The sequence below is a fragment of the Cryobacterium gelidum genome (assembly GCF_004403985.1).
In the GTDB taxonomy this organism is placed as follows: domain Bacteria; phylum Actinomycetota; class Actinomycetes; order Actinomycetales; family Microbacteriaceae; genus Cryobacterium; species Cryobacterium gelidum.
Genome location: NZ_SOHL01000013.1, coordinates 172,118 through 228,292, shown reverse-complemented (window position 1 = coordinate 228,292; position 56,175 = coordinate 172,118). Strand labels below are relative to the sequence as shown.

Sequence of the window (56,175 nt, the reverse complement as noted above, 5' to 3'; positions counted from 1 at the left end):
GGGCCGATGCTCGAATACGTGCAGCAGATGTGCGACACCGAAAAGATGGTCGTTGCCCCCGGTGTGCTGCCGCTCGTGGTGCGCGCCGGCGGCGGCTCGCCGCGCGACACCCTCTCGTTGCTCGACCAGCTCATGGCCGGGTCCGACGGGCAGTCCATTGAGTACGAGCGCGCCGTGGCGCTGCTGGGCTACACGAGCGCGTCCCTGCTCGACGAGGCCGTTGAGGCCATCGGTGCCCGCGATCCCGCCGCCGCGTTCGACGCGGTCGACCGGGTCATCCAGACCGGGCAAGATCCGCGCCGGTTCGTCGAAGACCTGCTCGAGCGCATGCGTGACCTGATCATCGTTTCGGCCACGAGCGTCGCCGGGGCCGCGGCCGTGCTGCGCGGAGTGCCGCAAGACGAACTGGAGCGCATGAACGGCCAGGCCGCCGCTTTCGGGCCGGCTGAACTCTCCCGTACCGCCGATATCCTGAACGCCGCGCTCACCGAGATGAGCGGGGCTACCTCGCCGCGCCTGCACCTCGAGCTCATGATCGCGCGCGCCCTGATTCCCGCGACCGATGACACGACGCGCGGTGCACTCGCCCGGGTCGAGCGCCTCGAGCGTCGCATCGGTGTCGACGGCGTTGCAGCGGCGCCGGTCGCCGCCACTGCTCCTGCCGCGCGGCCGGTTGCGCCTACCGGGCCGTCCGGGGGCTTCGCCGCTGCCGCGGCGGGCGCACCCTCTGCGCTGGTCGAGACCGCCACTGCGGGAACGCCCGCTGCGCGCCCAGCATCGCCATCCGGCTCCGGCACCGCAACGCTGTCCCCTGCGCCGAGCGCCCCCGCTGCGTCGTCTACAGCGCAAGCCTCGTCCACAGCGGATGCCTCGTCCGCACCGCAAGCCTCGTCCACAGCGGATGCCTCGTCCGCACCGCAAGCCTCGTCCACAGCGGATGCCTCGTCCGCAACGGGAGCGACCGTCGCGACCTCGCCCTCGCCGCTGGTCGAGACCGCTCCTGCGGGAACCTCGGCTGCGCGCCCCGCCGTGATTCCCGGGGCCCCGGTCTCGCTGCAGCAGCTGAAAGACGCCTGGCCGGAGATTCTCGAAGTCGTGCGCACCGAGAAGACCACGGCGTGGCTCGTCGTTTATACCGCGCACGTACTCGGGTTGAACGGTGACGTGCTGGCCCTCTCTTTCCCGAGTCAGGCCGACGTCGACAGCTTTAAGCAGCAGAAGGTTCCCGGAATGGGAACGAGCGATTTCTTGCGCACGGCGATCGTCGCTGTGCTCGGCCTACGGGTGAAGTTCATCGCCCGCGTCGATGCCGGCCGTGAGGCCTCCTCGCCCGGCGCCTCATCCTCGCCCGACTCGCCGACCGTCACCGCGGAGCCTGCGCCAGCGGCCCCGGCAGCAAAATCGCCCGCAGCAACATCAGCTGGGTTGGCGCCCCTCGTGGCTGAGCCCGTTTCGACCTCATCGCCCGCGGGCGCCCCCGACCCAGCGGAATCACGGGCCAGCGCGTCTCCCGTGGCGGTCTCGACCAGTGGATGGGCCACCGTGGCTATTCCCGGCTCGCCCAACGGTCCGGCTGTACCCGCTGTGGCCGACGACACAACGGATGTGCCACCCGCCGCCATTCTCGCGGCTCCACTCCCGAACGCTGCCGTCGTGCCGCCCGCAGTGCCGTCCGTCGCGCCGTCCGCCGTGCCGCAGCACGACGACGAGCCGCCGTTCGACGATGTGCCGCCACCCTTCGAAGACGACGTGCCGCCCGAGCTAGACGCACCCGCGGAGGAACGCGTGCCGAACTACGCGGCGCGCGCCGAGGTATCCGCCGTGCTGCCGACCCCGGAGCAGGGTCAGCAGCCCGGCGCCAGCCGCCAGAACACCGGCGAGCAGAGTGCGCCGACCCAGCGCCAGCATCCGAACGCCTCCGGTCAGCGCGCCACCACGAAAGAGCCGTCGCGTGCTCCGTCCTTCGCCGAAAAGCAGCGCTACGGCGAGGCCGTCGTGCGCGAGATTCTCGGTGCCACTTTCATCGAAGAACAGCCGTACACCGCGGCGCCCCGAACCAGAAACGACTACTAAACCATGTATGAAGGCATCGTCCAGGAACTGATCGACGAACTCGGTCAGCTTCCCGGTATCGGCCCCAAGTCAGCCCAACGCATCGCGTTCCACATTCTGCAGACCGAGAAATTCGACGTGACCCGGCTCGCCAACGTGCTGCTCGAGGTGCGCGACAAGGTGCGGTTCTGCGACATCTGCGGCAACGTATCCGAGCAGCCCACCTGCCTGATCTGCCGCGATCCGCGCCGCAGCCCCGCCTCGATCTGCGTGGTCGAAGAGGCCAAGGATGTCGTCGCTATCGAGCGCACGCGCGAGTTCAAGGGCCTCTATCATGTGCTGGGCGGAGCCATCAGTCCCATCGATGGCGTCGGCCCCGATGATCTGCGCATCCGCCAGTTGATGCAACGCCTCGCCGACAACACCGTGCAAGAGGTGATCATCGCAACCGACCCGAACCTCGAGGGGGAGGCCACCGCCACCTACCTCTCGCGCCTGCTCACGACCCTCGAGATCAAGGTCACGCGCCTCGCCTCCGGACTACCCGTCGGCGGAGACCTCGAATATGCCGACGAGGTCACCCTCGGCCGCGCCTTTGAGGGCCGTCGCGAGGTCACCCACTAGCGCGCTAGCAGCGGTGACCGGCATCAGCCAAGAAATGAGCGTCCGATACACCGCTCAGCGAACCCGTCCATCCCACTGCCGCACGGCGTCACATGGCGCGACCCGCGAGCACCAGCATTTAGGATGGAAACTTGGACGCGGCCCGAACGACAGGCCCGCACCCCCCATCTCAGGAGTGACATGAGCTTGATCGTGCAGAAGTTCGGCGGGTCGTCCGTCGCCGATGCTGAAAGTATCAAGCGGGTCGCCAAGCGCATCGTCGACACCCGCAAGGCCGGTAATGAGGTCGTCGTCGCCGTGTCAGCGATGGGTGACAGCACCGACGAACTGCTCGACCTCGCCCACCAGGTCACCCCGCTGCCCGCCCCGCGCGAGCTGGACATGCTGCTCACGGCCGGCGAACGTATCTCGATGGCGCTGCTCGCGATGGCCATCAAGAGCCTCGGCTATGACGCCCGTTCCTTCACCGGCAGCCAGGCCGGCATGATCACAGATGCCCGCCACGGCTCCGCGCGCATCGTCGACGTCACTCCCGGCCGCATCCGATCGGCCCTCGACGAGGGCGCCGTCGCCATCGTCGCGGGCTTCCAGGGTTTCAACCGCGACACCAAAGACATCACCACCCTCGGCCGCGGCGGCTCAGACACCACCGCCGTCGCCCTTGCCGCCGCCCTCGGCGCCGATATTTGCGAGATCTACACGGATGTCGATGGCGTCTTCACCGCCGATCCGCGCGTCGTTCCCCGCGCCCGCAAACTGGAGCGGGTCACGAGCGAGGAGATGCTCGAGCTGGCAGCCTCCGGGGCCAAGGTTCTGTATATTCGCGCTGTGGAATACGCCCGCCGCCACGGCGTCACGCTGCACGTGCGCTCCTCGTTCAACAACAACACCGGCACCATCGTCTACAACGCCGCGACCGCGCGAGAAAATGGAGAAATCGTGGAAGAGCCAATCATCGCCGGAATCGCCGCTGACCTGAGCGAGGCGAAGGTTACCGTGGTCGGTGTGCCCGACATTCCCGGCAAGGCCGCGCTCATCTTCAAGATCGTCGCGCGCACCAACGCCAACGTCGACATGATCGTGCAAAACGTGTCGGCTGCTGCCACCGGGCTCACCGACATCTCGTTCACGCTGCCTAAATCGGAAGGGGAGCGGGTACTCACCGCACTGACCAACGAGAAGGAGCTCATCGGGTTCACGAGCTTGCAGTACGACGACCAGATCGCCAAGCTCGCGCTGGTCGGCGGCGGTATGCGCACCAACACCGGCGTCTCGGCGAAACTGTTCGAGGCACTCTACGAGGCCGGGATCAACATCGAGATGATCTCCACGAGCGAGATTCGCATCTCGGTCGTCACCCGCGCCGACACCATCAACGAAGCGCTCCGCGTGGTGCACAGCGCATTCGGTCTCGACGGCGAAATCGAAGCCGTCGTGCACGGCGGCTCCGGCCGCTAGCCCGCACTTTACCGGCCGAACGGATGCCCGCCCCCGCTCCCCGAAATTTACCCCGCCCCTGCCTTGTCCACGTTCATAACTCCTGCAATTTGTCACAATCATCTTTGACTTCCCCGGAATTACGCGGGAGTGTCCGAGCGGGCGAGGAAATTGCAGGAGTTATGCCCGGAAAGGGCGGGGGAGAACCGTGCAGCATGAAATGCCCGTGAGGGCGAACGACGTTAGGAAACATACGTGACCACCGCAGCCAGCACAGTCGGCATCAACATCGGCGTCGTCGGAGCCACCGGACAGGTCGGCGCCGTGGTGCGCCGCCTGCTCGAGGAGCGCGATTTTCCAGTTAAGAACATTCGGTTTTTCGCCTCGGCACGCTCGGCCGGCACCACCCTCTCTTTCAAGGGCGAGCCGATCACGGTCGAAGACGCCTCGATCGCCGACCCGACCGGGCTCGACGTGGCCATCTTTTCGGCCGGAGCCACGCTCTCCAAGACGCAGGCTCCCCGCTTCGCCGCAGCCGGCGTGCTCGTCGTCGACAACTCATCGGGCTGGCGCATGGATCCGGACGTTCCCCTCGTCGTCAGCGAGGTCAACCCCGAAGCCATCAAACAGGCCGTCAAGGGCATCATCGCCAACCCGAACTGCACCACGATGGCCGCCATGCCCGTGCTCAAGGTATTGCACGATGAGGCCGGACTGACGCGTCTCATCGTCAGCACCTACCAGGCGGTCTCTGGCAGTGGTCTGGCCGGCGCGTTCGAACTGGCCAGCCAGGTGCGCGTCGCCGCGCAAGACGAGAACCTCCTGCAGCTCGTGCATGACGGCAGTTCCGTTGCCCTGCCCGAACCCACCATCTACGCCCGCCCGATCGCGTTCAATGTGATCCCGCTGGCTGGTTCCATCGTCGACGACGGCCAATTCGAAACCGATGAAGAGAAGAAGCTGCGCAACGAGAGCCGCAAGATTCTCGGCCTGCCCGAGCTGCTGGTCTCGGGAACCTGCGTGCGCGTTCCGGTTTTCACCGGCCATTCCCTCTCGATCAATGTCGAGTTCGCGCAGCCGATCAGCGTCGCGCGTGCCCGGCAACTGCTCACAACCGCCCCCGGCGTCGAACTGACCGATATCCCCACACCGCTGCGGGCGGCCGGGCAGGACGCCAGCTTTGTCGGTCGTATTCGGCAAGACGAAGGCGTAGCGGATGGGCGTGGCCTGGCCCTCTTCATCAGTAACGACAACCTGCGCAAGGGTGCCGCGTTGAACGCCGTGCAGATCGCTGAGATCATCGCCGCCGATCTCGCCGCGAACTAGAGTTCCGTCTTGAGCAGCAAGTCGCGTATGATCTGACTGTGTGAGCCGAATTGGGGTGTCGGGCGTATTGCAGCGCGTGTCTTTTGGCGTGTTCACGGCCGTAGTCCTGGTGTTCGTTCCTGGGGCAGTCGCCATTGTTCTTCTGCATCCGGGAACCGGAGTCGCGGCAGCGCTCTTCGGTGTCCTGTGCGCGGCCGCACTGGAAATAGCTTGGATTCGAGTGGGCAGTGTGCCCCATCGCACGCCCGCCATCAGCCTGCCTGTTCTGGTCGTTCCGGCGCTGGCCCCGGTGCTGCCCGGCCAAGCCATCATCGGCGTGGTCATGTTCGGAATTATCGTCGCGTTGCTGGTGGAATCCCGCCGGGTCAGTGTGTCCGTCTACAGCGCGGGCCTTGCGGGCGTGGGCTGCATGGTCTACTTCCTCATCGCTTGGCTAGTGGGCCTGGCTGGTCTGGCCGAGCTGCCAGCGGTCGCCGCGGCATCCGTCGGATATGTGCTGTTCGTACTGACGCTTGAAGTAGTGCGGATGCACCTGATCAATGCCCCCGCCGACAGGGGCGGTCGACCACTTTTCTCGCCCGTGCGCCTGAGCGCACTGCTGATCGGAGTCGCGGTGTTGACCGTTTTCTCGGCCTACTGGGCCCAGATCGGCCTTCCCACACCTGGAACGGGCCGTACTGCCATTCAAACTGCCATTGGCACGCTCATGGGCAGTTTCACGGTCGCGCTGATCATCATCGTTGTGCGCTCGATTCGGGATATGCGGCGTCGGCTGATCGGCCTCGTGGCCGGCAGCAGCATCCTCAGCGCCACGCGCAACGCCGACTCCGACATCTGCATCTCCGCGGTATTGTGCGAAGCGGCGGCCAGCGCGGTCGGCGTGCAATCCATCACCGTGCAGACCGGCCCCGCCGAGGCCGGAGCGATCGGGGTGCCGGTCATGTTAGAGCCTGGAGAGCTGCGGTTTCTCGTCGCCCGTCGCGACGCGATGGACGGCGCCTTCTCCGGCGTCGACCGGCGCGCGCTGCAAGCCCTGGCGGCCACCGCCGAACTGGCCCTGCAGGTCCGGCAGAATATGGCCGGCCTCACCATGCGGGCCAATACCGATCCGCTCACCGGCCTGCCCAATTACGGCGCGTTTCAGGAGGCCCTCGACACCATCAACAGCAACCGCATCAACGCGGAGGCTATTGCGGTGCTCTTCATGGACCTCGATGGGTTCAAACGCCTCAATGACACCTACGGGCACCAGGCAGGCGACGAGGTGCTGCGGGTTCTCGGTCAGCGACTGCGCCAATCGGTGCGACCGCACGACGTCGTCGCGCGGGTCGGCGGCGACGAATTCGTCATCGTCCTCACCTGCTTGTCGACCCTGGCCGAAGCCCACGCCATCGCCGAGACGGTCCTGGCGGCTTCCGTTGCGCCGCTCGCCGTGGGCGCCGACATCATCACCCCCAGCCTCAGTATCGGCTTGGCGTTTTCCCTGCTCGTCGAAACAGATGTCGCGTCGCTCGTTCACGACGCCGACCACAGCATGCTCAAGGTCAAGAAAAGTCGCCGCCGCGGCGGCCGCGATGGTGACGTGAGCATCAACGTATCGGGTCACCGCTCGTCGCAATTCAACGACACGATCGCCCTCGCCATCGACGAAGACGAGCTGCAACTGGCTTATCAGCCCATCGTCAGTCTCGTGACCGGCCGCATCTGGGCGTTTGAGGCACTGCTGCGTTACGTCGACCCCGAACTGGGCGCTATTTCACCGCCGTCGTTGGTGGAGAAGGCGAAGAATCTGGGCCGGTTCGACAAGCTGACCCGGCAGATTGCCGAGAAGGCAATGAATGCGGCGGCGAAGTTTCGTCTGATCGAACCCGAGATCGTCTGTATGACGATCAACGTTGAAGCCGGACAGCTCGCGCCGGAGCGGCTCGGCAGGTTCGTGGAAGACCTGAACAATCGCTACCCCGAGATTTCGCTCTGCCTGGAGCTCAATGAGCGCTCGGCTGTGCGGTTATCGGTGCAGATTCGCGAACAGGTCAACCGGCTGCGCTCCGGCGGCATTCTGGTCGCCCTCGACGACTACGGATCCGAAGATTCCTCCGTCGATTCGCTCGTGCGCGTGCCCATGGACATCCTCAAAATCGACCGCAGCTTGGTCGACGACCTCGACGACATCCGCCAACGCGAGGTTCTCACCGCCCTGCAGAGTTTTGGCGACACGCTCGAGTACTCAATGATCGTCGAGGGTGTGGAGAACGAAGACATGGCCCGGCGGCTGGCCCAGCTCGGCATTCGCAGCGCCCAGGGTTTTCACTTCGGTGTACCAAAGGGGTTCACCGAAACCGTCGACCGGCTCGATGAATTTGGGGCGAAGGCCGTACTACCGGCCTCGGCGAGCCCCGCCCTCGCGCCGATTACGCCGCATGCGACGGCGACACCGTCGTAATCCAAAGCCGCCCACGACCCGCACGAGCACTTCGCCATCGGGTCGAACGTTCCGTCTTTCTCTTCCAGCTGCTGGTCGGTTCGTCGACCCTTCTCCTGGTCGCGGTGTCGGGGATGCTCGACATCAACTTCTTCTCCAACCAGCTGTTTCTGGCCGGTATCCTCATTATCTTTGTCGCCACCGCGGTCGCAGCGGGGGTGCCCTGGCGGCGTCTCGACAAAAAATGGATCATCGTTCTGCCGGTCGTCGACCTGGTCGGGCTGGTGATCGCCCGGGAAGGCGAGCCGCTGCTCGGCACGACGTTTCTGCTTGTTTTTCCCATCATCTGGTTGTCGACGCACTTTGGTGGTCGGGGTGCTCTTGGTGGCGTGGTGTTCACTTCCGCGATGCTGTGGGCGGCCGGCCTGTTTCGGACCGAGGCACTGCCAGGCAGTGAGATTCCGCGACTGGCCAGTGTGACCATCGTGCTGGCCTTTGTCGCCGCCACGACCCACACGACCACGAAACGTGCCGCGGCGCAGCGGGTGTTGCTCACCCAGCAGTCCGTCTTGTTCGAAGGGGCCCTGCGTCGCTCTCGCCGGGAGGAGCGCACCCTCGACGAGATCTTCAACGCCATCGACTTCGGCGTCGTCGGATTCGACCGCGACGCCAAGCCGAACCTCATCAACCGCGCCCAGCGTGAAATGTTCTCCCGGTTCGGGGCGAAAGCTGACCAGCTCGGCTTTATCGACGCGTACCATGAGGACCAGGTCACCCCCCTAGCCGAGCAGGATCGGCCGTTCCGGCGAGCGATGCGCGGCGAAACGGTCGACCGCGTGACGGTTTGGTTGGGGGAACAAGGCAAGCAGCAGACCGCCGTGCTCGTCTCCGCGCGCCCTATTCTCGACGAAAACAACAACTACGACGGCGGTGTCCTGGTCGTGCGGGACGTCACCGCCGAACTGCGCGCGATCAAGGCGCGCGATGACCTGGTGGCATCCGTTTCGCACGAGTTGCGTACGCCGCTGACCTCGATCATGGGGTACCTTGAGCTGGCCCTCGATGACGACGCTCTCGATCCGTCGACCCGGCGCATGCTCGAGGTGGCATCGAAGAACTCCGACCGACTGCTGGCTCTCGTCGCCGACCTGCTCGCCACGGCCGCCGCGGCCAAGCACGAGCTGGCGATGAGCCCGGCCTCCTGTGACCTGTCGGTGATCGTCACCGACGCCATCGAATCGCTTCGGCCGGTCGCCGCCGAGCGCGACATCACGTTCGTACTCTCGGCGCTGCCGACCGTGCGCCTGCAAGCGGATGCCTTTCGCCTGCGCCAAGTGATCGACAACGTGTTCTCGAACGCGATCAAGTACAACGTCGCATCCGGACGCATCGACGTGACCCTGGTCGATGCCGACACCCAGATCGAACTGCGCGTGACCGACACCGGCCGGGGGATGTCCCCCGGCGAGCAGCTGAACCTGTTCGATCGGTTCTACCGTGCCGATTCGGTGCGCGGGTCAAGCGTCCACGGCACCGGACTCGGTCTGAGCATCAGCCGGGACATTTGCCGCCAGCATGGGGGAGACCTGAGGCTCGAATCGGCGCTTGGCAAGGGCACCACCGCCATCGCGACGTTACCGCGCACATCATGAACGGCAATCAAAGGGTAGGGGCATGAATCTAGACACACTGACTCTGCTCGTCATGAGCGGAGTGGTCGTCGCGCTGTGCGGGGTGTCCTTCATTCTGAACACCGCGTTCCATCGCACCGATTCCGTCGGCCGCATTTGGAGTATGGGCTTCATCGCTGCCATGGTCGTCACCATCGCGCACGACGCGTCCGCGACCGGCCAGCTGATCTGGTGGGCCATCGTTGTCGCGAACGTATCGTTGACGATCGCCGTCGGGTCGCTGTGGGCCGGGCTCCGGCGGTACAACCGGCGCAGCCGTGGCTGCTTGTGGGTGGTCGGCGCGATCAGCGTTCTTGTGCTCGCCGCAACGCTATTGCACGGAGAATCCGCCGGCCGATGGGCCGGCGCCGCAGAATTGTGGATTGCTGTGGCGGTCCTGTCCCTGCTCGGTGCCCTCGAAGCCGTGCGCGGGCGTATGCGCCGCAATCTGAGCGGACAGATTCTGGCCGTGGCCCTGTGGGTCACTGCAGCGGCGGCTACGGCTCGCTCCATCGTCTTCACCGTGGACGGGGAGACCGGGGCGGTTTTTCTGACCTATTTCAACACGGCCAACGCCGCGGCGCTCAGCCTGTGTGTCGTGGTGCTCCTGACCATCGCCGTTTCCGCCCTGCGCGCGCAGCAGGTGTCGGGCAGTGCCGTCGGCGACCTGACCGACGGCATCCACTCGGCGGCGGGTGTACTGTCGGCGGCCGCCTTTGGGCAGGCGGCCACCGATCATCTGAGTCGGGCGAGAGATGCGGGCGTGGGGCTCGCCGTGATCGGTGCCGATATCGACAACCTGCCGGAAATCAATGTTGCCTTCGGCCGGGTGGCCGGCGACGAGGCGATCGCCTCGTTCGCCTCGAAACTACGTGCGAGTGCTCCGGTGCTTTCGATCATCGGGCACCCGGCCAGCGGGCGTTTTCTGGTGCTCGTCGGCGCTGGGTCGGCGGCCGAAGCCCGCGCGCTCGCCGAACGCATGCAGGCGACCCTCGTCGACGAACCATTGAAGGAGGCTTCCCTGATTCGACTGACCGCGAGTTTTGGTATTGCCGACACCTTCGACCACGGCTATGCGCTGACCGCGCTCAGCGTCGCTGTTGAAACGGCCATAGAGACCGTCAAGGGGCGCGGCGGTAACGACATCGCCGTCGAACTCGCCGCGACCGGCCACGACGGATCTTGATCAGATCTTGACGCGATGCAGCCCCGAAGTGCACCCAGATCTGCCAGAGTGATACGCGTGACCTTGCCGATACATTCTGCTACCGCGACCAGCGGATGCCCGGCATGAGTTCGCTGGTCGACCCGGCCACATTGCAGCGGCTGAGAAGTGATCTCGGCGGGGATGCTGCTGCACAAAACCGGTTTGTGAACGATTTTCTCGATCTCTGGCACAGCCGGGAGTTGCGTTTGTGCACCGCCCTGGCTACGGCAGACCTCGAGGATGCCGACATTGTGCTGTTGAGCATCCGCTCGAGCAGCCAAATGCTGGGTGCCGTGCGTCTCGAAAACACTGCGGGCCTCCTGCACCGCACCCTGAAGGACCAGGACCTGCCCGGGTGTCGGCAGCAATTGCCCCTCCTCGCCGCGGTGGCCACAGATACCTGCCTGGCGCTGTCTCGGTATATCGCGCGTTAGATCGCTCTAGCCGGCTAGATTTGGCCCGGCGAATGCGTTTCGTCGCGATATTCCTTGGCTGCCAGGCGATAGCCAACGCCACGCACGGTTTCCAGCCAGTGCGGTGTCGTACTGCTGTCACCGAGTTTGCGACGCAGGTTGCCCATGTGCACTTCGACCGCGCGCCGATCCGCCTCATTCACCGGGTAGGCGCTCGCGTAGGCCTCGCCGCGCAGCAACAGGGCGAGATCGTTCTTGCTGCGCACCCGCCGCTGTGATTCGAGCAGGGCGGCGAGCAGTTCGAACTCCGTGCGGGTCAGTTCGAGTTGAGTGCCGGCCAGTTGCACGAGGCGTTCCTCCGGATTCAGCCGCAGGTCGTTGTGTTCAAACCAGCCATTTCGTGGTGTGGCACCGCGCAGCGGGCTCGCGGCGTCTTCGGCCGGCGCGGAGGCAGGAGCGGATGCGACGTGGGTCTGTCGAAATACCGGGCCAGGACGGGCGTCAATTGGCGTAGCGCTGGTCAAATTAGTGCTGGCGGGCTCGGCGACCAGTGGGTCCGCCACCACCGCTTCAGTACGGGCGGCTACCGGCGCGGGCACGGCGGGCGGGGCGACGGTCGCCGCGGTGATGGTTTGGCGAGGGCGTCGCAACATTGCTTCGATGCGAGCGCGCAGCTCTCGCGGACGAAACGGTTTGGTCAGGTAGTCATCAGCGCCGGCTTCGAGGCCCTGGAGGGTGTCGATTTCGTCGTCGCGGGCGGTGAGCATGACGAGGTAGGTAGGGCTGAACGCGCGGATACGCTTGGCTGTTTCGAAGCCGTCCATACCGGGCATACTCACGTCGAGGGTCGTGACGATCGGATCGTAGGCGCGTATCGCGGCGATACCGTCGAGGCCGTTGCTCGTGGCGATTGTCTCGAACCCGGCCTGGGTGAGCACGGCCTCCAGCAGGTTACGAATGTCTGCGTCGTCTTCAATGATGACGGCGACGCGCTGCTCGGGTTTTTCTGACAACATGCATTCCAGTATTCCGTTAAGTCGGCAGTTCCTCGCCGAGGTGACTTATTGCGTTAATAAACAGACCGTTCCAATCCTGGCCGAAAATCACTGCGACGTTCTCCCAGCTGCTGGCAGGGGGTGGGCTCTGGGCGGTGATCGACCTCGTTGTCCGCTGCGTCGCGAAAGTAGCCGTGGAGCGGTACTGCGCGACCTACGGGCGCCTCAATGCGCCCGCCCGCCGATAGGTGTGGGCCGCCGCGGGGCTGGGCGGCACGGTAGGGCGCATCCGCTCGCAGCGATACACTCAGCAGTGTGACTTCTCAGGGAACCGTCGACGTAGTCCTCATTGGTGGCGGCATCATGAGCGCCACCCTCGGCATGCTCCTGAAGGAGTTGCAGCCCGACTGGCGCATCGAGGTGTACGAGCGTCTCGGCGAACTTGCCCAGGAGAGCTCGAACCCGTGGAACAACGCCGGCACCGGCCACGCCGGACTGTGCGAACTCAACTACATGCCGCAGGCCCCCGATGGTTCGGTCACGGCCGACAAGGCCGTCGTGATCAATGAGCAGTTTCAGATCAGCCGTCAGTTGTGGGCGCACCTCGTTTCCACCGGGGCCCTGCCGGAGCCGCACAAGTTCATCAACTCCACTCCGCACATGACTTTTGTGCACGGTAAGGCCAACGTGGAATACCTGCGCAAACGTCATGCCGTGCTGGCCACCCAGCCGTTGTTCTCCGGCATGGAGTTCAGCGACGATGCGGCGAAGATCGGTACGTGGACGCCCCTGCTCACCCGCAAACGCCCGGCCGGCCAGAAGATTGCCGCGACGCGCATCGTGAGCGGAACCGACGTGGACTTCGGCGCCCTCACCCGGTTCATGTTTGACACCCTCGAACAGCAGGGGGTCACGATGCACATGAACGAGCAGGTCGTCGGTCTCAAGCACAAAGCGGATGGCACCTGGAACCTCAATCTGCTGCGTCAGGTCGGGCAGACCCGCAGCACCATCAACGCCCGCTTCGTCTTCGTCGGCGCCGGCGGAGGCGCCCTCGCGCTGCTGCAGCAAAGCGGAATCCCCGAAATCAAGGGGTTCGGCGGGTTTCCGATCAGCGGCCAGTTTCTGCGCACCACGAACCCGAAGCTCGTTGCCCAGCACCAGGCCAAGGTCTATGGCAAGGCCGCCAAGGGCGCGCCGCCCATGTCGGTGCCGCACCTCGATACCCGCGTCGTCGACGGCGAAATGTCGTTGCTGTTCGGCCCGTACGCCGGTTTCAGCCCCAAGTTCTTGAAGTCGAGCACCTGGTTCGACCTGCCGTTCTCCATTCGCACGCACAACCTCGGCCCGATGCTCGCCGTCGCCCGCCGCAACTTCGACCTCATGAAATACCTGGTCGGCGAGGTGTTCGCGTCACGGGGCGCCAAGCTCAAGGCCCTGCGCGAGTTCATTCCCGCTGCGGTCTCGGACGACTGGGAGCTCATCACGGCCGGCCAACGTGTGCAGGTCATGAAGAAAGACGCCAAGCTCGGGGGCGTGCTGCAGTTTGGTACCGAGGTCATCACGTCTGCTGACGGGTCGATCGCCGGCCTGCTCGGCGCCTCGCCGGGAGCCTCGACGGCCGCGCCGATCATGGTCGACCTGCTGGCCCGCTGCTTCCCCGACCGCATCGAGGGCTGGAAGCCGCGCATCCGTCAGATGATCCCGAGCTACGGCACCATGCTCTCCGACGACCCGGCCGCTGCCGCAGCCTCACTCGCCGCCACCGCCGAGGTTCTGCACCTCAGCAACTAGCCCGGCACGGCGCACGACGCGTGCTGCCCGGTACCGCTTGAAGCCTCATGGGAGTTTGGTAGGAGGGCGCTGTCAACCCCTTGATTGCGGGAGCCATCGGATGTCTACTTAAATTTCAAAGTGGTCCGGAGGCAGTAATTGAACCCGAACAATGGCGTTTCGGATGCTGAGAATTTGCGCGTATCGCAGCTCGGTATCCTCCAGCTCACACCGACGGAATGGTTGGTGCGGGACTCGCAAATTCTCGACGGCGACCCGGCCGCTCTGCTGGGTGTCATCCAGCAGAGTGGGGATGCTTACGAGGTGACAAAGCTCGGAGTGCTCACCACCAGGTGGTTCTACTCCTCGTTCGATCGGGCCCAAGCCAGCTTTCTGGTGCGGGACACCGCGGCACCGCGCACGATGCCGCGTCCGCGTACGCCGGTCGTGTCGCACGTGACCCAGTAGTTTGGCCACGTCACAAACGAGCCCACGGCCGAGACCCCGCGCCACGCACGCCACCCGGGGAGGCGGCGCCACGTCGTGAACTATATTTCGTAACTGGTGGCATCCGTTGTGGGGTTGGTTGCGTGCTTCTCTTTTTTGACGGACGCCTCGGTGCGGTCGAGCAGACCGCTCACCTTGGTTTGGGCCACGGATGCGGCGTCGCGGGCGATGGACTCTGCCTGCGAAACGACCTTCTGTGTGCCGGGTTCGCCCCACAACGCGTGGGCTTTCGCGCTGAGGCGGTCGTAGGACTGGCGTCCGGACCGGGATCCGATCACGAAACCCGTCGCGGTGCCAGCGAGAAACAGTAGTTTGCCTTTCATGGGTACTCCTTTGGGGTGATGGGTCTAGGCGGTTGGTTCCGCCAGTGCGGGGTCTTCCTCGTCCACCCCGTGACCGATTAGATCCGGGTTCGATGCCGTGTCGTCGGGGTCGGGGTCGTCCGTGTTATCGGCATCCCGGTTCGCTTCGTTGTCGAGGTTGTCCTGGTCGTCCTCGGCGTCGCTGTCTGGATCGGCCGGGGACGCCGCAGAGGCTTCACCGGCGGTCGACCCGGCCTCGCCCGGGGCTGGCCCGTCGGGACCGGTGCTCGCGCTGGGGACTGGAACGGCGGAGTCGGCGTGTTCCTGGGTGTGTTCCTCCGCGTGTTCCTCTGCGGGGCCGTTGGGGCCGTCCGGTCCCACGAGCTGGTCGGGATTACTGGGGGAGCTCGGCGCATCTGGCCCGGTATCGGGAGCGTCGAGTGGTGGTTGGTCTATGGGGTCAGAATCGTGGGTCACTGAAATACCTTTCCGGGGGTCAACGGGCGGCAATCAAGTTATACCCCGAACAGGTGCTATTCAGGGAAAATATCCCGCACCGCACCGCACCGCGCCCGGAGCCCGAACCGAGAATCATGCACCGTCGCCGAGGAGCAAAGCGCGCAGCGCCGTTTCGACCGAGACTCGCCCCGCGGGGTCGATGGTTTCACCCGCCCGAAACAGGTCGACAACGCGCGGATCGACGTAGCTCGTGCGCGCGATCGCCGGTGTGTTGCCGAGCGCATCGGCGGCCTGCCGCATCGCTTCGGCAATGGCGCGGTCGTCGGCGCGACGGCTCCGGGTTGCTGCGCTCGGCGGCCGTGCCGGGGATGATAACGGCACGGTTCCTGCCGACAAGCTCTGTGCGAAGCTCTGGGCCAGGCTCTGCGCAGCAGCGGCTGTGCCCCGCAGGGTGCGAAAGTCTTTCGCGGTGAATTCGCCCCCGGTGCGTTCCTTGATGAAATCGTTGATGTCGGCCGCCGACACGGCGCTCTCGACATCATCCGATATCCACGACAGCAGGGGCGCTTCCGGGCGGTCGCGCAGTCGGGGGCGCAGGTAGGTCGCGAGGTCGGCATCCGCTATCACGCCCTGAAATTGCTGCCCACTCTTGGCCGGAAAATTCAGCCGCACCACGTCGCCTCGCACCATGACGTGCGAACAGAGCAGTGTCGAAAGTCCGTGGCTGCCATAGGTGTCGGCGTAACGCTCGCTACCGATGCGCAGCGAGGCCCGGTCGAGGATGCGGAACGCAGCGGCGAGCGCCCGGGTGCGCGGCGGGCCGTCGCCGCGCAACTCCCGGGTGACCTGGCCGCGCACCCGCGGGAGCGATTCGGCCAGCTGCAGTGCACGCTCGAACTTCAGGCGGTCCTTCTGTTCGCGCCAGACCGGATGGTAGATGTATTGGCGGCGCCCGGCAGCATCGACGCCGATCGCTTGAATATGACCGTTGAGGTGCGGTGAGATCCACACGTCGGTCCAGGCCGGCGGTATCGCGAGGGCCGCGAACCGCTCCCGCAATTCTTTCTCGGTGACTGGCCCCCCGGCCGGGTCGCGGTAGCTGAAGCCGGTACCCGAGCGCCGCCGAGCATACCCCGGCCGGGTCGGGTCGCTGCGTCGCAGCCGGGTCATGCGGGTGCCATCGAGAGGGGGTGCATGACGGAACAATACTGCGACTTGACCCAGAGCGGATGTTGAACATCCGGTTTTTTGCAGGACAGCTTGCATTTTACTCGTAGCTGTGTTCGACTTGAATCATGCGGTGGAACGAACAGAAACTACAGACCGAGCACGTTGGAGCGCTGCCTGGCCTCGCCCGCCTGAACAACCTCGTCCGTAGCGTGCAGACGCCCGAGTTCGCCGGCATCACGTTCCACGAGATCCTCGCCAAGTCGGCGCTGAACCACGTACCCGGGCAGAGCGCGCTGCCGTTCGGCTATACGATCAATCCCTACCGCGGCTGTTCACACGCCTGCACCTATTGCTTCGCGCGGCCCACCCACCAGTACCTCGACCTCGACGCCGGCAAAGATTTCGACAGCGAGATCATCGTGAAGGTCAACGTGGCCGAGGTCTTACGAAAAGAACTCGCGAAACCTACCTGGGGGCGGCATCCGGTGGCCCTTGGTACCAACACCGACCCGTACCAGCGTGCCGAGGGACGCTACCGGCTCATGCCCGGCATCATCGCGGCCCTCGCCGACAGTAAAACCCCCATCTCCATCCTCACCAAGGGAACGCTGCTGCGCCGCGACCTCGACCTGCTCGTCGAGGCGAGCGCGCGTGTTCCGGTCGACCTCGCCATGTCGATCGCCATCTATGACGAAGGACTGCCCGACGCAGGACTGCCCGACGATGGACTGCGTGCCGGGCTGCAGCAGTCGGTTGAGCCCGGCACCCCCACCACGAAGGCACGCCTGGCCACGGTCACCGCGGTGCGCGAACGCGGACTCGACTGTGGCATCTTTCTCATGCCCATTCTGCCGTTCCTCACCGACACTCGCGCCCACCTCGACGAGGCCCTGCGGCAGGCCAAAGCGGCCGGAGCCACGAGCGTGCTCTACTCCGGGCTCAACCTCAAGCCCGCCGTCAAAGACTGGTACCTGCAGTGGCTGGCCCGCGACCACCCCGAGCTTGTCGGCCGCTACCGGGAGCTCTACGCCGGCGGCCAATACGCGCCCAAGGAGTATCGCACCTGGCTCGCCGCCCGCATCGGACCGCTCATCCGCGCGCACGGGCTCGAACGCGGTGTCGTCGACCTCTCCACCGGTGGCCTGCGGTCGAGCGCGCTCCCGGCGTCCCCGGAACGGATGCCCCCACCAGCCACGCGCAAGCCGCCCCACTTCGCGCCCACCGCGGCAGCCGCCAGTGACCTTGCCCAGCTAGCGGTAGGTAGCGCGGTCGGGAGCCCGGTGAACACGGCTCGCCCATCCCTGATCGCCGCCGAACTACCGCCCAAATGGGCGCCCACATTGTTCTGACCCCGGTAACCCCGACCGCACGCGCCCCCGGCGTCCGCCCCCGCACCCACACGCCCCCCAACCCCGCCCGCAAGCCCCCCCCCGGCGTCCGCCACCCGCGCCCACACGGCTCGGTCGCAGCCCGGTGGCATACTTAGCGAGGGGGAAATTATGTCTCTAGGGTTACCCGGCCATCTGGTCCAGCAGACGCTCGCGCGCGCTCTCGCGCGGGCTGCGCACTGGTTTGCGTTGACCTGTCTGATGGCGGCGGCGGTGTCGGTCTCCATCCTCAGCCTCAATCGCAGCCCGGAGCTCTGGATCACCATTGTGGTCGTGGTCGCTATGGGCGCCCTGCTCGTGCTCTTCACCCGGCATCGGCGCATCGCGTTGGCCGTTGCCTATTTGATCGTGGGTACCCTCGGCGTTTACGTTTTCACACTGACCGTGCTCGGCGTTCCCGACGTGTTCCCCACGTCGAATATGTACCTCGCCGCCCTGCCCAAGATGGCACTGGTCATGGTCGGCGGCGCCGGATCCACCGCCCTCGGCGGGGTGCTCTGGAGCACCGCAGCCTTTCTCCTGGCGGAGGCCGCCGCGTTCCTCGCGATTCTCGGCACCACGGTGCCGTATCGGACCGACCTGTTCACCCTCTCGACCTACCTCGTTTTGGTCGGTGCCATGGTGCTCGCCGGTATCGACCGCCGCGTCAGCAACGCCGCCCAGCCCGCGGTTCATCGCGCGGTGCAAGAGGGCGCCAACCGGCAGCTGCGTGACGCCCTCGACACTCGCGCCATCGCCCTGCTCAACGATACGACCGTGGCCCAGCTCGTCGACCTGTCCCTGGCCGAACCGGGCGCTCTCTCCCCGGGGCTGCGCGCGAGCCTCAACTACACACTGACCACCCTGCACGACACGAACTGGCTCACGGACATCGACGCCCGCAGTAGCACCGCCCCGCAATCCACGGTCACCGCGCAGCCGACCGCCGGCGACGACTGGCATGCGAGCGCCGTGTACACCGCCATCCGACGGTGTCGTGACCGCGGACTCACCATCGAGGTCACCGGCGATCGCGACGCCCTCGCCCGCCTCGACGCCGGCAGCGACCGCGACGTCGGCCTCGCCGTGCAACAGTGCCTCGTCAACGTCATCCTCCACGCCGGGATCGCCTCGGCCGAGGTCGCTATCGAATCCGACCTGACCACGATCTCACTCCTGATAACGGATGCCGGCCGCGGTTTCACCGAATCGGAATCCGCTTCCGACCGACTGGGTCTCCGGCAGTCCGTGCGGCGCCGCATTGAACAGCTCGGCGGATCAGTGCTCATCTGGAGCCGCCCCGGTGCCGGCACGAGCGTGCGCCTGACCGTGCCCGCGGCACAAGGGCAGAACGTCCCAGTGTCTGGGCGGCCCACCCCATGACCCGCGCCACCCCCACGCCGCGGCGGCCGCGCGCACCGGCATCCGCTTCGCAGCAGCGCCTCGACCCGATCGGAGGCCTCGCCGTGTGGCCCCTCGCCCCGGTTGTCGCCGTCATCGTTGTGACCTACGCCGTCGTCACCACGGCCTCACGCCTGCACGAAATTCAGATCGTTGAGGTCGCCGCGGCCGCCGTTGCCGTGCTCATAATTGCGGCGGCCGCACTCGTGTGGTCGGCTCGCCCCGATCTGGCCCCCTTCACTCGCGGGCGCGCCATCGTGATCGTCGCCCTCGGCGTCACCGCGCATCTGCTCGCCGCGGCGAGCACCTGGCACCTGAACGGCATGATTCAAGATGATTTCGCCCCGATTGGCCTCGGCCTGCTACTGCTCGCCCTCGCGCCCTTCCGGCCGGGGAAAGAGATCCTCGTGCTCGGCGGGTCAGTCGCCCTGGTCGTCGGACTCACGGCCCTCGCGCAGTCGCCCTTCCTCGACGTGCAGACCCTGCCCCTACTGTTCGCGATCATTGCCATGACCCAGGTTCTCGCGCCCACCCTTGCCGGTGCCGCGTACTCGCGTCAGGTCGTCAACTCCATTCACCGCTGGCAGACGGATGCCCGCCGCGCTATCCGAGCGCGCACCGAAGCCAGTCGCGGCCTCCTCGCGCAATCCGTGGTCGACCATCGACTGACCAATCTCGGTGCCGACGTGTTGCCCTTTCTCGCCGACGTTCTCGATCGAGGATCCCTCACCGCCGCCGACGTCAAGCGCGCGCGCTCCCTCGCCTTCCAGGTGCGCCGGGTGCTCGTGGCCGAAGTCGACCACACCTGGCTCGACGACCTCATCGACCGTGAACGCGAGGCACTGCGCAGGCGCGGCCTCACCCCGCTCTGCGTCATCGCCGACCCCGAACGGCGCGCGACCGGCTTCGACTCCGACCAGCGCGCTGCCGTCGGCGCCCTGATCGTGGCCCTCTGCACGCTCAGGGGCTTCGACCCCACCAGCCTCGTCGTGCAGATCGACGGATCCGGCGCCGCCCCCACCGACACGGACCACATCACTCAGGCCTTCGGTCACCGCGGAGCCCGCTCGACACCGGCCACCGACACCATGACCATGGCGATCGTCACCGCCGCCCAGGCGCACGCCGCCGCCCAGGCCAGAGCCCAGGCCCGCGCGCAGGCTCAGGTGCACGCCGCCACCACGCGCCCACGCATGATCATCGACCGGCATAGCAGCGCGGTCCTCGGCGCTGTCGACACCATCACCATTCAGGCCGGTATCTCCCTGCCGTCGATTCAGCGGCGCCGTGCCCTGCGCCCATACCTCAGCGTGCTGCGCGCCGTGTTCACCCGGGTGCGGGTCACCAGCCGGCATCCGCTGCTCACGCTAGAATTTGACGCTGAACGTGGCCAGACCCCGGCCCCCAGAATCAAAGGCTCATAGTGGCGAAACTGTACTTCCGATACGGCGCCATGAACAGCGGCAAAAGTACGTCGATGCTGCAGGCGGCTTATAACTATGAGGAGCGCGGGCACCACGTGCTACTCGCCAAACCCTCGGTCGACACCAAGGGCGACCGCGGCATACTCTCCCGTCTCGGCGTCACCCGAGCTGTCGATTTTCTGCTCGCCCCCGAAGCGGATGCTTACGCACTGTTCCAGCAGCAGCGCGCCCAGGTGCTCCACCGGTCCGGCCGCGACGTGAGCGCCCTGCTGCTCGACGAAGCCCAGTTTCTGACCGAAACCCAGGTCGACGACCTGCTGCGGATCGCCATTCTCGAAAACGTGCCGGTGTTGGCGTATGGCATTCGCACGGATTTTCAGACCGTCGCTTTTCCCGGAAGTCGCCGTCTGCTCGAGGTCGCCCACAGCCTCGAAGAGCTCAAAACCATCTGCCGCTGCGGGCGCAAAGCCGTCTTCAACGCGCGCAAAATAGACGGCGACTTTGTTTTCGACGGCGATCAGGTGGCTATCGACGGCGAAGAAGTCACCTACGAGTCGCTCTGCGGTAGCTGCTACCTCGACGAGAGCCACGGCGTGCTGAACAACCGCAGCCGGCCCGCGGCGACGGAATAACCGCAACTCGCCGTCAGCGGATCAGCGTTGACCGGCCACCGTCGTGCTGGCAGCCAATGTGTGAGCGAGAAGCTCACGGGGCGCCGGGCGCGAGACCCGGCCGCGCGCCGCGCGTATCCGCTAGGGGGTGCGCGGCGGTGGCTCGGCCACGATCTGCAGGCCGGTGGCCGAGTTGGCCGACAGCGACAGCGCCTCGACCCAGTCGCGGTTGAGGGTCGGCGTCTTGCTGCCGAAGTATTTATAGGCCAGGGAGATGCCGGGATGCATCCAGACGGTGCTGCGGCCTCCGCCGACGAGGGGGTCATCACGCCAGGAGAAGTAGAAGGATTCCCCGCGACGCAGTTTGGCTCCGATCACGAGTTGAATGTGCGCGAGCACACGATCGTCGAAATCGACGGTGATGCTCGAGTCGTATGTTAATTTGCCCATTAGTGCGCCTCGCGTTGGTTCGTCGGCGAACGCGAACGGGCGGGCCGAGTCGCATCCAACCACGGGTCGTGCTCCCCGTGGGGGAGCGATAAGTGCTTTGCGATTTTGATCCTAGTGAACGCAACGACGGAGCATCCCGCTCAAGTGCCCAGCCCCCAGCCCCCAATGCTGGGCACAGCCGGACCCGTCTCGATGCGCCACGGCTTGCGCTGACAGGATTTGGTCGCCATGCCAGCAGCGCCGACACAATGACCGGCGCCTCCTGGGCCGGGCACACGTTGAGTGGCTGGGCGCATGTTCGATCGTGCGCCCAGCCGCCACGGGTGCGCCCAGACCGCCAGGCCGACCGAAAATTCTCCACAGATCGTCCAAAACCGGGTGCGCGCGGGCCTGCGGGACTAGTCTCACCCCATGGATGACATGAACGAGAACGTCTCGTGGGTCTTTCAGAAGAGAGACGTGACTCAGCCACGTCTCTGCCCGCAGTGCGGTGATCCCATGCTGGTGTCCTGGCACGGTGACACCTACGACTACGGCTGCGCCAACTACGCCTGCTCGCTTCTGTACTTCGGCCCGCCCTACACCGAGGCCGAGCTGGCCAATGACAGCGCACTCGTGCTCGGTCCGCCGAATTGCCCACGCTGCCTCATGCCCATGGAAGTGGTGCCCGTCGGCCAGTCCTGGCAATTCGCCTGTCAGCAGAATGGATGCGACGGCATCTGGCCCCCCACCGGCCGCTGATCCGGCAGGCCGCCCGCACGTTCACACCAACTCGACCCCGTCGCCCTAGAGTCGAATCATGTCGAAGACTGAAACCGCCGCCGCCATTGCCGGCCCCTCGGCATGCTCCCAACTAACCGATCTCGCCGAGCGGGTCGTCGCGCTCCTGCCGGCCCGCGGACGCATCCTGGTGGGCATCGCCGGCAGCCCGGGCGCCGGCAAAACGACTCTCGCCATGCAGGTGGTGGCAAAGGTCAACGGTTTGCTCGGCAGCGACGACTCCGCCGTGCACCTGCCCATGGACGGCTTCCACCTCGCCAACGCCACCCTCGATCGCCTCGGCCGACACGATCGCAAGGGAGCCATCGACACCTTCGATGGCTGGGGATTCGTCGCCCTGCTCCGCCGCCTCCTCACCGAAGATGACCACACCGTCTACGCACCGAGCTTCGACCGTACCGTCGACGAGGGCATCGCGGCCGAGATCGCCGTGCTGCCAAGCGCGCGTGTGGTCATGGTGGAGGGAAACTACCTGCTCGCCGACTCCGAGCCGTGGACGCAGATCGACGCCCTCCTCGCCGAATCCTGGTTCTGCGAAACCAGCGCGGCCGAGCGTCTCCGCCGCCTGGTCGACCGGCACGAGCGCCACGGCCGGAGCCCCGAGGCTGCCCTGGCCTGGGCCGAGTCCGTCGACGGCCAGAACGCCCTCCTGATCGACGCCACCCGCCGCCGGGCTACCATCACCATCTCCGGCCAGTAGCCTGCGCCCCTGCGGGTTACATCGGAATGTAGGGTGGCTGTGGTGGCCGCCGCCGCGCCAGCCCCCGATCGAACGGACGAACCATGCCCGATCTTGTTTTGCGCTCTGTCACGCAGCTCGGCGACACCAGCCCCTGCGACGTGCAGATCACGGGCGGCGTCATCACGCAGATCGTGCCAGCCGACACCCCAACGGATGCCCCCGGCGTCGACCTCGACGGCCGCACCCTCATCCCCGGGCTCTGGGACGAACACGTGCATGCCACCCAGTGGGCGCTCGCCGGCAACCGGTTCGACCTTTCCGCGGCCGCCTCAGCGCGCGAGGCCCTCGAACTCGTGCGCACGCAGATCACCGCAGCCGCACGGCCGACCCCGCTGATCGGAGTCAGATTTCGCGATGCTATCTGGGCCGACGCCCCCAGCCTGCGCGCCCTCGATGAGGTGACGGAGGGGCATCCAACCGCCCTGATCAGTCACGACCTGCACTGTGTCTGGCTCAACGCGGCAGCCGCCGAGCGCTTTGGCGTGCGTGTCGACGAGTCGGGTCTGCTGCGTGAACAGGCCGCATTCGCGCTTACGATCGCGCTCGGCCAGCTGCCAGACACCGAGGTTGACGCTTTGGCCGCTTGCGCCGCGACCCGGGCCGCCGCCCGCGGAGTCGTGGGTATCGTCGACTTTGAAATGACCTGGAATCGGGACAACTGGCAGCGTCGGATCGCCTCGGGATTCGACGCACTCCGAATCGAGGCCGGCATCTACTCCGCCGATCTCGATCGTGCCATCACCGAGCGGATGCACACCGGCCAGAGGGTCGCTGGCACCCGCGGCCTGCTCACCGTCGGTCCGCTCAAGGTGCTCATCGACGGTTCGTTGAACACCCGAACCGCGTTCTGCGTCGACGCATACCCGGGGGGCGGGCACGGCGTGCTCACCGTCAGTGAGAACGAGCTGACGGAGGTGCTCCGCCACGCCGCACGGGCTGAGCTGCTGCCGGCGGTGCATGCCATCGGCGATGCCGCCAACACGGTCGCCCTCAACGCCTTTGAACGCGCGCACGTGACCGGCCGCATCGAGCACGCCCAGTTTCTGCGGCCCGCGGACTTCGCTCGCTTCGCCCGTCTCGGCGTGACGGCGAGCGTGCAGCCCGAGCATGCACTCGACGACCGCGACACGGTGGAACAGAACTGGGCTGCCGGTGCCGACCGGGTCTTCGCGTTGCGCTCGCTGCTCGACGCCGGCGCCACGCTCGCATTTGGATCCGACGCGCCCGTCGCGCCTCTCGACCCCTTCACCGCCATGAGCGCCGCGTCATCGCGAGCCCGCAGTGATGGGCGTGAACCCTGGCGCCCCCACCAGGTCATCACCCGCCGGCAAGCCCTCGCCGCCTCAGCGCGCGGACGCACCCGGCTGCACGTCGGCGACGTGGCCGACCTCGCTATCCTCGACGGCGACCCGCTAGAGGTTTCCGACGCCACCTTCGAGCGGATGCCGGTGGCCGCGACCCTCCTGGCCGGCCGGGTCACCCACGGCGCCGCACTGTTCGCCAGCGCGGAGTGACCTAGCCGAACCGCCCCGACACGTAATCCTCGGTCGCCTGCACACTCGGGTTCGAGAAGATCGTCGTCGTGTCGTCATACTCGATGAGCTTGCCTGGCTTGCCGGTACCCGCAATGTTGAAGAACGCGGTGCGGTCCGACACCCGTGAGGCCTGCTGCATGTTGTGGGTCACGATCACGATCGTGTACTCGCTCTTCATCTCTTCGATGAGGTCCTCGATGGCGAGCGTCGAGATCGGGTCGAGCGCCGAGCACGGCTCGTCCATCAGAATCACGTCGGGTTCGACCGCAATGGCGCGGGCGATGCACAGGCGCTGCTGCTGCCCGCCGGAGAGGCCCGATCCGGGCCGAGCGAGGCGGTCCTTGACCTCGTTCCACAGGTTCGCACCGCGGAGGGCTTTTTCGGTGAGGTCGTCGGCATCCGTTTTCGACATGCGTCGGTTGTTGAGTTTCACGCCGGCCAGAACGTTGTCTTGGATCGACATGGTCGGAAACGGGTTCGGCCGCTGAAAGACCATGCCGACCTGGCGGCGCACGAGCACCGGGTCCACGCCGGGGCCGTAGAGGTTGTTGCCGTCGATGAGTACCTCACCCTCGACACGTGCGCCGGGGATGACCTCGTGCATGCGGTTGAGCGTGCGAATGAACGTGCTCTTGCCGCAACCACTGGGCCCGATGAACGCGGTCACTGTACGTGGCTCGATCACGATCGAGACGCCCTCGACGGCCAGGAAATTGGTGTAGTACACGTTGAGATCGTTGACTTCGATGCGCTTGGACATGTGTCCCTTTCTAGGAGCTTTCTAAAAGCGAGTGAGAAGAATTAGCGGCCCAGTTTGGGCGAGAACCAGTAGGCGATCAGTCGGGCAAGCCCGTTGAGCAGCATCACGATCACGATCAGGGTGAGCGCTCCGGCCCAGGCGCGGTCCACGTAGGACTGCGCGTCGGCGCCCTGGTTGGCGTACTGCGTGTAAACGAATACCGGCAGCGTCATCATGCGTTCGCTGAACAGGTCGTAGTTCATGCTCGACGTGAACCCGGCAATGATCAACAGCGGAGCCGTCTCACCGATCACACGGGCAATCGACAGCATCACACCGGTGACGATTCCCGCAATGGATGTCGGCAGCACGACCTTGAGAATGGTCAGCCACTTCGGCACCCCCAGTGCAAAAGCCGCCTCGCGCAGTTCGTTCGGCACGAGCTTGAGCATCTCTTCGCTCGAGCGCACCACCACGGGAATCATCAGCACGGTCAGTGCGATGGACCCACCAAAACCAAAGCGGATGCCCGGGTCGTTGAACAAAAGCGCGAACAGCGCGAAGGCGAAGAGCCCGGCGACGATCGAGGGGATTCCGGTCATCACGTCGACAAAGAAGGTGATGGCCCTGGCGAGCCGGCCACGGCCGTATTCAACGAGGTAGATCGCGGTGAGCAGCCCGATCGGCACCGAGATGAGCGTGGCAACGCCGGTAACCAGCAGGGTGCCAATCACCGCGTGCAGCACGCCGCCGCCGCCGCCGACCACGTTGCGTTGTGACTCGGTGAAGAATGTCGGCGTCAGAAAGGCGGGCAGCCCGTTCACGACGGTGGTGTAGATGATCGACACGAGCGGCAGCAGGGCAATGATGAATGCGGCCGTCACGAGTGCCGTCACCAGCCGGTCCATGGCTTTGCGTGAGCCTTCCACCAGGCGGGAGAGCACGTAGAGGGCCACGCAGTAGAGCACAGTGCCGAACACGACCGTGCCCACCAGGTTGAAGCCGTCGACCGTTCCCGACAGGTAGAGCATCGCGAAGACGGCGGCCGAAACAGCCCAGCTCGCCAGAAGCACCCAGAGCGACGAACGCCGCGGCAGTTTGCCTGCGGTGAGCGAATTGGTGAGCGGTGCGGCTTCGATGACGGATGACATCAGTTGGCTCCCGAAAATGCCTTACGGCTGTTGATTACGATTCGGGCCAGCATATTCACGAGCAGCGTGACCACGAAGAGCATGAGGCCGGTCGCGAGCAGAATATTCACGCCAACACCGTGCGCCTCGGGAAAGTTGAGTGCGATATTCGCGGCGATCGTATTGGAATTCTGGGACGTGAGGAGTTGGAAGAAGACGTTAGGGCTGGGGGAGAGCACCATAGCCACGGCCATGGTCTCGCCGAGCGCACGGCCGAGGCCGAGCATCGAGGCCGAGATGATGCCCGGCAGGCCGAACGGCAGCACGGCCATGCGAATCATTTCCCATCTGGTGGCACCCAGGGCCAGCGCAGCCTCTTCGTGCAGCAGCGGAGTCTGCAAAAAGATCTCGCGGCAGATGGCGGTGATGATCGGCAGGATCATGACGGCGAGCACCACGGAGACGGTCAGGATCGTTCGTCCGGTGCCCGAGACAGGGCCGGCGAAGGGGAGGAACCAGCCGAACCAATCGACGAGGGTGGTGTAGAACGGCTGCAGGAGAGGGGCCAGCACGGTGATGCCCCACAGGCCGAACACGACCGAGGGAACAGCGGCCAGCAGGTCGATGAGGTAACCGAGACCCTGCGCAAGCTTGCGCGGTGCGAAGTGCGAGATGAAGAGGGCGATACCGATGGCGACCGGTACCGCCATGATCAGCGCCAGAATGGCCGAGTAGACCGTGCCGAAGACGAGCGGGCCCACGTACGACCAGAAATTGGTGATATCGCCGTCGAAAGCGGAGGGGTCGGCGACAAAGGCCGGGAGGCTTTCGACGAGCAGAAAGATGGCCACGGCGGCGAGCACGGCGAGAATCAGGCTGCCAGCGATGACAGTGGCCGACGAGAAGATGCGGTCGCCGGGTCGCTGCCTGGCCTTGATGGTCGTGGCGGCAACTGTGGTCATGCCGGTCTCCTAAGTAGCTTCGTGCTGGTGAAATTGTGTGAAATTGTGTGAAATCGAGGGTGTGGTGACGGCGGGACGCAACTGGCCGTTAAACCCCAGTCTGCCCGATCCGCTCCCGCACATGTGCGGGAAGGGACCGGGCAGGTGTGTGAAGTTGTTACTTGACGGTCGCGAGTACCGCGGCGACGTTGGCTTCGAGCTCGCCGGTCAGCGGCGCGACTCCGGCGGCTTCCTCAGCAACCGTCTGGCCGGCTGCGCTGGCGATGTACTCGATGTAGGCCTTGACGAGCGCGCCCTGGGCGGCATCGGCGTACTCGTTGCAGACGATCGCATAGCTCACCAGAACGAGCGGGTATTCCGCCGGGTTGGTGGTTTTGCGGTTCAGCTCGAGCGCGAGATCATCGGCAGCCCGGTCGGCCACGAGGGGCGATCCGGCGACAACCTCGGCCGCGGCTTCGGGGGTGTACGCCACGAAGTCGGAGCCGACCATGAGCTTGGCGGTGCTGAGCGATCCAGCCTGCGAAGCATCGGCGTAACCGATGGTGCCCACGCCGTTGGTGACGGCCGAGACGACTCCCGAGGTGCCCTGTGCGCCATCACCCGTGGAGAACGGGAAGGTGTCCGAAGCTTTTTCGGTCCATACGTCGGGTGCGGTCTGGCCGAGGTAGTCGGAGAAGTTCTTGGTGGTACCCGAGTCGTCCGAGCGGTGCACGGCGGTGATCGCGGTGGCCGGCAGGGTTGCGTCGGGGTTCAGGGCTGCGATCGCGGCGTCGTCCCAGCTGGTGATGGTGCCGGCGAAGATCTTGGCGAGCGTGTCGGCATCGATGTTGAGCTCGTCAACACCCTCGACGTTGAAGATCACGGCGATCGGGGAGATGTAGACGGGCAGGTCGACAGCCTTGCTGCCCGGGGCGCAGGAGGCGAACGTGCCGGCCAGTTCCTCGTCGCTCATGAAGGAGTCGCTGCCAGCGAAGTCGGTGCCGCCGGCGATGAAGGCTTCGCGACCCGCTCCGGAACCGGTCGGGTCATAGTTGACCGTGACCTCGGGGTTGGCGGTCTGGAATCCAGCGCGCCAGGCTTCCTGCGCTGCGCCCATCGAGGAGGCGCCGGCGCCGTTGATCGTTCCGGAGAGCGTGCTGGCTGATGCATCGTTGCCGGTAATGGCAACATCGCCTTCGTTTGCTGCACAGGAAGACAGGGCGAGGCCTGCGGCAATGGCGATGACCGCGGGGCGGCCGAAACGCTTGAAGTTCACGTGATTCCCTTTCGAGGGTTTGAGAAGACTGTGATTTCGGGTGCAGGGCCGGTGCTGGCCCGGTCTGAGGTTAATCCGGTCAAGTAACCGCCGACCGACCTTCCGGTAAACAGAAGGTAAACGTGCGATAACGGTGGACCGAGAGCTTCAGGCCGAGGCGGAGTACGTTTCTATGGCGAGGATGCCCGCGGCCGGGTTCTCCGACGACAGGTGCACGATCGCAAAACCGCCAGTGTCCAGGTCCGCGGCGTCAAACAGCGCCGACGAGGTCTGACTTCCCGTGGCCAGGGCGATCTCGCGCAGAATCTCCGGTAATACCGGTCCGTGGCTGCACAGAACGGCCGTCTTGCGGGCACGCACCCGCTTGCCGACGACGGCGCGAACATCCGCTTCACCGCTCTCAAGAGCGTCCTGGCTGATCAACTCGGTCTGCTTGATCGGGATGCCCGTTGCGGCAGCCAGCGGCGCCACCGTCGTGACACACCGCGTTGCCGTACTGGAAATAATGCGCAGCGGCCGCCACGCAGTAATCATGTCGACCAGGCTTGCCGCCTGCTTCACTCCGCGGGCGGTCAGCGGGCGACGCGCGTCGGGCCCGGCGCTGGTGCGCGGCGCCGCCTTGCCGTGCCGGAGCGCGATGACGGCGAACGTGCGGGTCACTCCGGCATCGACGAGGGCCGAGAACGTCTCCAGAATCCCCACATCGGCCGGGTAACTCAAATAAGTGCGCGCCTTTTTAATGGTGACCCATTCGATCGCGGCGACCTCACCGTTCGGCACGAACGTCGAGCGGGCAATGGCCTCGGGGGTGATCTCGGCGGCCCAGTAGTGCACGATCTTGGTGCGCTCATCCGGCATGTCGTAATGCGAGATACCGAGCGGAACCCCCAGCGCCACGGCCAGCCCGGTCTCTTCCTCGACCTCGCGCACCGCGGTGCGCGGCAACGTCTCGCCCGGGTCGACCTTGCCCTTGGGAATGGTGACGTCGCCGTGCATCGTGCGGTGGATGAGGAGCACGTGCATGCGGCCGTCGATCAGGCGCCAACAGACAGCTCCGGCGGCGTATACGTCCGTGGTCCTGTCCGCCATCAGCGACGCCCCGTCGGACGCTTGCGCGCACTGATCTGAGCCATCAGCCGATTCTGCATGTCATCGAGGTGAACGCCGTGCTCGTCAACGTCGTGGCGGGTCCACTGGCCGGTGTCATCGAGCCACCAGCTGGAGGTGCGCGAGTCCATGGCGCGTTCGAACAGCGCCTCGATTTCGACCAGGTGTTCCGGGTCCATCAGCCGTACCAGCGCCTCGACTCGGCGGTCGAGGTTGCGGTGCATCATGTCGGCGCTGCCGATGTACACCTGCGATTCGCCGAGGTTGTGAAAGCTGAAGATGCGTGAATGCTCCAGGTACCGGCCCAGAAGAGACCGCACCCGGATGTTTTCGCTCATGCCAGCAACCCCCGGCTTGAGGCTGCAGATGCCGCGCACCCAGACGTCGACATGCACGCCGGCCTGGCTGGCCCGGTACAGCGAATCGATGATGTCCTCGTCGACCATCGAGTTGACCTTGATACGGATGCCGCTCGTCTTACCCTGCAGGGCGTTATCGGTTTCGGCCTGAATCTGCTTGAGCAGCGCCTTGCGCAGGTGCAGCGGAGCCACGAGCAGACGCTTGAACTTCTTCTCAATGGCATAACCCGACAACTCGTTGAACAGGCGGGTGAGGTCTTTGCCGACTTGGGCATCCGCTGTCAGCAAGCCGAGGTCTTCGTAGATACGGCTGGTCTTCGGGTTGTAGTTGCCGGTACCGATGTGGCTGTAGTGCCGCAGCACGCCCTTCTCGTAGCGTACGACGAGGGCGAGTTTGCAGTGCGTTTTCAGGCCGACCAGCCCGTAGACCACGTGCACGCCGGCCTTTTCGAGCTTGCGCGCCCAGGTGATATTCGCCTGCTCGTCGAAGCGGGCCTTGATCTCGACCAGGGCGAGCACCTGCTTGCCGCTGTCAGCGGCGGCGATGAGCGCCTCGACGATGGGGCTGTCGCCCGACGTGCGATACAGCGTCTGCTTGATGGCGAGCACATTCGGGTCGGCCGCGGCCTGCTCCAGGAACGCCTGCACGCTCGTCGCGAACGACTCATAGGGATGGTGCAGCAGTACGTCATGGTTTGCCACGGCCGCGAAGATGTCTTGCTCGGCGTTTGGCTCGCTCGGCAGCAGCTGGGCCGCCGTGGTGGGTACATGCTTGACGAAGTGCAGGTCAGGACGGTCGATGCGCAGGTCGAACAACCCGCCCAGGTCGAGCGGTGCTGGCAGGCGGTAAACCTCCTGCTCGGTCACGTCGAGCTCGCGCACGAGCAGGCCGAGGGTGACCTCGTCCATGTCCTCGGTGATCTCCAGCCGAATCGGGGGGCCGAACCGGCGCCGCAGCAGCTCCTTCTCGAGCGCTTTGATCAGGTTTTCGGTCTCGTCTTCGTCAATTTCAACGTCTTCGTTGCGGGTGACGCGAAATACGTGGTGTTCCAGAATTTCCATGCCCGGAAACAGGTCGCCGAGCTGGTTGGCGATGAGATCTTCGAGGGCGATGTAACGAATGCGCTCAACCGACTCCCGGCGGTCGACCCGCACGAAGCGCGGCAGCATGGGGGGCACCTTGAGCCGGGCGAACTCCTGCTTGCCGGTTTTGGTATTGCGCACCCGCACGGCCAGGTTGAGCGACAGGCCCGAAATGTAGGGAAACGGGTGCGCCGGGTCGACGGCGAGGGGCATCAAAACCGGAAAAATCTGGTTGGAAAAATAGGTACGGAGCGAACGACGATCGGAGTCATCGAGGCTCTGCCAGTGGACGACGTCAATCCCAGACTCGGCGAGGGCCGGCCGCACGAGGTTCTGGAAGGCGAGGGCGTGGCGATCCTGCAGAGCGTGGGCGGCCGACGAAATATCGCTGAGCACGTCGTGCGGGGCACGGCCGACGTTGGTCGGCACGGCCAGCCCGGTGAGGATGCGGCGCTTCAGGCCGGCGACGCGCACCATGAAGAATTCGTCGAGGTTGCTGGCGAAAATGGCTAGGAAGTTCGTGCGCTCCAGTACCGGCAGCGTTTCGTCTTCGGCGAGTTCGAGCACCCGCTGGTTGAAGGCGAGCCAGCTCAGCTCACGGTCGAGGTAGCGGTCGTCGGGCAGCGCCGGGTCGAGTTTTCCGAAAAGTGGGTCAAAGTCGTCATCAAAGTCTGTGCCCAGTCCCGAGTCTGCCTGAGTGATTTCGCCGTCCATCTATCCATCCTGACACCGTTGGTCACGCCGCCGCGACGAACGGAGTGAACGTCGAGCGAAATTATCTTGACACCGTCGACCTTTCGGCCCGCGCGGCTGTGGGCGCGAACTGTGGGCTGCGCGTCGGACGTGCTCAGTCGATCAGGCGGCGGTACTGGACGTCGACCGTGTGGTCGACGAAACCGAGAGTCCGATACAGGTGCACGGGCCCGACACTGTCGGCCTCCACGTAGAGCGCGGCGGTGGTGCAGCCGGCGTCGGCCAGGCGTTCGAGCCCGGCTCGCATGAGCACGCGACCGAGGCCGCGCCCGGCGGATTCCGCCAGCACCCCGACCACATAGATCTCACCGATCGCCCCGTCGACCTTGAGCCAGTTGTAGCCGATCATGCGACCTCCTTCATCACGCAGAATGAGAAAGTCGTCGGCGTTGAACCACGACTCGGCCTGCCGCGCCTCGAGGTCGGCCTCGGTGATCGCGCCCTGTTCCGGGTGCGCCGCAAACACGAGGGCGTTGAGCGCCACCCATTCCGCGTCGTCGACTCCCGGCCGAAACGCCGAAATGCGCTCGTTCCCGACCAAAGCGGATGCGCCCGCTTCCGTGTCGGGTAGTGGCTTGCGCAGCTCCAGCAACGTGCGGACGGCGACGAACTGAAGCTCGCGCGCGAGCGCCCGAGCTGCTGGATGATCGCCGTGCGACCATGCGGTCACGCCGTTCGACTCGGTCGTGGCCAGTGCGCGCGCCGCGGTGCGCCCGTACCCGCGCCGCCGATACGCCGGGCTGATCACCAGGTCGATTTCCCCGCGCCCGGCGAGCGCCGCCCCCACGACGAGTTCCTCCGTTCGCACCAAATAGGCAGTCCGCCGGCCGCTGTGCAGGTCGAACAGTGCCTGCTCATTGAATGGCGCGTACCCGTCGAAGGCTTGTGCGGCCGTGGCGACCCGGTGAAAGGCAGCCAGCGCCGCAGCATCCGCTGTACTAAGCGCGAGTAGAATTGGGAACCCGTTCATCGCTCTCCTCGTGCACATTGAATCGATACCCGACGTTGCGCACCGTGCCGATGAGCGACTCCTGGTCGCCGAGCTTGGCCCGCAGGCGCCGCACGTGCACGTCGACCGTGCGGGTGCCGCCGAAGTAGTCGTACCCCCAGACCTCGCTCAGCAGCTGTTCTCGAGTGAACACCCGGCTCGGGTGCGCTGCCAGAAACCGCAGCAGCTCGAATTCCTTATAGGTGAGGTCAAGCGGCTTACCGTGCACCTTCGCGGAATAGCTCGCCTCATCGATGACAACCCCGGCCGCGCGAATCGTGTTCGACGGCTCCGTGCGGGCGAGGCGGCCGGCGGTCAGGCGAATGCGGGCATCCACTTCGGCCGGGCCCGCCGAATCGAGAATGACGTCGTCGACACCCCAGTCGGGACTGACAGCGGCCAGTCCTCCTTCGGTGATCACGAGCAGCAGGGGAGTAGAGCTGCCCATGGTGCGCAAAATCTGGCAGAGCGACTTCGCTGCGGCCAGGTTGCTGCGCGCATCAACGAGAAGAAGGTCCGAGTCGGGCGCATTGATGAGCTGGTCAGCCTGGGCCGGAATCAGCCGTGCGCTGTGCGACAGCAAAGCCAGGGCGGGGAGTACGTCATTGTTGGCCGCCGAGGTCAGGATCAACAACTGCGCCACTCGCGCCCTCCAGGTATCTCGAATTTCATACTAGCGTGCCATGCACTGCGGGCGGTCAGGCACAATAGAGACGTGAACTGGCACTGGAAAACGATCGCGACCGTCTGGCTGCTGGCGATTGTGGGCGCTAGTCTGACCGCTTTTCTGGCCGCCGAGGACTCGGCGATCAGCTGGATCGGTCTTACCCTGGCCGTCTGCACCCTCGTCACACTGGGCCTGCAGATCGCCACCGGCAGTAAAGAGGGCTACGTCACACGGGTCACCGTCAGCATCACCGGAGCCCTCGTCATTCTCGTGGTGGCGACCGTCATCGTCGCCCTGCTCGACCTCTCGCACTAGACTCATGACATGGATCTGTTAGCACTTGAACTTTTCTTCCTGGGCCTGCTCGGGCTGGCCAGCTTGTCGATCGCCTGGGTATCCGGCATGGTCGTGTTCAAGCTGTTCCGGGGGCAGCGGTAATCACGCATGATTGACCTCCCGGTCGGCTTGCCGTCCGAACTCGTTCCACTCTCCTGGTTGATCGGAGTCTGGGAGGGATCCGGTGTACTCGAATACAAGATCGGCGACGAGTCGGTCAGCCGCACCTTCGGCCATCGAATCAGCTTCAGCCACGACGGCCTGCCGCACCTGAACTACAGCTCGTACACCTGGCTCGAGCCCGACGCGCCCGCTGCTTCTTCTGAAGTGGATGCCGACGCAGCGGCCCCCGCGCTTTCTGCGTCGAACCTGTCCGACGCAATGCTTTCTGGCGACAAGCTCCCCTTGGTCACCGAAACCGGTTACTGGCGGCTCAGCCGCCACCAGGGCGATGGCGACCCCGGACCCGGCATGCTGCCCGGCACCGGGGAGCGCCCGTTCACCTCGGCCGCGGCCGTGGAAACCCTGCGCAACCGTGATGGTGGCTTCGACATCGAGGTCACCCTCGTGCATCCCGGTGGCGTCGCCGAACTCTACCTCGGTCAGGTCAAGGGCCCGCGCATCGATCTCGCCACGGATGCCGTGCTGCGCACCGTAGGTGCCAAACCATACGCGGCAGCCACCCGCCTCTACGGCCTCGTCGACAACCATCTGCTCTGGGCCTGGGACATCGCCGCCCTCGGCCAGGACCTCCGCACCCATTCATCCGGTCGCCTCGCCCGCGTCGAATAAGGCGGGTAACTCGGCCGGTCCGTGCCCGGCCCGAATAAATCGGGTCACCGTACTGTTGAAACCGATGAGTCGTGCCCATACACACGCTCCCGATTTTGTGCACGATCGCCGACCCTCAACCCGAGTTGGCAGAATTGAGCGACATGACTGACTCCGAAGCTCCCGTGTTCGCACCGGCCTCCGTGCTGCTGGCCCTGCCCGGCGCGGTTCAGGCCGAAGGAATCGACGCTGGCGTCGCCGCGCACTATGGCAACCCCATGATCGAGCAGCGTTCGCTCGCGGCCGGCCGCTCCATCGTCGACCTCTCGCACCGCGGCGTGCTGGGAGTTTCCGGGCCCGACCGGCTCACCTGGCTCAATTCGATCGCGAGCCAGGAACTGCGCACCCTCGAGGCCGGGGAATCCACCGAGATGCTGCTGCTCGACCCCACCGGACGCCTCGAATACGCCATCCGCGTGCTCGACGACGGCGTTGAAACCTGGCTCCTCGTCGAGGCCGCCGAACTGCCCGGCCTGCAGAAGTTTCTCGACCGAATGAAGTTCATGCTGCGCGTGCAGGTCGTCGACCACACCCTCACCTACGCCACGATCGGCGCCATGACGAATGCCCCCGCCTCCGTTGGAATCAGCGCCGCCGCTCCCAACGAGGTACCGCTGACCTGGCGCGACCCGTGGGCCGTGGTGGCCCGCGGTGGGTACCAGTACGCCGAAACGCCCGAGCATCCCGCAACCCACTGGACCTACACCGAGACCCTCGTTCCCCGCGCCAGCCTTGCCGCCCTGCGCGACGCCCTCGCCGCCGGGGCCCTCACTGTTGGAGCGGCCACATCCGCGTCACCCCTCTCTGTCACCCCTGCCGGTCTTCTCGCGCTGGAGGCGCTGCGCATCGCGGCCTGGCGTCCGCGGCGAGCCCGCGAGGTCGATGAGAAGAGCATCCCGCACGAGCTGGACTGGCTCCGCACCGCCGTGCACCTCAGTAAGGGGTGCTACCGCGGGCAGGAAACAGTGGCGAAGGTACACAACCTCGGCCACCCGCCGCGCCGCCTGGTCATGCTGCACCTCGACGGATCCGAGGGCGTGCTGCCTGCCCCCGGCGACCCGGTGCAGGCCGACCGCGTCAGGCCGGAAGGTGACGCTGAGCGGGTCACCGTCGGCGCCATCACCTCGAGTGCCATCCACTATGAGCTCGGACCGATAGCGCTCGCCGTGATCAAGCGCACTATTCCGGCCACGTCGACGCTCTATGTCGAGTCCGCGGGAATCCTCATCTCGGCCAGCCAGGAGGTCATCGTGCCGCAATCGGCCGGATCCGTCGCCGACATCCCCCGGCTGCCCCGCCTCGGCATCCGTACCCCCGGTCACTGATTTCACCCCCTGCTCGATAGAGTGGGCACATGTCTGCCCCCTACACACTCGTCCTCCTCCGCCACGGCCAAAGCACCTGGAACCAGCAGAATCTGTTCACCGGCTGGGTAGATGTTCGTCTGAGCGAGCAGGGCGCCACCGAAGCCGCGCGCGCCGGCGTGCTGCTGAAGGATGCCGGCCTACTGCCCGACGTGCTGCACACCAGCCTGCTCTCCCGCGCCATCCAGACCGCGAACCTCGCACTCGAGGAAGCGGACCGCTTGTGGATCCCGGTGAAGCGCTCCTGGCGCCTCAACGAACGCCACTACGGCGGGTTGCAGGGACTCGACAAAGCGGCCACCCTGGCCAAGTTCGGCCAGGAACAGTTCATGCTATGGCGCCGGTCCTACGACACCCCGCCGCCCGTGCTCGCCGACGACTCCGAGTTCTCGCAGGTGCACGATGCCCGCTACGCCGACCTGGGCCCGGACCTGCCCCGCACCGAATGCCTCAAAGATGTTGTCGAGCGGATGCTGCCCTACTGGCAGTCCGATATCGCGCCAGACCTCCGCGCGGGCAAAACCGTACTGGTCACCGCGCACGGCAACTCCCTGCGTGCCCTGGTGAAGCACCTCGACGGGATCAGCGACGCCGACATCGCTGAGCTGAACATTCCCACGGGAATCCCGCTGGTCTACCACCTCGGCGAAAACCTCATGCCGCTAGGCCCCGGCCAGTACCTGGACCCGGCGGCCGCAGCGGCTGGCGCGGCCGCCGTCGCCGCTCAGGGCAACAAGAAGTAGTCAGCCCGCCAACGAAAAAGGCCCCGAGAACACAAGCTCCGGGGCCTTTTTCGCGCAGAAATCAGACGTTGTCGTCCTGGTGCCAGGCGCCGGTGGCGAGGTACTGAACCTTCTTCGCGATGGAGACCGCGTGGTCGGCGAAACGTTCGTGGTACCGACTGGCCAGGGTTGCGTCGACGGTGTCGGCGGCGAGACCCTTCCAGGTTTCGCCGAGAACGGCGTCGAACACGCTCAGGTGCAGGGCGTCGACCTTGTCGTCTTCGTTGCGGATCCTGTCGGCGAGCTGCAGGTCCTGGTGGGTGAGCAGTTCCGTGAGCATGTTCGCGATGACCACATCGAGTGCACCCATTTGGGCAAACGTGCTGCGTAGTCCCTTGGGAATGACCTTGTCGGGAAAACGGTAGCGGGCCAGCTGGGCGATGTGTGTGGCGAGGTCGCCCATCCGCTCGAGGGAGGCGCTGATACGTAGGGCGCTGACGACGATGCGCAGGTCGCGAGCGACCGGCTGCTGGCGGGCGAGGATGGTGATGGCGAGTTCGTCGAGCTCGACCGAGAGTTCGTCGATTTTCTCGTCTTCGCTGATGGCCTCTTCGGCGAGGCTCACGTCACTCTCGTTGAAGGCGCGGGTAGCCTTGTCCATCGAGATCGCGACGAGACGCGAAATATCGACGAGTCGCTGTTGCACTTCGGCGAGTTCTTGTTGGAATACGTCGCGCATGGGGGTGATCCTTCCGGCCGCGCGAACACGCACGATCTATGCAGCCAACCTTGGCCACCGGTTTATGTTGTCGAAATCAGGTTAACGGCAGGTGCCGCCCACTTGAACACTTTCTAAAGTACAGGGCGCGGCGCAGGTGCGCTGTGAACGACGGCCGCAGACTTTCAGTAATCTGTAGAGATGGAATCGACGTGGCTGGTGTTGCTGTCGCTGGCACTCGGGCTCGGTGTCGGTGCCGGGTTCGTGTCGCTGCTGCACGTCGCTGAGCGTCACGGGCGTCGCGCCTCCGATGTGGTCAATCCCGCTGTGCCTGATGGTATCGACCAGGTACTCGACGCCCTCGAGACCGCCGGCGTCGTGCTCGACCCGTCGAACAACGTCATCAAAACCAGCCCGGGCGCCCTCACGCTCGGTCTGGTCTGGAACCAGCAGGTTGTGCACCCCGAACTGCTCGAACTCGCTCGCCGAGTGCGCCTGACCGGCGAGCCCATCTCCGAAGACCTCGTGCTGTCCCGCGGCCCGTTCGGTGACGCGAGCATGCGCTTTCGGGTGCGCCTGGCCCGGCTCGGCACCCGCTATGTGCTGCTGCTGGCCGAGGATCGCACCGAAGCGTTTCGCCTCGATGAGGTGCGCCGCGACTTCGTGGCCAACATCAGCCACGAGCTCAAAACCCCAATCGCGTCCGTCGGCCTGCTCGCCGAGGCGCTCGATAAGGCAGCAGATGAGCCGGAGCAGGTTCGCCGCTTCGCCAACCGGTTGACGACGGAGTCGGCCCGACTGGGCCGCCTCACCCAGGAGATCATCGAACTGTCTCGGCTGCAGGCGCAGGATGCCCTCGCCGAACCGGAAAATCTCAGTGTTGACGACATCGTCGCTGCCGCGGTCGACCAGAGCCGGGTTGTCGCCGAGGCCGAGTGCATCACGATCGTGATCGGTAAGAAGTCCGGCGCCCGGGTCTTCGGTGACGAAGCCCTGCTCACCGTCGCGGTGCACAACCTCGTCGCGAACGCGGTGAACTACTCCTTAGAGGGGTCGCGGGTCGGCGTCGGCGTGCGCCTGCAGAAGGGCATTGTCGAGATCACGGTGACCGACCAGGGCGTCGGCATTCAGGAAGCCGACCTCGACCGCGTGTTTGAACGTTTCTTCCGCGTCGACCAGGCCCGGTCCCGGCACACCGGTGGCACGGGCCTCGGCCTGTCCATCGTCAAGCATGTCGTGCAGAACCACGGCGGCGACATCCGCGTCTGGTCGCAGCCCGGCAGCGGCTCCACCTTCACCATCCGCCTCCCCGAGGCGGCGCACCCCACCACCGAACCACCCCCGAACAAAACGCGACCGGCTGCTCGTGCGGCCGCAGGAGACAAACTATGACACGCATCCTCTTGGTCGAAGACGAGAGCGCCTTGAGCGAACCGTTGAGCTTTTTGCTCGAACGTGAGGGCTATGAGGTCGTCGTCACCGAAGATGGACCGGGCGCGATCAATGAGTTCGACCAGAACGGCACCGACCTGATCCTGCTCGACCTCATGCTGCCCGGCATTCCGGGCACGGAGGTGTGCCGGGAGATTCGCACCCGGTCGACCGTGCCCATCATCATGCTCACCGCAAAAGATTCCGAGGTCGACATCGTCGTTGGTCTCGAACTCGGCGCCGACGACTATGTCACCAAGCCGTATTCCACCCGTGAACTGGTCGCCCGCATTCGCGCGGTGCTGCGTCGGCATGAGGATCAGAGCGCGACCGACGTGGACAGCATGCTCACGGCCGGCACGGTGCGTATGGATGTGGAACGGCACGCCGTGACGGTCTCCGGCGAGCTCGTGAACATGCCGTTGAAGGAGTTCGAGCTGCTCGAATTCCTGCTGCGGAACGCCGGGCGGGTGCTCACGCGCGGCCAGCTCATCGACCGGGTCTGGGGCACCGACTACTTCGGTGACACGAAGACGCTCGACGTGCATATCAAACGCATCCGCTCGCGCATCGAGGCTGCACCTTCTGAGCCGGTCATGCTCGTTACGGTACGGGGCCTCGGCTACCGCTTCGAAGCCTGACGGCAGGAACGAGACAGGCCGCCGATCCCGAAGGGGCGGCGGCCTGAGCTGTCTGCTGTGGGTTACGCGGAGGGTGTTGCCGACGGGGTCGGCGTCTCAGACGGCGTCTCTGTCGGCGTCTCTGACGGGGTCAGGGTCGGTGCGAGCGTCGGCAGCAAAGTCGAGTACTCACTCTGCAAACCGGAGAGAACGGGCACTAGGAGTTCGGTGCCGGTCTCTTCGCCGTACTGGAAGAACACCGGGAACAGCGAGCCTGGCTGACTGTTCATGTTTTCCAGAACCACCGAGGCGGCGCCATCCGTGCCGAGCGTCACTGTCGTGTTGGCCTCAACGGGAACGTCCTGCGATACCGTGCCGGTGCTCGACTCGTACTGCACGAGCAGGCTCTGCAGCGTGTCCGTGGTGTTGACGACGGAGACGATCAAACTGGCTAGTTCGCCGTCGGTCGAGAGCAGCAGAGCGTTGCGAATGTGGATCTGACCCACATCCCCGCTCACACCGTCACTCGCGTTGTAGGCAATCGAGGTGGCTGGCGCTGCGAAGAATCCGCACGCGCTCGTGCCCAACAGAATGCCAGCCGCCAATACAACGGATGCAGCGATGCGCGCTCTCACAAGACCTCCACTTACTGAAGCAGCGTTCGACGGTGGGTCGACGCTGCAGAATTCACTTTGCCTCTAGCTTAGCGGCGAGTCCGGGCGCACGATTGTGTCTGCCGCGCCTCGCGGGGGCGCGCGCACTGTAGCACCTCGTCGCTGTGGTACCCTAGCAATCGGCGAAGGGATTATCCATGCTGTTTGAGGTTGGCGAAACCGTCGTTTATCCCCACCACGGCGCTGCGATGATCACCGAGGTTAAAACCCGCATCATCAAGGGTGAAGAGAAGCTGTACCTCAAGCTGAATGTCACCCAGGGCGACCTCACCATCGAGGTTCCCGCCGAGAACGTCGACCTTGTTGGCGTTCGCGATGTGATCGGTCAGGAAGGCCTCAACGCGGTCTTCGAGGTTCTCCGCGCACCGTTCACAGAGGAGCCGACCAACTGGTCCCGTCGCTATAAGGCCAACCTGGAAAAGCTGGCCAGTGGTGATGTCATCAAGGTGTCAGAGGTCGTGCGCGACCTGTGGCGTCGCGACCAGGACCGCGGCCTGTCAGCCGGTGAAAAGCGCATGCTCGCCAAAGCTCGTCAGATTCTCATCAGCGAGCTGGCCCTGGCCGAAAAGACCGATGAAGAGCAGGCATCCACCGTGCTCGACGAAGTCCTCGCTTCCTAAACTGCCGAGCTACCCAGCTCATCTCATTGCTTCGTAGAGGCGGCGCCGCGAGGCGCCGCCTCTTGCCTGTTTATACCCAGCGTGCAGTCCAGCTCGATCCGCAGATAGATACCCTCCAGATATGACTGATTTCCTCGTGCCGCCGGCCGCGCCCCTCCCGGGCGATGGAGTCGAACCCGTCAGCGCTCTCCCGGTCGACGTGGCACCGCCCACCGCTGCCGTCATTATCGTCGCCGCTGGCAGTGGAACTCGCCTCGGCAACGCTGAACCCAAAGCATTCGTTCTGCTGCAGATGCGCCCGCTGCTCAGCCACGCCCTGGACACCATCTTCGGTATGCGTGAGCTCGTACAGATCATCGTGGTCGCCCCCGGCGACCGGGTATCGGACGCTCGTGCCATCGCCGCCCAGGCTGCTCGTCGGCACGACGTGCTGGCCGCGGCCGCGTCCAGCACCACGTCGACCGGTGCCGCTCCCACCAGCAGCCCGGTGCCTTCGCGCACGGTCACCATCGTCGCGGGCGGGCGCACCCGCCAGGACTCGGTAGAGCTGGGCATGGACGCACTGCTGCCGAGCGTCGACATCGTGCTCGTTCACGACGCCGCGCGCGCCCTCACGCCCGCCGCGCTCTGCGACGACGTCGTCGACGCGGTGCGCTCCACCGGGCACGGCATCATCCCGGGGCTGCCGGTGGTCGACACCATCAAGCGGGTCGCAGACTCCGGCGCCATCCTCGGCACCGTCGACCGTTCCGAGCTGTCCGCCGGGCAGACTCCGCAGGGCTTTCCCCGCGCAATGCTCGCGGACGCCCGCGCCTGGACCCTGCAGAACGGCCGGTTCGAAGCCCTTACCGACGATGCCGCCCTCGTCGCCGACGCCGGACTTCCGGTGAACGTTATTCCCGGCCACCCGCTCGCCTTCAAGATCACGACCCCCGAAGATCTCGAACGTGCTGAGGTCATCCTGCACGCAGCCGCGACCACCACTCATTCCGCGGACGCCTCGGTCGGCCCCGGCGCCGACGCGCCTGCCAGTGATGGGCCAGCTGCCGCGCCAGCCGCGCTCCTTCCGCGCATCGGCACGGGCCTCGACGTGCACGCCTTCACCTCCGACAATACGACCGAACTGTGGCTGGCTGGCCTTTACTGGCCGGGGGAGCGAGGCCTCAGCGGGCACAGTGATGGCGATGTCGCAGCCCACGCCATCTGCGACGCGTTGCTCGGCGCTGCCGGCCTCGGTGATATCGGTAGCATCTTCGGCACGGCCGACCCCCGGTTCAGCGGTGCACACGGTGACGTCTTCCTCACCGAAACCGTGCGCCTCGTGGCCGCCGCCGGCTACCTCGTTGGCAATGTCTCGGTGCAGATCATCGGCAACCGCCCCCGATTCACCCCGCGTCGGGGCGAAGCCGAAACGCGACTCGCCGGCATCCTCTCGGCTCCGGTCAATATTTCCGCAACCACGACGGACGCGCTCGGCTTCACCGGCCGCGGCGAGGGGGTGGCAGCGACGGCGACAGCACTGCTCTACCCCGCCCCTCCCGCGGTTCAGCCGACCGCGCCTGCACGCACGCCCGAGCCGGGTCAGACCCCTGACCTAAACTGGGAGGCGTGACCATGCAATTGTACGATTCGAAGGCGCAGGCCTTGCGTGACTTTGTCCCCCTCGAAGCGGGTCAGGTTTCGATGTACGTGTGCGGACCCACCGTGCAGTCCAGCCCGCACATCGGCCACCTGCGCAGCGCTCTGGTCTACGACCAGCTGCGCCGCTGGCTCAGCTACCGCGGCATGAACGTCACCTTCGTGCGCAACGTTACCGACATCGACGACAAAATTTTGATCAACGCGCAGGGCTCGAATGAGCAGTGGTGGGCCCTCGCCTACCGCTTCGAGCTCGAGTTCACCGCGGGCTATCAGCGCCTCGGCATTCTCGCCCCCACCTACGAGCCGCGCGCGACCGCGAGTATCACCGAGATGCAGACCCTCATCAGCACGCTGATCGAGCGTGGCCACGCCTACGCCGCTCCCGACCAGTCCGGGGACGTCTACTTCGACAGCGCGAGCTGGGGGGCCTACGGTGCCCTCACCCATCAGTCGCGCGGCAATATGGAGGCGGCCACGGATGCCTCCCCGCGCGCCAAGCGTGACGTGCGCGACTTCGCCCTGTGGAAGGGCTACAAGGCCGGAGAACCGACCTCGGCCGCCTGGGCGTCGCCGTGGGGCCAGGGCCGCCCCGGCTGGCACATCGAGTGCTCGGCCATGGCCGCGCGCTACCTCGGCGACCACTTCGACATTCACGGCGGCGGCCTCGACCTGCGCTTTCCGCACCACGAGAACGAGCTCGCCCAGTCGAACGCGGCCGGTAATGACTTCGCGAACTACTGGGTGCACAACGGCCTGGTCAACGTGAACGGGCAGAAGATGTCCAAGTCGCTTGGCAACTCGGTCTTCGCGGTCGAACTGCTCGGCCAGGCCCGCGCCATCGTCGTGCGCTATTTTCTCGGTGCCGCCCACTACCGATCGACCATCGACTACAACGACGGGTCGTTGGCCGAGGCCGAAGCGGCCTTGGAACGCGTCGAAAGTTTTCTCGACCGTGCCGACCGCCGGCTCGCCGGCACCCGGTTCGCCGGGAGCGGGGTCGAAATCGTGCCGGATGATTTCGCCGCAGCGATGGACGACGACCTGGCCGTTCCGCAGGCCCTCGGCGTGCTTCACGACACCGTGCGCGCCGGCAACGCCGCGCTGGATGCCGAAGACCTGCATGCGGCAGCATCCGCTCGCAGTGCAGTACTGGCGATGAGCGAAGTGCTGGGAATCAATCCTTTGTCGCCCGGCTGGGCCGTGGCGACGGACGAACCGGCCATGGTGGCCCTGAGCGCGTTGGTCGAGCGGCTGCTCGGCGACCGCAACCTTGCCAGGGAAAACCGCGACTATGCGGCCGCAGACCGAATCCGGGACGAACTCGTCGCCGCCGGAATTACCATCGAAGACACCCCGTCGGGTGCCCATTGGAGCTTTGACTGATGAAGAACTTAGACCGCAAATCGCGCACCGGATCGGTGCGTAAGGGCAGCCGTGGAGCCCAGGTCGGCTCTGGCGGCCAGGGCCGTCAGGCACTCGAGGGCAAGAAGCCCACGCCCAAGGCCGAAGACCGTCCGTACCACCCCGCCGGCAAGCGCAAGGCGGCCGCCGATCGTTTCACCGCGGCCGGCGGCTTCAACTCTCGCCCGGCAGCGGATGCGACCAGCAACCGTGGTGGCGCCCGCGGCGGCCCCGCCGGAGCAGCTCGTGGTGGCGCCCGCGGCGCCTCGCAGGGTGCGCCCCAGCGCGGCACCGGCAACACCGGGGGCGGCGGATCCTCGACGCGTCGGGCCAAGCAGATCGACGAGCACGAAATTGTCACCGGTCGTAACTCGGTGCTGGAGGCGCTGCGCGCGAAGATCCCCGCGCTGACCCTCTATATCGCGGCACGCATCGAAATGGATGAGCGGGTCAAAGAGGTGCTGTTGATGGCGACGAGCCGCAACATCCCCATTCTCGAGGTCATGCGCCCCGAACTGGACCGCCTCGCCGGCCGCGACGCCGTGCACCAGGGACTCGCGCTCAAGGTGCCCTCCTACGAGTATGCGCATCCGATGGAGCTGCTCGAGCTCACCATCAGCCGTGGCCACAAGCCGTTGTTCGTGGCCCTCGACGGCATCACCGACCCCCGCAACCTGGGCGCGATCATCCGTTCGACCGCGGCGTTCGGCGGCCACGGAATCATCGTGCCGCAGCGTCGTTCCGTCGGCGTGACCGCCTCGGCCTGGAAGACCAGCGCCGGCGCCGCGGCCCGCACGCCCGTCGCCATGGCGAGCAACCTCACCCAGACGCTCAAGGCGCTCAAGGCGCAGGGTGTGTTTGTGCTTGGTCTAGACGGCGACGGCGACGTGTCGCTGCCCGACCTCGGCACCGGCTTCGCCGAGCGCCCGATCGTGATCGTCGTCGGCAGCGAGGGCAAGGGCCTGTCCCGCCTCGTGACCGAGACCTGCGACGCGATCGTCTCGATTCCAATCAGCGCCGCCACCGAGTCGCTCAATGCCGGAATCGCCGCCGGTGTCACGCTCTACGAGGTAGCCCGTCTCCGTGCCCAAATCAAGCTTGCGAAGCAGGCCGCGAAGCTCTAACGTTTCGCTCAGCGGCCGCCCGGTGCCGGTATCAGCCCGGTGCCGGTATCGGCCGGGTTTGGGCCGGGAAGCACCGCCGTGCCCGACGAGGGCTAAACCTTGAGCATCCAGTCGTCGGCATCGTCGGCATCGTCGGGGTCCGCGCCGGTGTCGTCGTCCAGCTGCGTGCGAATTGGCAGCGTGATGGCGCCGGTAAGCGGATCGATCACGGTCGCCTCGTCGCGGCGGTGCCGCAGCACGTCCTGCACATAGCTCGTCACGGCTTCGGCGAGCGGAATGTCCCGCGACTGGTTCTGCGCCATAAACCAGCGGTGATCGAGCAGCTGGTGAAACACCTGTGCCCGCTCGAGCTTGCCTCGTAGATCTTCGGGAATTGCCCGCACCACCGGCTCGAACACCCGCACGAGCCACTCGTGCGCCACCATCTCCTCGTCCGCACCGGGGTCGCCGTAGGCCGCGCGGTAGGAGTCGAGGTCGTTCAGCAGCCGGCGTGCCTGGTTCTCTTCGGCGTCGAGCCCGGTCATGCGCAGCAGCCGACGCTGATGATGCCCGGCATCGACGACCTTCGGCTGAATGTGCACCTTGCTGCCAGCGCTGTCGGTCTTGATCGCGAGTTCCTCGATATCGAAGCCGAGGTCGTTGAGACGTTCCACCCGTTGCGTGATGCGCCAACGCTCCGAGTTCGAGAACGATTCCGAGCCGGTGAGTTCCTTCCAGAGCAGGCGGTAGGCGGCGACGATACCGTTACTGACCCGAATCGGGTCGAGCTCGTCGGCAACGCGGCCGCCGGCTTCAAGGTCCATGAGTTCGCCGGCGATGTTGACCCGGGCAATCTCGAGGTCGTTCTCGCGCTGCCCGTTCGAGAGCCCGCCGGAGTACAACTGCCCGGTCTCGGCATCGACGAGATAGGCGGCGAACGCGCCGGCGTCGCGCCGGAACAGCGTGTTCGAGAGTGAGACGTCGCCCCAGAAGAATCCAATCATATGCAGCCGCACCAGGAGCACAGCGAGGGCGTCGACCAGCCGGGTGGCCGTGTCCGGGCGCAGGGCATGCGAATACAGGGCGCGGTAGGGGAGGGAGAACTTCAGGTGACGGGTGACCAGAACCGAATTGAGCGGATCGAGGTCGGCGTCCGTTCTGTTCGTGATCACGGCGACCGGCTCGACGCAGGGAATTTCGAGGTTGGCCAGGGTTCGGAGCATGTCGTATTCGCGCGAGGCCATCTCGCTCGTGGTCTCCTTGATGGCGACCACCCGCCCGCTCAGGTGCGCGAACCGCACGAGGTGGCGGGAGATGCCCTTGGGCAGCGAGGCGATGTTTTCGTTCGGCCAGGCATCGAGGGGCAACTGCCACGGCAAGTCGAGTAGGGCCGGGTCGGCCGTGGCCGCGATGATGTTGAGGGAACCGCTCATAATTTGACCCTAACTGACGAGAAAACGGCTGGAGGACGCGAATCCCTCCAGCCGTTCAGAAAACCGATTAGTCGGTGACGGCGCCGCCGAGGCGCAGTCCGGTTTCGGCGTCGAACACGTGCAGGTGATTCGGCGTGGCCGTGAGGTAGACGGTCTCGCCCGCGTTCGGGTGTGAGCGGCCGTCGACGCGAGCGACGATGTCGGTGCGCTTGCCCTCGATCGTGGAGTGACCGTAGAGGTAGCCGTCGGCGCCGAGTTCTTCGACCAGGTCGACCTCGATCTGCAGGCCGTCGCCGGCGGTGGACGACATCTGGATGTCCTCCGGACGGATTCCCACGGTGACCTTCTTGCCGGTTGAGCTGGCGAGTGTCTCGCGCTGCACGGGCACGGTCGCGGTGCCGAATTTGATGCCGCCGTCAACGGTGTCCGCGAGGAACAGGTTCATCGCGGGGCTGCCGATGAAGCCGGCCACGAACACGTTCTGCGGCTTCGCGTACAGGTCCCGGGGCGAACCGACCTGCTGCAGGATGCCATCCTTCAGCACCGCAATCCGGTCACCCATGGTGAGCGCCTCGGTCTGGTCGTGGGTCACGTAGACGGTCGTGACGCCGAGGCGGCGCTGCAGCGAAGCGATCTGCGTACGCGTCTGCACGCGCAGCTTGGCGTCGAGGTTGGAGAGCGGCTCATCCATCAGGAACACCTGCGGCTGACGCACGATCGCGCGGCCCATGGCAACGCGCTGACGCTGGCCGCCGGAGAGCGCCTTCGGCTTGCGGCTGAGGTACGGCTCCAGGTCGAGCAGCTTGGCTGCTTCGAGTACGCGGGCGGCACGCTCGTCCTTGTTGATGCCGGCGATCTTGAGCGCGAAGCCCATGTTCTCGGCGACGGTCATGTGCGGGTACAGCGCGTAGTTCTGAAAGACCATGGCGATGTCGCGGTCCTTCGGCGGCACGTCGGTCACATTGCGCTCACCGATGAGAATATTGCCGTCGTTGACCTCTTCGAGGCCGGCAAGCATCCGCAGGGAGGTGGACTTTCCGCAGCCGGACGGGCCGACCAAAACCAGGAATTCGCCATCGGCGACCTGAAGGTCGAGCTGGTCAACAGCCGGTCGGGTGGAACCCGGGTAGAGCCGGGTTGCCTTGTCAAAGGTCACTGAAGCCATGATTATTACTCCTTCACCGGCAGGAACGTGCCGGACGATCCGTTGTGAATAGGATTTATGCGCCGTTCGCCGACCGGAGTCAGTACCCGACCGCCCTATTATTACACGACGGGTGCCCGGCTTGGTCGTCAGCGTGCCCCCCCGTTTGGTCGTTTCACAGTCAGGGCATCTACTATTTCAAGGGTGCGTTCATGCGCGCCTCCACTTCTCGAAAGCGATTTTTTATGCCTATTGGCGGACCCAGCGACAGTAGCCCTTCCAGGAGCCGCCGGCGCGACGCCGCCCGGGTGAAGGCCAAGGAGCTTCGAGTCAGCCAAAAGAAGAAGGACCGCCGCAACAAGGTCTTTCTGCAGGGCGGCATGGCAATCGCTGCCGTCGCCATTGTCGTTCTGGTCGCCCTTGTTATTGTGAACTCGATCAAACCGGCCGGTCCCGGCCCCAAAAATATGGCCAGTGACGGTGCGCTCATCGGCGAGGGTTTGGTCACCGCCCGAACGCCCGCGCTGCAGCCCGACGCCAATCCGCGGCCGTCCGAAGCTGATCCCACCGGTGCCGTCGCGAACATCCGCCTGTACGTCGACTACCTGTGTCCGCTCTGCGCCGACTTCGAAGACGCCAACACCGAGCAGATCGCCCAGTGGGTTGACTCCGGTGCGGCGACCGTTGAAATCCACCCGATCGCCATTCTTGCGAACAAGTCCGCCGGCACCAAGTACTCCCTGCGGGCTGCGAACGCGTCGGCCTGCGTTGCCAACTACTCGCCCGACGATTTCTTTGCCTTCAGCTCCGCCCTGTTCGTTGATCAGCCGAAGGAGACCTCGCCCGGCCGCAGCAACGACGAGCTCAAGAATGTCGTTACGGATTCCGGCGTGAGCGAAGCGCTGTCCAGCATCAACTCCTGCATCGACGACGGCACGTACGAGTCGTGGGTCGAGGCAGCCACCGACCGCTCGACTGCCGGCCCGATCCCCAACTCCTCGATTGAGTCCATCATCGGAACGCCCACCATCCTGGTCAATGGCAAACCGTACACCGGCTCGTTCGACGACCCGAAGGAGTTCGCGTCCTTCGTGCAGCAGGCCCTCGGCGAGACCTACTCCACGTCGACGTCGACGCCCACCCCCGCGACGCCGGCCCCGTAGCTGGCACCGGTAGCTCGCTGAAGCGGATGCGCCGCCTCGTGCCGCGCGCATCCGCGCCGCCGCCGGCGGCGCCGGCGGCGGTGGCGGCGAGGGCTTGGAAATGATTTAGGATGGTCTCCTGAGGCCCGCGTGCCTCATGCCGGCCTGGCGCAATTGGTAGCGCACCACTCTTGTAAAGTGGGGGTTACGGGTTCAAGTCCCGTGGCCGGCCCCACGACCCCCTGCTCCCGAACGGAATCCAGGGGGTCTCTCTCTGCCCGCGTCCTGGCATCCGCTAGATGCGCGGGTGTTCGCTGCACACGTGGGCCGGTTCCGAACACGTGCCGTCTAACCACCATCGAAAACGGGCGCGGGCTGCCCAGCGGGTCCGAGACGTAGACTGAAGGCTGGGATTGTACGAGCGGCTGCCCGCTCACGCGCGGGGGCGCGCAATGAGAGGACGCACACGCATGAGCCTGATCCGGCTGAACGACGTCAGTATTCGCTTGGAGAACACACAGATTCTGCGCGAAGCGTTCTTTCGTCTCGAACCCGGCGACCGCGTCGGTCTGATCGGCAAGAACGGCTCCGGCAAGTCCACCATTCTCAAACTGATCCTCGATCAGGTCTCGCCCGACACCGGTGAGGTCACCCTCGACGAGGGAATCACCGTCGGCTACTTCTCCCAGTTCTCCGAGCTCAATGGCGAGCTGACCATTACCGAGGTACTCGACGCGCTGTTCGTGGCCGTGAAGGCGGTCGAGGCCGAACTCGCCGCAATCGACGCGGCGATTGCCCTCGATTCCTCGGCCAGCGTCGAGCTGGACCGGCTGATCAGTCGCCAGGGCGAGCTATTCGAAGAGATGGACCGGCTCGACGGTTGGGATTACAAACGCCACATCGACACCGCCCTGACCACCCTCGGATTCAACGAGGCACACCGAGTCTGTGCCATCGATGAGCTTTCCGGCGGTTGGCGCAACCGTGCAGCCCTGGCCAAGATCGTGCTCGAGGCCCCCGACGTGCTGCTGCTCGACGAGCCCACCAACTATCTCGACGTGGCCGGCGTCGAGTGGCTCGAAGCCTGGTTCAAGAGCTTCAAGGGCGCTGCCATCGTTGTCTCGCACGACCGCAAGTTTCTCGACGCCGTCGTCACCCGCATCATCGAGGTCGAGAATTTTCACCTGCACGAATATCCCGGCAACTTCGGTGAATACATCGTGCAGAAGCAGTTTCGGCTTAAGACCCTCGAGGCGCAGTTTGTGCACGAATCCGAGCTGCTCGCCTTCGAAGCCGAGGGCATCGCCGACCGCCGCGAGGCCGCCAAAGCCGAGAGCCGCCAGCTCGGCAACCAGCTCGCGCACATCAAGAAGTCGCGGACGCCGCGCCCGGTCGACCAGATCATCACCGAGATCTACGGAAACCTGCACGTGAAGGATGTGCTCTGCCGGGTCGACGGCCTCGCCAAGAGCTACGGCGACAAGGTGTTGTTCGCGAACCTCAGCTTTGAGGTACGGCGTGGCAACCGCATCGTCGTGCTCGGCAGCAATGGCAGCGGCAAAACCACCCTGCTGCGCGTACTCACGGGCGAGGAGACGGCCGACCACGGCGACGTCGCCTGGGCCAGTGGCGCCGGCGTCGTCTCGTACAACCAGATCCTCGCCGAACTCGACGAGAGCGACACCGTCAGTCACGCCGTCAACGCCATGCCCGGCAGCCTCGCCCTCACCGCGACCAAGAAATCGGTCAACCGCTTTTTGACCATGTTCCAGTTCAGCGAGGCCGACCTGAAACAGAAGATCGGCAACCTGTCAGGCGGCCAGCGCGCCCGCGTCGCCATGGCCCAGTGCCTGCTCTCCGGCGCCTCGGTGCTATTGCTCGACGAACCGACCAATCACCTCGACATGTCGAGCACCCAGGTGATGGAACGCGCCCTCGTGCACTTCCCGGGCGCCGTCGTGGTCGTCAGCCACGACCGTTTCTTCACCGACAAAATCGCCAATCGCCGCCTCGTCTTCGGCAGCGAGGGAGCAGTCCCCGGCGAAATCGAAATGCGCGCCGCGTAGCGGCCGCGCCCTGGCCACTACCCCGAGTGGGCTGGGCGCGGGCTGGCCTGCCCGGCGCACGAGAACCTGCGCCCACACCGAACCTGCGCCCACACCGAACCTGCGCCCACGCCGAAGCCCCAGCAGCCCAGCACAAGCCCGGGCTGTACATACCGTAGCCCGGGGAGCCCGCCAGCAACCCCTGTCGACGCGCCGAGCACGGCTGTCTCGTAGTATTACTACGTGACCCAGCCCCGAGCACGCACCCGCACGGATGCGTCGGCCGCGCTCGCGGCATCCGCGGCCCCGGTCTGGCTGGCCCTCATCGTCTCGGTGTTGATCGGCGCGCTGTACGCCGTGCAATCACGGGTGAACGGCGAACTCGGGCATCAAATCGGCAACGGATTCACCGCCGCCGTCATCTCCTTCGGCTCCGGCCTGATCATTCTCAGCCTCGGCTTGATCGTGTTCCGCCGTGGACGCCGCGGCCTTCAGCTCGTCGCGCGCGCTGTCTCGGCGAAACACCTGTCCTGGTGGCACCTGTCCGGCGGACTGGCCGGCGCACTGTTCGTGCTGTCGCAGGGCCTCGTCGCCGCGCCGCTGGGCATCGCCATGTTCACCGTCGCGGTTGTGGCCGGCCAGACCGTGAGCGGCGTGCTGATGGACCGCTTCGGCATCGGCCCGGGCGGGCGCCGGCCGCTGCACGCATCCAAAATCGTCGGTGCGCTGCTCGCCCTGATTGCCGTCGCCGTCACGGTGAGCGGCGAACTGCGCGGCAGCGATGCGCTCTGGTTGCTCGGGCTGCCGCTGATCGCCGGCATCGGCCAGGGCTGGCAGCAGGCCGTCAACGGCCAGGTGCGGGTCACCGCGCAGAGCGCGCTGACGGCGACCTTTCTGAACTTTCTCACCGGGACCATCGCCCTCGTGCTCGCCGCGCTCGTGCAGGGCCTGCTGGTCGGTTTCGCGCTCGACCTGCCCGCCAACCCGTGGCTCTATACCGGCGGTCTCATCGGCTGTATCTTCATCGCCGGGGCCGCGCTCGTCGTGCGCACCACGGGGGTGCTCATGCTCGGCCTGTGCATCGTGGCAGGCCAGCTGGTCTGCGCCCTCGCGCTGGATCTGCTCGCGCCAACGCCGGGGCATCCACTCGGCTTGACGACCATTGTCGGCACCGCGCTCGCCCTCGTGGCCGTCGTCATCGCCGCGGTGCGCTGGCGCCACCCCGGCCACGCCCGCCCGTAAGACCCGCGCCAGCCTACAGAACCCCGAGAAACTCCTCGGGATCGATCGACAGCCGCACACCAGGCTTGCAGTCCGCCGGAATGCCGCCGACATACAGCCACCCGAGCAGCTCTTCATCGTCGGCGAGGGCGTGCAGCGTGCGCACGGCTTTGGTGCGCACGAGGGACCCGGTGCGCCACATCGCCCCCCAGCCGGCGTCGTCGAGGAGCAGCGTGAGCAGGTGCGCGACGCCCGCGGCGGCGGCATCCTGTTCCCAGTGGGCAACTTTGTCGCTCACCCGCCGCGACGCGACGACCGCAATCAGCAGCGGCGCTCGCAGCGGCTTGCCGGCTAGTTTGATGGCCTCACTACCGTCACAAGCGGATGCCGCCACAAACGCTGCTCCCAGCCGCTCCCGCGCGTCGCCGCGCAGTTCGATCAGGCGCCATGGCCGTAGCGCGCCGTGATCGGCCACCCGCGCCGCGGCCGCCACCAGGGGTAACAGCTCGGCCCGAGTAGGCGCCAGCGCCGTCACTTTGGAGTAGCTGCGCCGGCAATTGACGGCCTGGAAGACCAAAGAGGTGGCAACATCCGTTGTTGGGGGAGGCTGGCTCACCGCTTTACTCGGCGGGCGTGAAGTTGAGCGAGATCGAATTCATGCAGTAGCGATCACCGGTCGGGGTGCCGAATCCGTCGGGAAAAACGTGGCCCAGGTGCGAGCCGCAGTTCGCGCAACGCACCTCGGTGCGCACGCTGCCGAGCGAGCGATCTTCGAGAAGTTCGACCGCTTCGGGCCGCACGGACTCGTAGAAGCTCGGCCAGCCACAGTCGGAATCAAACTTGGTGCCACTCTGGAACAGCTCCGCGTTGCAGGCGCCGCAGGTGTACACGCCAGCCCTGCTCTCGTCGAGCAGCTTGCCGGTTCCGGGGCGCTCAGTGCCGGCCTCGCGCAGCACAGCAAATTTTTCGTCGCCCAGTTCGGAGCGCCACTCGCTGTTCGACTTCTTGATTGCGTAGTCCATGGTGGACGTCCTTTCATTCCAGCCGCGCGGATACGGATGTTATCTCCCCAGCCTAAACTCGTGCGGCCCCGCGTGCATTCCGACGGCGGCCGTTTCGTCGCGTTTGCACGGCGCTCACTCCACACCGTGCGGCCGCCATGCGGTCCTCGGCTGCGGCGTGCCGGGCGTGCCGGGGCAACATGCAGCCGCTCCCAAATAGGATGAACCCAGCGGATAAGCCGTAAAACCTATCTGGGGGAGTGATGCACCAATGAGTGAGCGAACACCCGCCGCTGCCCCCAGCACCGCCGCCCCGGCGCAATTGAGCGAACGTGACCAAGCCGTGCTCGCCTTTGAACGGCAATGGTGGCGGCACGTCGGTGCGAAGGAAGAGGAGATCCGCGCCACCTTCGGCCTCTCGGCTGCCCGGTACTATCAACTGTTGGGGGCACTGGTCGATTCACCGCTGGCCCTTGCCTTTGACCCGATGCTGGTCAACCGGCTGCAGCGCATGCGTTCCGTGCGATCCGAAGCACGCGCCAGACGGTCCATGCCCGCACAGGACTAGGCACTTACCGCTTTCAGCCCGCAAACCGGCTTAGCTCGATTCCGGTCCGGCAGCCCCAACAAGGATTCAACCACCATGGCGCGAAAATTTGCGAAAGACCGTTTCGACACACACACGCGTGCCCTCGACCGCGTGGGGGCCCACCGTGCCCCCGGCAGGAAGGGCCGCGGCTGGATCGCGTTCTGGTGGGCGCTCGGCGCCACCGTTCTGTTGATCGCGGTGGGCGTCGCCGGCATTTTCGCCATCAATAATCGCCTTAACTTTTCCGACATTCCGGGGCTGGCGTCATCTGGTTCGACCCCGCCCCGCACCGAGACCGTCATTCCCACCGCCGAAGCGACCGTCGATCCGACGCTGACCGTAAACGTGCTGAACGGATCCGCGATCAATGGTGTCGCAGCAGCGGTCAGTGACACCCTCACTGCCGCCGGCTGGGCCGTCAGCGCCACCGGCAATGCCGATACCGACACCGAACCGACCAGCGTGATCTACTACACCGACGCGAGCCAGGAAGGCGCTGCCCGCGGCATCGCCGCCTCGCTGCCGGGCGCGAAGATCGTCGTGTCAACCAGCTTCGTCGATTCGGGCGCGGCCCTGACCGTCGTCGTTGGCAACGACTACGTGATGCCCGCGGGCTGACCCTGACTCGAATCTGCAGACGTAGTGGTCAAAATCTGATCCGTCAAGCCCCTGTTCTTTCACCGCGATTTCAGTAGTGTCTGGTTTTGGTCACACATTTTGTTCGGGCAATACCCGCCCGGATCAAGGACGCTCGCCCAAGATAACTTGCACCAGTAGGTAACTTGCAACAGAAGACTTGCTCTCGGGGATTTGCTGCTCGCACAGAATGAACGCAGTCTCTGCGGCAGGGCCCGGAACAGCCAATGGGCGGTTGCCGTCGAAATTGAGCAAGGAGTAACACATGGCGAACGGAACCGTCAAATGGTTTAACGCTGAAAAGGGTTTCGGCTTCATCACTGTCGACGGGGGAGGCCAAGACGTTTTCGTTCACTACTCCGCCATCGACATGAGCGGATACAAGGTTCTCGAAGAAGGCCAGCAGGTCGTCTTCGAGGTTGGTGCCGGAGCAAAGGGCCCGCAGGCCGAATCGGTTCGACCGGCCTGACAAACCCGACGCTGGGGGTCTGTCCCCCGCGCTGACGCCGCCCGCTGCAACGGGCGGCATTAGTGTGTAACGGTGATTTCAAAAACTACGGCATGCTTCGCCCGGCTGGGCCGTCCCGTTGGGCTTCTCGCACTCCTCGTGCCGGCAATGCTGTTGAGCGGATGCACGGGCAATAGCGCGGCGCCGTCCACCACGCCAACGGCCGGCGCGTGGACATCGAGCAACGCAGCTCCGGCCACCGCCGAGATAACACCCTTGACCGGACTCAGTGTTCCGGCCGGATCCTCAGCGCGCCCCGCGCTCGCCGTCAAAATCGACAACCACAGCGCCGCTCGGCCACAGGTTGGGATCGATCGCACCGACCTCGTGTTTGAAGAATTAGTCGAGGGCGGCATCACCCGGTACGTCGCACTCTGGCAGTCCAGCATCCCCGACGAGGTCGGCCCGGTACGATCAATTCGCCCGATGGACCCCGACATCATCGCGCCGTTCGGGGGCCTCGTGGCCTTTTCGGGCGGGCAGCAACGGTTCGTCGACGCCATGGACGCAACCGGCCAGATCAGCGCCATCTTCGACAACGACACGACCGGCCTGTTCTCCCGTTCAACGGCCACCGCGGCCCCGCACAACGTCATCCTCGCCGCCGCGGAATTCGCCAACCGGAACGCGACCGTCGCTCCGCCTGTGCAGCAGTACGCCTACGCGGCCACGCTCGACGGTGCATCCGCTGCCGTGGACGGCACCCCGATTTCGGTGATCAATACCCGATTTTCGCACTCGAGTGTCCGCAGCTGGACCTGGAGTGCCGCCACCGGCGCCTACCTGCGCGCCCAGGACGGCGCACCGGACCTCAGCGTCGACGGCGCCCAGCTCAAAGCCACCAACGTGGTTGTGTTGCGCGTGAACGTCACGGTCGATCAGGGCATCCCCAAAACGGAGCTCATCGCCTCGGGTGACGCGTCGATCTCGACCGGCGGAAAGACGCTCGCGGCTACCTGGAGCAAAAACCTCCAGACCGCGCCGATCCGCCTCGTCGACGGCCACGGAGTGACAATTCGGCTGGCACCGGGCAATACCTGGTTTCAGCTCGTGCCCAACGGCACCGGCTCGGCCGACCTCGTTCCCTGACCGGCTGAAGCCAGCCGCGCGCCACCCCGGATGCTCGCTTGCACTCTCGACCCCAGAGTGCCAGAATCGATTTAGCACTCTCGTCATCTGAGTGCTAATCCCATCATCGTTTAGAACGTCCGGGAGGGACGAGTTACACATATGGCAAAAATCATTGCATTCAATGAAGAGGCCCGTCGTGGGCTTGAGCGCGGCC

General features: G+C 65.6%; 54 protein-coding genes and 1 tRNA gene (2 of these 55 only partly in view). 36 read left to right on the top strand and 19 right to left on the bottom strand.

All coding sequences use genetic code 11. The features are described 5' to 3' along the window. The 8 genes from E3T50_RS07380 to E3T50_RS07345 all read left to right on the top strand — a co-directional run. Positions 1 to 2,073 carry the 3' portion of a DNA polymerase III subunit gamma and tau gene (locus E3T50_RS07380; protein WP_134551252.1) on the top strand. Its footprint begins 552 nt before the window's first position, so 2,073 of the gene's 2,625 nt are visible here — the last part of the coding sequence; the start codon falls outside the window, past its left edge; the stop codon is at positions 2,071 to 2,073. 3 nt (positions 2,074 to 2,076) lie between these two features. After that, a complete protein-coding gene (gene recR / locus E3T50_RS07375; RefSeq protein ID WP_134461491.1) occupies positions 2,077 to 2,676 on the top strand; it encodes a recombination mediator RecR in 600 nt (199 codons plus the stop codon). Positions 2,677 to 2,856: 180 nt separating this feature from the next. Then, positions 2,857 to 4,134 (top strand): aspartate kinase, encoded by a 1,278-nt coding sequence (locus E3T50_RS07370; protein WP_134551251.1) that lies wholly within the window; start codon positions 2,857 to 2,859, stop codon positions 4,132 to 4,134. A gap of 234 nt (positions 4,135 to 4,368) precedes the next feature. Then, positions 4,369 to 5,439: an aspartate-semialdehyde dehydrogenase gene (locus E3T50_RS07365; RefSeq protein WP_134551250.1), complete on the top strand. Its 1,071-nt coding sequence runs from the start codon at positions 4,369 to 4,371 to the stop codon at positions 5,437 to 5,439. A gap of 40 nt (positions 5,440 to 5,479) precedes the next feature. Continuing rightward, positions 5,480 to 7,882, top strand: coding sequence for a putative bifunctional diguanylate cyclase/phosphodiesterase (locus E3T50_RS07360; RefSeq protein ID WP_134551249.1), 2,403 nt, complete (start codon positions 5,480 to 5,482; stop codon positions 7,880 to 7,882). A 113-nt stretch (positions 7,883 to 7,995) separates the two neighbouring features. Then, positions 7,996 to 9,513 (top strand): sensor histidine kinase, encoded by a 1,518-nt coding sequence (locus tag E3T50_RS07355; RefSeq protein WP_134551248.1) that lies wholly within the window; start codon positions 7,996 to 7,998, stop codon positions 9,511 to 9,513. 22 nt (positions 9,514 to 9,535) lie between these two features. Next, positions 9,536 to 10,717, top strand: a complete 1,182-nt coding sequence (locus E3T50_RS07350) for a GGDEF domain-containing protein (RefSeq protein ID WP_134551247.1) — start codon at positions 9,536 to 9,538, stop codon at positions 10,715 to 10,717. A gap of 104 nt (positions 10,718 to 10,821) precedes the next feature. Continuing rightward, positions 10,822 to 11,172: a hypothetical protein gene (locus E3T50_RS07345; RefSeq protein ID WP_134551246.1), complete on the top strand. Its 351-nt coding sequence runs from the start codon at positions 10,822 to 10,824 to the stop codon at positions 11,170 to 11,172. Positions 11,173 to 11,186: 14 nt separating this feature from the next. On the opposite strand, the gene E3T50_RS07340 is transcribed toward E3T50_RS07345, so the two are convergent. Continuing rightward, entirely contained in the window at positions 11,187 to 12,167 is a 981-nt protein-coding gene (locus E3T50_RS07340; protein ID WP_134551245.1) for a response regulator transcription factor, read from the bottom strand. Between the two features lie 294 nt (positions 12,168 to 12,461). Between E3T50_RS07340 and E3T50_RS07335 the strand changes: the two genes are divergently transcribed. Then, a complete protein-coding gene (locus E3T50_RS07335; protein WP_134551244.1) occupies positions 12,462 to 13,940 on the top strand; it encodes a malate:quinone oxidoreductase in 1,479 nt (492 codons plus the stop codon). 138 nt (positions 13,941 to 14,078) lie between these two features. Further along, positions 14,079 to 14,387, top strand: a complete 309-nt coding sequence (locus E3T50_RS07330) for a hypothetical protein (RefSeq protein WP_134551243.1) — start codon at positions 14,079 to 14,081, stop codon at positions 14,385 to 14,387. Between the two features lie 80 nt (positions 14,388 to 14,467). On the opposite strand, the gene E3T50_RS07325 is transcribed toward E3T50_RS07330, so the two are convergent. The 3 genes from E3T50_RS07325 to E3T50_RS07315 all read right to left on the bottom strand — a co-directional run bounded on the left by E3T50_RS07325 (position 14,468) and on the right by E3T50_RS07315 (position 16,357). Next, positions 14,468 to 14,749, bottom strand: coding sequence for a hypothetical protein (locus E3T50_RS07325; protein WP_134551242.1), 282 nt, complete (start codon positions 14,747 to 14,749; stop codon positions 14,468 to 14,470). 24 nt (positions 14,750 to 14,773) lie between these two features. After that, positions 14,774 to 15,205: a hypothetical protein gene (locus tag E3T50_RS07320; RefSeq protein WP_134551241.1), complete on the bottom strand. Its 432-nt coding sequence runs from the start codon at positions 15,203 to 15,205 to the stop codon at positions 14,774 to 14,776. 114 nt (positions 15,206 to 15,319) lie between these two features. Continuing rightward, the gene (locus tag E3T50_RS07315; protein ID WP_134551240.1) at positions 15,320 to 16,357 is read right to left on the bottom strand and encodes a DNA topoisomerase IB; all 1,038 of its coding nucleotides are present in this window, start codon (positions 16,355 to 16,357) and stop codon (positions 15,320 to 15,322) included. Between the two features lie 125 nt (positions 16,358 to 16,482). Between E3T50_RS07315 and E3T50_RS07310 the strand changes: the two genes are divergently transcribed. From E3T50_RS07310 to E3T50_RS07295, 4 genes are all read left to right on the top strand, one after another. After that, positions 16,483 to 17,706, top strand: a complete 1,224-nt coding sequence (locus E3T50_RS07310) for an Rv2578c family radical SAM protein (RefSeq protein ID WP_134551239.1) — start codon at positions 16,483 to 16,485, stop codon at positions 17,704 to 17,706. Positions 17,707 to 17,856: 150 nt separating this feature from the next. Further along, positions 17,857 to 19,107 carry a sensor histidine kinase gene (locus E3T50_RS16175; RefSeq protein ID WP_166784228.1) on the top strand — a complete coding sequence of 417 codons (1,251 nt, stop codon included), beginning with the start codon at positions 17,857 to 17,859 and terminating at the stop codon, positions 19,105 to 19,107. Further along, a complete protein-coding gene (locus tag E3T50_RS07300) occupies positions 19,104 to 20,549 on the top strand; it encodes a hypothetical protein (RefSeq protein ID WP_134551238.1) in 1,446 nt (481 codons plus the stop codon). Before E3T50_RS16175 ends, E3T50_RS07300 begins: the two co-directional genes overlap by 4 nt. Continuing rightward, complete coding sequence (locus tag E3T50_RS07295; RefSeq protein ID WP_134551237.1) at positions 20,549 to 21,181, top strand: thymidine kinase; 633 nt, start codon at positions 20,549 to 20,551, stop codon at positions 21,179 to 21,181. Before E3T50_RS07300 ends, E3T50_RS07295 begins: the two co-directional genes overlap by 1 nt. Before the next feature lie 120 nt (positions 21,182 to 21,301). Here E3T50_RS07295 and E3T50_RS07290 read toward each other — a convergent pair whose 3' ends face one another. After that, the gene (locus E3T50_RS07290; protein WP_134461454.1) at positions 21,302 to 21,610 is read right to left on the bottom strand and encodes a DUF7882 family protein; all 309 of its coding nucleotides are present in this window, start codon (positions 21,608 to 21,610) and stop codon (positions 21,302 to 21,304) included. A 411-nt stretch (positions 21,611 to 22,021) separates the two neighbouring features. Between E3T50_RS07290 and E3T50_RS07285 the strand changes: the two genes are divergently transcribed. The 3 genes from E3T50_RS07285 (at position 22,022) to E3T50_RS07275 (ending at position 24,646) form a co-directional block, all read left to right on the top strand. After that, positions 22,022 to 22,351 (top strand): hypothetical protein, encoded by a 330-nt coding sequence (locus E3T50_RS07285; RefSeq protein WP_134551236.1) that lies wholly within the window; start codon positions 22,022 to 22,024, stop codon positions 22,349 to 22,351. A 58-nt stretch (positions 22,352 to 22,409) separates the two neighbouring features. Continuing rightward, entirely contained in the window at positions 22,410 to 23,090 is a 681-nt protein-coding gene (locus E3T50_RS07280; RefSeq protein ID WP_134551235.1) for a nucleoside/nucleotide kinase family protein, read from the top strand. 83 nt (positions 23,091 to 23,173) lie between these two features. Then, positions 23,174 to 24,646, top strand: coding sequence for an amidohydrolase (locus E3T50_RS07275; protein WP_134551234.1), 1,473 nt, complete (start codon positions 23,174 to 23,176; stop codon positions 24,644 to 24,646). 1 nt (position 24,647) lies between these two features. Here the strand turns inward: E3T50_RS07275 and pstB are convergent, their stop codons facing one another. From pstB to E3T50_RS07235, 8 genes are all read right to left on the bottom strand, one after another. Next, positions 24,648 to 25,427 carry a phosphate ABC transporter ATP-binding protein PstB gene (gene pstB, locus E3T50_RS07270; protein ID WP_134461442.1) on the bottom strand — a complete coding sequence of 260 codons (780 nt, stop codon included), beginning with the start codon at positions 25,425 to 25,427 and terminating at the stop codon, positions 24,648 to 24,650. A 41-nt stretch (positions 25,428 to 25,468) separates the two neighbouring features. Further along, the gene (gene pstA / locus E3T50_RS07265; RefSeq protein ID WP_134551233.1) at positions 25,469 to 26,557 is read right to left on the bottom strand and encodes a phosphate ABC transporter permease PstA; all 1,089 of its coding nucleotides are present in this window, start codon (positions 26,555 to 26,557) and stop codon (positions 25,469 to 25,471) included. Beyond that, positions 26,557 to 27,498 (bottom strand): phosphate ABC transporter permease subunit PstC, encoded by a 942-nt coding sequence (pstC, locus tag E3T50_RS07260; protein ID WP_134551232.1) that lies wholly within the window; start codon positions 27,496 to 27,498, stop codon positions 26,557 to 26,559. The genes pstA and pstC overlap by 1 nt, the downstream gene beginning before the upstream one ends. Before the next feature lie 157 nt (positions 27,499 to 27,655). Next, positions 27,656 to 28,753: a phosphate ABC transporter substrate-binding protein PstS gene (gene pstS, locus E3T50_RS07255; RefSeq protein ID WP_134461433.1), complete on the bottom strand. Its 1,098-nt coding sequence runs from the start codon at positions 28,751 to 28,753 to the stop codon at positions 27,656 to 27,658. 147 nt (positions 28,754 to 28,900) lie between these two features. Then, positions 28,901 to 29,842, bottom strand: a complete 942-nt coding sequence (locus E3T50_RS07250; RefSeq protein WP_134551231.1) for an NUDIX hydrolase — start codon at positions 29,840 to 29,842, stop codon at positions 28,901 to 28,903. Further along, entirely contained in the window at positions 29,842 to 32,016 is a 2,175-nt protein-coding gene (locus E3T50_RS07245) for an RNA degradosome polyphosphate kinase (protein ID WP_134551230.1), read from the bottom strand. The genes E3T50_RS07250 and E3T50_RS07245 overlap by 1 nt, the downstream gene beginning before the upstream one ends. 133 nt (positions 32,017 to 32,149) lie before the next feature. After that, positions 32,150 to 33,025, bottom strand: a complete 876-nt coding sequence (mshD, locus tag E3T50_RS07240) for a mycothiol synthase (RefSeq protein WP_166784227.1) — start codon at positions 33,023 to 33,025, stop codon at positions 32,150 to 32,152. Further along, positions 32,994 to 33,686: a response regulator transcription factor gene (locus tag E3T50_RS07235; protein ID WP_134551228.1), complete on the bottom strand. Its 693-nt coding sequence runs from the start codon at positions 33,684 to 33,686 to the stop codon at positions 32,994 to 32,996. The genes mshD and E3T50_RS07235 overlap by 32 nt, the downstream gene beginning before the upstream one ends. A 72-nt stretch (positions 33,687 to 33,758) precedes the next feature. On the opposite strand from E3T50_RS07235, the gene E3T50_RS07230 reads away from it, so the two are divergent. The 4 genes from E3T50_RS07230 to E3T50_RS07215 all read left to right on the top strand — a co-directional run bounded on the left by E3T50_RS07230 (position 33,759) and on the right by E3T50_RS07215 (position 36,984). Further along, complete coding sequence (locus tag E3T50_RS07230) at positions 33,759 to 34,025, top strand: hypothetical protein (RefSeq protein WP_134551227.1); 267 nt, start codon at positions 33,759 to 33,761, stop codon at positions 34,023 to 34,025. Between the two features lie 129 nt (positions 34,026 to 34,154). After that, positions 34,155 to 34,838 (top strand): heme-binding beta-barrel domain-containing protein, encoded by a 684-nt coding sequence (locus E3T50_RS07225; RefSeq protein ID WP_134551226.1) that lies wholly within the window; start codon positions 34,155 to 34,157, stop codon positions 34,836 to 34,838. A gap of 143 nt (positions 34,839 to 34,981) precedes the next feature. After that, on the top strand, positions 34,982 to 36,202 hold the full coding sequence (gene ygfZ / locus E3T50_RS07220) for a CAF17-like 4Fe-4S cluster assembly/insertion protein YgfZ (protein WP_134551225.1): 1,221 nt from the start codon (positions 34,982 to 34,984) through the stop codon (positions 36,200 to 36,202). A 29-nt stretch (positions 36,203 to 36,231) separates the two neighbouring features. Then, positions 36,232 to 36,984, top strand: a complete 753-nt coding sequence (locus E3T50_RS07215) for a phosphoglyceromutase (protein WP_134551224.1) — start codon at positions 36,232 to 36,234, stop codon at positions 36,982 to 36,984. Positions 36,985 to 37,045: 61 nt separating this feature from the next. On the opposite strand, the gene phoU is transcribed toward E3T50_RS07215, so the two are convergent. After that, positions 37,046 to 37,702: a phosphate signaling complex protein PhoU gene (gene phoU / locus E3T50_RS07210; RefSeq protein ID WP_134551223.1), complete on the bottom strand. Its 657-nt coding sequence runs from the start codon at positions 37,700 to 37,702 to the stop codon at positions 37,046 to 37,048. Positions 37,703 to 37,882: 180 nt separating this feature from the next. Here phoU and E3T50_RS07205 point away from each other — a divergent pair, with 180 nt between their 5' ends. Both E3T50_RS07205 and E3T50_RS07200 read left to right on the top strand, forming a co-directional pair. Beyond that, the gene (locus E3T50_RS07205; RefSeq protein WP_134551222.1) at positions 37,883 to 39,073 is read left to right on the top strand and encodes a sensor histidine kinase; all 1,191 of its coding nucleotides are present in this window, start codon (positions 37,883 to 37,885) and stop codon (positions 39,071 to 39,073) included. After that, positions 39,070 to 39,753 carry a response regulator transcription factor gene (locus E3T50_RS07200; protein ID WP_134461401.1) on the top strand — a complete coding sequence of 228 codons (684 nt, stop codon included), beginning with the start codon at positions 39,070 to 39,072 and terminating at the stop codon, positions 39,751 to 39,753. Before E3T50_RS07205 ends, E3T50_RS07200 begins: the two co-directional genes overlap by 4 nt. A 62-nt stretch (positions 39,754 to 39,815) precedes the next feature. On the opposite strand, the gene E3T50_RS07195 is transcribed toward E3T50_RS07200, so the two are convergent. Next, complete coding sequence (locus E3T50_RS07195; RefSeq protein WP_134551221.1) at positions 39,816 to 40,367, bottom strand: hypothetical protein; 552 nt, start codon at positions 40,365 to 40,367, stop codon at positions 39,816 to 39,818. Between the two features lie 176 nt (positions 40,368 to 40,543). Here E3T50_RS07195 and E3T50_RS07190 point away from each other — a divergent pair, with 176 nt between their 5' ends. The 4 genes from E3T50_RS07190 (at position 40,544) to rlmB (ending at position 45,192) form a co-directional block, all read left to right on the top strand. After that, positions 40,544 to 41,026, top strand: a complete 483-nt coding sequence (locus E3T50_RS07190; protein WP_134551220.1) for a CarD family transcriptional regulator — start codon at positions 40,544 to 40,546, stop codon at positions 41,024 to 41,026. A gap of 121 nt (positions 41,027 to 41,147) precedes the next feature. Then, positions 41,148 to 42,638: a 2-C-methyl-D-erythritol 4-phosphate cytidylyltransferase gene (ispD, locus tag E3T50_RS07185; RefSeq protein WP_134551219.1), complete on the top strand. Its 1,491-nt coding sequence runs from the start codon at positions 41,148 to 41,150 to the stop codon at positions 42,636 to 42,638. Then, positions 42,635 to 44,050, top strand: a complete 1,416-nt coding sequence (cysS, locus tag E3T50_RS07180; protein ID WP_134551218.1) for a cysteine--tRNA ligase — start codon at positions 42,635 to 42,637, stop codon at positions 44,048 to 44,050. The genes ispD and cysS overlap by 4 nt, the downstream gene beginning before the upstream one ends. Continuing rightward, positions 44,050 to 45,192 (top strand): 23S rRNA (guanosine(2251)-2'-O)-methyltransferase RlmB, encoded by a 1,143-nt coding sequence (gene rlmB / locus E3T50_RS07175; protein ID WP_134461387.1) that lies wholly within the window; start codon positions 44,050 to 44,052, stop codon positions 45,190 to 45,192. The genes cysS and rlmB overlap by 1 nt, the downstream gene beginning before the upstream one ends. Before the next feature lie 92 nt (positions 45,193 to 45,284). Here rlmB and E3T50_RS07170 read toward each other — a convergent pair whose 3' ends face one another. After that, a complete protein-coding gene (locus E3T50_RS07170; protein ID WP_134551217.1) occupies positions 45,285 to 46,604 on the bottom strand; it encodes a DUF4032 domain-containing protein in 1,320 nt (439 codons plus the stop codon). Between the two features lie 67 nt (positions 46,605 to 46,671). Further along, positions 46,672 to 47,769, bottom strand: a complete 1,098-nt coding sequence (locus E3T50_RS07165; protein ID WP_134461381.1) for an ABC transporter ATP-binding protein — start codon at positions 47,767 to 47,769, stop codon at positions 46,672 to 46,674. Positions 47,770 to 47,993: 224 nt separating this feature from the next. On the opposite strand from E3T50_RS07165, the gene E3T50_RS07160 reads away from it, so the two are divergent. From E3T50_RS07160 to E3T50_RS07145, 4 genes are all read left to right on the top strand, one after another. Continuing rightward, positions 47,994 to 48,911 (top strand): DsbA family protein, encoded by a 918-nt coding sequence (locus E3T50_RS07160; protein ID WP_134551216.1) that lies wholly within the window; start codon positions 47,994 to 47,996, stop codon positions 48,909 to 48,911. A gap of 138 nt (positions 48,912 to 49,049) precedes the next feature. Continuing rightward, positions 49,050 to 49,125: transfer RNA gene (locus E3T50_RS07155), tRNA-Thr, on the top strand. Positions 49,126 to 49,360: 235 nt separating this feature from the next. Then, positions 49,361 to 50,956 carry an ABC-F family ATP-binding cassette domain-containing protein gene (locus tag E3T50_RS07150; protein WP_134551215.1) on the top strand — a complete coding sequence of 532 codons (1,596 nt, stop codon included), beginning with the start codon at positions 49,361 to 49,363 and terminating at the stop codon, positions 50,954 to 50,956. Positions 50,957 to 51,178: 222 nt separating this feature from the next. Then, entirely contained in the window at positions 51,179 to 52,177 is a 999-nt protein-coding gene (locus tag E3T50_RS07145) for a DMT family transporter (protein ID WP_134551214.1), read from the top strand. A gap of 13 nt (positions 52,178 to 52,190) precedes the next feature. Here E3T50_RS07145 and E3T50_RS07140 read toward each other — a convergent pair whose 3' ends face one another. Further along, on the bottom strand, positions 52,191 to 52,772 hold the full coding sequence (locus E3T50_RS07140) for a nitroreductase family protein (RefSeq protein WP_241990810.1): 582 nt from the start codon (positions 52,770 to 52,772) through the stop codon (positions 52,191 to 52,193). A 4-nt stretch (positions 52,773 to 52,776) separates the two neighbouring features. Next, positions 52,777 to 53,178 carry a peptide-methionine (R)-S-oxide reductase MsrB gene (gene msrB, locus E3T50_RS07135; protein WP_134551213.1) on the bottom strand — a complete coding sequence of 134 codons (402 nt, stop codon included), beginning with the start codon at positions 53,176 to 53,178 and terminating at the stop codon, positions 52,777 to 52,779. Between the two features lie 250 nt (positions 53,179 to 53,428). Between msrB and E3T50_RS07130 the strand changes: the two genes are divergently transcribed. The 5 genes from E3T50_RS07130 to groL form a co-directional block, all read left to right on the top strand. Then, complete coding sequence (locus E3T50_RS07130; RefSeq protein ID WP_134551212.1) at positions 53,429 to 53,725, top strand: DUF3263 domain-containing protein; 297 nt, start codon at positions 53,429 to 53,431, stop codon at positions 53,723 to 53,725. A gap of 75 nt (positions 53,726 to 53,800) precedes the next feature. Next, on the top strand, positions 53,801 to 54,364 hold the full coding sequence (locus tag E3T50_RS07125; protein ID WP_134551211.1) for a LytR C-terminal domain-containing protein: 564 nt from the start codon (positions 53,801 to 53,803) through the stop codon (positions 54,362 to 54,364). A 283-nt stretch (positions 54,365 to 54,647) separates the two neighbouring features. Then, the gene (locus E3T50_RS07120; protein WP_035834941.1) at positions 54,648 to 54,851 is read left to right on the top strand and encodes a cold-shock protein; all 204 of its coding nucleotides are present in this window, start codon (positions 54,648 to 54,650) and stop codon (positions 54,849 to 54,851) included. Between the two features lie 72 nt (positions 54,852 to 54,923). Continuing rightward, positions 54,924 to 55,979, top strand: a complete 1,056-nt coding sequence (locus E3T50_RS07115) for a DUF3048 domain-containing protein (protein ID WP_134551210.1) — start codon at positions 54,924 to 54,926, stop codon at positions 55,977 to 55,979. A 141-nt stretch (positions 55,980 to 56,120) separates the two neighbouring features. Continuing rightward, positions 56,121 to 56,175: the 5' portion of a chaperonin GroEL gene (gene groL, locus E3T50_RS07110; RefSeq protein WP_092112469.1), read on the top strand. The gene runs 1,574 nt beyond the window's last position; the window shows 55 of its 1,629 coding nt (coding positions 1-55); the start codon lies at positions 56,121 to 56,123; the stop codon falls past the right edge of the window.

What these genes read in the sequence shown, in the direction of transcription:
- recR (WP_134461491.1), top strand. Translation starts at nt 2,077, where the DNA reads ATGTATGAAGGCATCGTCCAGGAACTGATCGACGAACTCGGTCAGCTT.
- E3T50_RS07370 (WP_134551251.1), top strand. Translation starts at nt 2,857, where the DNA reads ATGAGCTTGATCGTGCAGAAGTTCGGCGGGTCGTCCGTCGCCGATGCT.
- E3T50_RS07355 (WP_134551248.1), top strand. Translation starts at nt 7,996, where the DNA reads ATGCTCGACATCAACTTCTTCTCCAACCAGCTGTTTCTGGCCGGTATC.
- E3T50_RS07350 (WP_134551247.1), top strand. Translation starts at nt 9,536, where the DNA reads ATGAATCTAGACACACTGACTCTGCTCGTCATGAGCGGAGTGGTCGTC.
- E3T50_RS07345 (WP_134551246.1), top strand. Translation starts at nt 10,822, where the DNA reads ATGAGTTCGCTGGTCGACCCGGCCACATTGCAGCGGCTGAGAAGTGAT.
- E3T50_RS07340 (WP_134551245.1), bottom strand. Translation starts at nt 12,167, where the DNA reads ATGTTGTCAGAAAAACCCGAGCAGCGCGTCGCCGTCATCATTGAAGAC.
- E3T50_RS07325 (WP_134551242.1), bottom strand. Translation starts at nt 14,749, where the DNA reads ATGAAAGGCAAACTACTGTTTCTCGCTGGCACCGCGACGGGTTTCGTG.
- E3T50_RS07315 (WP_134551240.1), bottom strand. Translation starts at nt 16,357, where the DNA reads ATGACCCGGCTGCGACGCAGCGACCCGACCCGGCCGGGGTATGCTCGG.
- E3T50_RS07310 (WP_134551239.1), top strand. Translation starts at nt 16,483, where the DNA reads ATGCGGTGGAACGAACAGAAACTACAGACCGAGCACGTTGGAGCGCTG.
- E3T50_RS16175 (WP_166784228.1), top strand. Translation starts at nt 17,857, where the DNA reads ATGTCTCTAGGGTTACCCGGCCATCTGGTCCAGCAGACGCTCGCGCGC.
- E3T50_RS07300 (WP_134551238.1), top strand. Translation starts at nt 19,104, where the DNA reads ATGACCCGCGCCACCCCCACGCCGCGGCGGCCGCGCGCACCGGCATCC.
- E3T50_RS07290 (WP_134461454.1), bottom strand. Translation starts at nt 21,610, where the DNA reads ATGGGCAAATTAACATACGACTCGAGCATCACCGTCGATTTCGACGAT.
- E3T50_RS07285 (WP_134551236.1), top strand. Translation starts at nt 22,022, where the DNA reads ATGGATGACATGAACGAGAACGTCTCGTGGGTCTTTCAGAAGAGAGAC.
- E3T50_RS07280 (WP_134551235.1), top strand. Translation starts at nt 22,410, where the DNA reads ATGTCGAAGACTGAAACCGCCGCCGCCATTGCCGGCCCCTCGGCATGC.
- E3T50_RS07275 (WP_134551234.1), top strand. Translation starts at nt 23,174, where the DNA reads ATGCCCGATCTTGTTTTGCGCTCTGTCACGCAGCTCGGCGACACCAGC.
- pstB (WP_134461442.1), bottom strand. Translation starts at nt 25,427, where the DNA reads ATGTCCAAGCGCATCGAAGTCAACGATCTCAACGTGTACTACACCAAT.
- pstA (WP_134551233.1), bottom strand. Translation starts at nt 26,557, where the DNA reads ATGTCATCCGTCATCGAAGCCGCACCGCTCACCAATTCGCTCACCGCA.
- pstC (WP_134551232.1), bottom strand. Translation starts at nt 27,498, where the DNA reads ATGACCACAGTTGCCGCCACGACCATCAAGGCCAGGCAGCGACCCGGC.
- E3T50_RS07250 (WP_134551231.1), bottom strand. Translation starts at nt 29,842, where the DNA reads ATGGCGGACAGGACCACGGACGTATACGCCGCCGGAGCTGTCTGTTGG.
- E3T50_RS07245 (WP_134551230.1), bottom strand. Translation starts at nt 32,016, where the DNA reads ATGGACGGCGAAATCACTCAGGCAGACTCGGGACTGGGCACAGACTTT.
- mshD (WP_166784227.1), bottom strand. Translation starts at nt 33,025, where the DNA reads ATGAACGGGTTCCCAATTCTACTCGCGCTTAGTACAGCGGATGCTGCG.
- E3T50_RS07225 (WP_134551226.1), top strand. Translation starts at nt 34,155, where the DNA reads ATGATTGACCTCCCGGTCGGCTTGCCGTCCGAACTCGTTCCACTCTCC.
- ygfZ (WP_134551225.1), top strand. Translation starts at nt 34,982, where the DNA reads ATGACTGACTCCGAAGCTCCCGTGTTCGCACCGGCCTCCGTGCTGCTG.
- E3T50_RS07215 (WP_134551224.1), top strand. Translation starts at nt 36,232, where the DNA reads ATGTCTGCCCCCTACACACTCGTCCTCCTCCGCCACGGCCAAAGCACC.
- phoU (WP_134551223.1), bottom strand. Translation starts at nt 37,702, where the DNA reads ATGCGCGACGTATTCCAACAAGAACTCGCCGAAGTGCAACAGCGACTC.
- E3T50_RS07205 (WP_134551222.1), top strand. Translation starts at nt 37,883, where the DNA reads ATGGAATCGACGTGGCTGGTGTTGCTGTCGCTGGCACTCGGGCTCGGT.
- E3T50_RS07200 (WP_134461401.1), top strand. Translation starts at nt 39,070, where the DNA reads ATGACACGCATCCTCTTGGTCGAAGACGAGAGCGCCTTGAGCGAACCG.
- E3T50_RS07190 (WP_134551220.1), top strand. Translation starts at nt 40,544, where the DNA reads ATGCTGTTTGAGGTTGGCGAAACCGTCGTTTATCCCCACCACGGCGCT.
- ispD (WP_134551219.1), top strand. Translation starts at nt 41,148, where the DNA reads ATGACTGATTTCCTCGTGCCGCCGGCCGCGCCCCTCCCGGGCGATGGA.
- rlmB (WP_134461387.1), top strand. Translation starts at nt 44,050, where the DNA reads ATGAAGAACTTAGACCGCAAATCGCGCACCGGATCGGTGCGTAAGGGC.
- E3T50_RS07170 (WP_134551217.1), bottom strand. Translation starts at nt 46,604, where the DNA reads ATGAGCGGTTCCCTCAACATCATCGCGGCCACGGCCGACCCGGCCCTA.
- E3T50_RS07165 (WP_134461381.1), bottom strand. Translation starts at nt 47,769, where the DNA reads ATGGCTTCAGTGACCTTTGACAAGGCAACCCGGCTCTACCCGGGTTCC.
- E3T50_RS07160 (WP_134551216.1), top strand. Translation starts at nt 47,994, where the DNA reads ATGCCTATTGGCGGACCCAGCGACAGTAGCCCTTCCAGGAGCCGCCGG.
- E3T50_RS07150 (WP_134551215.1), top strand. Translation starts at nt 49,361, where the DNA reads ATGAGCCTGATCCGGCTGAACGACGTCAGTATTCGCTTGGAGAACACA.
- msrB (WP_134551213.1), bottom strand. Translation starts at nt 53,178, where the DNA reads ATGGACTACGCAATCAAGAAGTCGAACAGCGAGTGGCGCTCCGAACTG.
- E3T50_RS07130 (WP_134551212.1), top strand. Translation starts at nt 53,429, where the DNA reads ATGAGTGAGCGAACACCCGCCGCTGCCCCCAGCACCGCCGCCCCGGCG.
- E3T50_RS07125 (WP_134551211.1), top strand. Translation starts at nt 53,801, where the DNA reads ATGGCGCGAAAATTTGCGAAAGACCGTTTCGACACACACACGCGTGCC.
- E3T50_RS07120 (WP_035834941.1), top strand. Translation starts at nt 54,648, where the DNA reads ATGGCGAACGGAACCGTCAAATGGTTTAACGCTGAAAAGGGTTTCGGC.